Genomic DNA, 57,671 nt, shown 5'->3' with positions numbered 1-57,671 from the left:
TGGCTTTCTTTGGTTTGCTTGTTAGTAAACTTAATGCGCAAGCCTGGGCACAATACCGCTTTGGCTTTTAATAAGTGATTAAGCTTAGTAATTGAAAAGTTAGCTGAGTCAAAATAGCTCGCATCAGGCCAAAAACGCACAGTTGTCCCTGTGTTACGTTTACCCACAGTACCAATGACGTTTAGATCTTCAACCTTGTCACCGTTTTCAAAAGCCATACGAAATTGCTTCGCATCACGGCGCACAGTCACTTCAACACGAGTCGATAGCGCATTTACAACCGAAATACCTACCCCGTGTAAACCACCTGAGAACTGATAGTTTTTATTAGAGAACTTACCACCGGCGTGCAGCTTGGTAAAAATAAGTTCCACACCCGGGATACCTTCTTCAGGGTGAATATCAATCGGCATACCACGGCCATCATCGATAACCTCAAGAGAGTTATCTTCATGAAGGATGACATCTATTTTAGTGGCATGGCCTGCCATTGCTTCATCGACACTGTTATCGATAACTTCTTGACCTAAATGATTAGGTCGAACCGTGTCGGTATACATACCTGGGCGGCGTTTTACGGGCTCTAATCCGTTTAAGACTTCAATTGCTTCGGCGTTATAATTTTGCTGACTCATAGTTTTTATATCTTTTATGCGCTTAGCTATGTTTTACGTGATTTTAAGAAAATCTACAATACTTGCAAAGGTTTGTTCGAAGCCGATAAAACTATGATCGCCTCCAAATTCAACGTGTTGCTTACACTGAGAATAATATTTAACCGCCTGCTGAAACGGCAGTACTTCATCGCCCGTTTGCTGTAGCAAATAAATCAATGAAGGGGTGTCTAATTGCGGCAAATATAAACTGCGCAATGCATCCATGTGACGAGTACCAAGTTCATAATGACTATCTTGATACGGGTTATAATTTTCCCCTAAATAGTTACTGAGTAACTCAAATGGGCGAACCGCAGGGTTAATGACTACCGCGGGTATTGAATAACGTTGCGACAAATAGGTCGCATAAAAACCACCTAATGAACTACCTAGTAATACAGTATCATCATTTAGCAGTAGTTCTAATTGTAAAATTGCATGTAATGGCTCATGAGTTAATCGCGGCACCTGATAATCGACATCAAATTGCGCCATGTGCTCACCAAAACGAACAGCTTTGTAAGATTGCTCAGAGCTATTAAAGCCATGAATATAAATTACTCGTTTAGCCATACTACATTCGTGCTTAACAGTAAGTTTTGTTGCTCATCAATTATTAAGTCGATGATTCGAAATGCGGGGCCTAAATCCTCTTGCTGCCACGCCATCGTGTGTTTGCTAAATTGTATTGAACTGGCAGGTGTCGCATACACACTAAGGTTACGGTAATTTTGCGTGTACTCATGATGCACATGACCATGGAACACACCCACACACTGCTCAGTATTGACGCAGGTATTTAAAAACTGCGGGCCATTTTCTAGCATATGTTTATCTAGGTAAGCTTGAATAGGCAGCGGGTTATGATGACAAAACACCACACTTTGAACCTGACCTACCGCTTGGCTCAACTCATCTAAATGCGTTTGTGTTACCCAGCCTGCTGGCGTCGGGCCTTTTGAGTTAGCTAACAGCAACTGCCCACCTAAAAAGGTAATGCGTTTATTGTTTAAAATTTGCGGGCTTATAAGCTTTTCATATTCAGCAAGTTCATCATGATTACCCGGCAGCCAAAACACCGGACAACTGAGCGCTGAGTCTGCTATTAATTTAGCAAAAAGCTGATAAGAATCGTTGCTGTGATCTTGTGTTAAATCTCCACCAAATACCACACAATCCACATCTAATTCAGCAATCGCTTCTAAACAGCGTGAAAAATACGCTGCCGTATTCACGCTAAAGTATTCACCATGGATGTCTTTTGATAAGTGGCAATCAGTGATGTGGGCAACTTTCAGTGCTGTTTTATCAAAATGGAAGGCGTCACTAAACCAAGCCATTATTTACATCCCAATTTAAAACTGCTCGGCCGTTTTCAACACAAGCCACCAGCCAGTCATACAAAAAGGCGTTAAGCTGATATTTTTCATCTTTTTGGTGCATATTCGGATTAGGGTAAGCATAGGAAGGCTTGATGCGCTGATGAAAATCATGATGCACGATTTCGGCTACTTTCGCATCATGATACATGCGCACAGTTAAATACAAAGGCTTAACCGAAGGCAAATGACCGGCTTCTTGTCTGATAGAAATATCTGTGGTGTATTTTGCTGTATCGTCAACTTTAACCGCAAAAGTGCTGTGCCCTAATTGCACTTTACGTTCCTGACCTATACGTCGCTCATTAGGTAATAGTTTTAGCGCACGCACGTAATTATGCTCACACAAAGTTAAGTACTTAGGTAAGCTTTGAATATAACGCTGCTGGGCACTGACGTACGACAAAATAATCCCCTATGAGTTTTTCCAATCAGACAGTATACGTTGCTTATTCAGTGCTAACCACTGTAATGAGATAACTGTCGCTGCATTATCTATTTCACCCTGTTCTAGGCGCAGCATAGCTTCATCATATGACATTACATGAGTTTTGATATCTTCATCTTCATTATCAAGGCCAAAAATACCGCCTTGATACCCTGCTAAGTCAGTGCGCGCTAAATATAAATACAAACGTTCAGTGGTGCCGCCGGGGCTTGAAAGATACGACATCATAAATTCCAGCTCGTTAAGCTCAATACCGGCTTCTTCGAATGCTTCACGTTTGGCAACATCTTCATAATCAGTACTGCCATCAGCCATGCCTGCAATACACTCAAGTAACCAAGGTGACTGCTTTGATGCGAGTGCCCCGATTCTAATTTGTTCAATTAATAAAACTTGGTCAGTTTTAGGGTCATAAGGAAGTACAGCAACAGCATGGCCGCGCTCTAAAATTTCACGTTTAATTTCTACTGATTTACCACCCGCAAACAAGGCATGATGAAAGCGATAGATATTAATTTTAAAGAAACCATTATAAACACGCTCAATTGGCTTTAACTCTATGTCATCATGGTTAAATTGTGAGATTGCTGATATTTTCATCCTTTATTTCCTTTACACTGCAAGCAAAAATTACGACCAATTATATTCTGTTACACTTGGACATGCAGATTTACGTAATTTTTTTTTGGTTATTCATTAAAAAAGAGTACCATGGTGATAGTACAAAATTGTCTAAGGACTGAACGAACAATGAAAAAAACTCTACTCGCTGCGCTGATCGGGTTTTCAAGCGCACTGACTGCAACAGCTAGTTATGCTGAAGACTTACTACAAGTTTACGAGATTGCTACAGCAAACGATCCTACCGTACTTAAAGCAAAAGCCCAAGCAGATGCGCAAGCTTATGAAAGTGATCGCGCGTTAAGTGCACTATTACCACAAATTGGCTTAAGCCTTGGTTATGAAACAACCAAGTCTGATCTTTATGAGGGTAATGATACTACAGGTTATGCTGGTTATGATTACGATCCTGATGTTTTCAGCCGTGGTATTAGCCTAAACCAAACACTATTTGATTTAGGCGCTTGGAACTCGCTAGGTATTGCTGATAAGCAAGCATTACAAGCAGACGCTCAGTATGATTTTGCACGCCAAGATCTAATCGTTCGTGTAGCTGAGGGTTACTTCAACGTACTAAGTGCAATCGATAACCTTGAGTTTGTTCAAGCAGAAAAGCGTGCCATCGAGCGCCAATTGCAACAAACTAAAGAGCGTTATGCGGTAGGTTTAACAGCAATCACTGACGTACACGAAGCACAAGCTCAATATGATAACTCTGTTGCACAAGAAATTGTTGCTAAGAACAGTGTTGAAACAGCGCGTGAGCAACTTCGCGAAATTACTGGTAAATACCACGCAAAACTAGACATGTTGAATACAGATACATTTTCAACTGTTGCGCCAAATAAACAATCGTCTGAGTACATCAAAATTGCTGAAGACAACAACTTAAATCTGCAAGTTTCTAAAGTAACGGTTGATATTGCAAAAGATCAAATTGATTTAGCAAAAGCGGGTCACTATCCGAAGCTAACATTAAGTGCTTCTTACGGTGACAGCCTAACCGATCTAAATAGCAACTCACATCAACCTCGTGAAGATAGCGCTAAAATTGGCGTTAACTTTAGCCTACCGATTTACTCAGGTGGTGCTACAACTGCAGCAACAGATCAAGCTCGCGCTTTTTATGTTGCCGCAAGTGAAGATTTAGAAGCAAGTTTACGTGCAGTAACTCGCTCGGTTATTACATCATATAACCAAGTAGTGTCTGACATTGCCACGTATAAAGCCTTACAACAAGCTGTTGTTTCTGCAGAAAGTGCACTTAAAGCAACTGAAGCAGGCTTTGAAGTTGGTACACGTACTATCGTTGACGTATTGATCAGCACGCAAAACTTATATAACGCAAAAAGTAACTTAGCAAATGTTCGTTACCGCTATGTTGTTTCAACACTTCGCTTGAAACAAGCTGCTGGTACACTAACTAGTGAAGACCTTATTGCTATTAACCAAGGTTTAAAAGAAATCTAAATATTTCTTCGAAACTTATACCAACAAAGCCAGCCTCGCGCTGGCTTTTTGTATTTTTAAACACTTACAGTTAAACTAGCTTTTTTATTTTTAGAGATTTTTTTGTGGTTAGTTCATCACCGTTTAAAGCGTCTTTTTTGGGCCCTCGCTACTGGTTAACTTGGGTTGGCATTTTCTTTTTATATCTTATCTCTTGGTTGCCACATAAATTGCAACTAGCGCTTGGAAAACTGCTCGGCCGCCTAGTACATCGTTTTATGAAACGTCGCCGCCATATTGCTGAGGTGAATATTCGTTTGTGCTTTCCTGAAATGCCAGAGCATGAACAACGCGAACTAGTTCGTAAAAATATGGAAAATACCGGTATTGCGATGATGGAAACCGGCATGGCTTGGTGGTGGCCCGAGTGGCGAGTTAAAAAAGTGTATGGCTCGATAAAAGGGTTAGAATATTTTCAGCAAATTCAGCAATCAGGCAAAGGCGTTTTGCTTCTTGTTCCACACATTTTACACCTTGAAATGGCAAGTCGGGTAATGGGCTTAAAGCACCAAGGTATTGGTTTTTATCGCCCACATAATAATCCTCTAATGGAGTATTTTACTACCAACGGTCGCTTACGCTCTAATGAATATCTAATCGGTAAAAAAGATGTCAAAGGCCTACTGCAAGCCCTCAAAAACAAGAAGGTTTGTTACTACCTGCCAGATCAAGACTATGGCCGTAATCGTTGCGAGTTTGCACCGTTTTATGCGGTAAAAGATACAGCAACAACTACAGGTGCACTGCTGTTTGCCAATAGTAAGAACTGCGAAACCGTAAGTTTAACGAGTCGTCGTGATGAGAATGGATGCTATCATCTAGAAGTGCTTCCTATTTTAGAAAATTTCCCTAGTGGCGATAACCTTGCTGATGTAACACGCGTTAACCAGCGTATGGAACAAGCAATAAACGTGGCTCCTGAGCAGTACATGTGGCTACATCGCCGCTTTAAAACTCGTCCAGATAAGAATGCACCTTCTTATTACAAGTAGAGTGACATTTTGCTGTATGTATGGTTTTATTAAGCTAATTAACAACAAGAGTATTAGAAATGTGGTTTTGGGTTAAGCATTTATCATTAGCTGTCATTTTGATTGCTGCTGCTATTTATTTTTTATTTGGCAGCGGTCCCGTATTAGATATCAAAAATACTCAAAATGCAGCGGCCCAAGGTCTATCACGCTTTTATTCAGCCCTTCGAAATCAGGTCAATGACAAAGATAACGAGCGAGATAAATATGTTCTTAAATTACCGACACCTGAAACTAGTCTAGATGTCGCACTATTTGAGCGTGAAAAAGTCGTTGAGCCTTCATCGCCAAACTGGACAGGAGATATACAACCTCGTCGCTTTGAAAATGGCACGACTTTAAAAGATGTATTATCTGATTATGCTAAAAATGAAGATATTGTGTTGTACTGGTATCTTAGTAAAGACTACGTAGTAAAAGATCACTTTCGAGTTGATAGCAACTTCGTTTCTGCATTGTATCAAGTAGGTCGAGCAATCAACGATGATTTCGAAAATGAGGTTTACACTTATTTTTGTTTTAAGCAAAGAGCGGCTGTGATCACTGAGCTGCCCTCTGCTTATGTACGTGAAAATTGCCGCCGTTTAAAAAGCTAAAACACCTGTAGCCACGCCTGACTAACTAAGTCGATATGCTGAGTTAACTCAGCACGTGGCGCACAACGCCCCTGCTGATTCAAACTCATTACATGATAACGTGAACGATAGGCTATATACGCAGCCACTAACTCTTGCTGCATTTGCTCACTAATACAGCCTAAACGCGCCGCATCGGCTAGTATACGCACATTATCAGACCAGCTCGTTAGCTCTGGATGTTGCTTAGCATTATTTAGCACCAGATACTGAGTAATAAATTCAATATCTGTAATACCACCCCTATCTTGCTTCAAATCAAACAGCTCATCGTTACCCTTAGCAAGGTGAGCGCGCATTTTTTCACGCATCTCAACAACATCCGTTTTTAATTTTTCGTTATCACGGGTTTGGCATAACACATCTATACGAATTCGCGCGAAACGATCTTTTAATGATGCTTGACCGTAAATCATGCGTGAGCGAACGAGAGCTTGATGTTCCCAAGTCCATGCTTGAGTTTGCTGATAGTGGTAGTAACTTTCTAAATTAATAGCCAGTAAGCCTGACGCCCCTTCAGGACGTAAACGAGTATCAAGCTCGTACAAAATACCAGACGCCGTGCGAGTATTGAATAAATGCATTAAGCGCTGTGCAAGTTTTAAATAAAACTGACGCGAATCAATCGACTTATCACCATCGGTATAACTGCTGCCATCGTGGTTATGCACAAACACAAGGTCTAAGTCTGAATCGTAGCCAACTTCGAAACCACCTGTTTTACCGTAGGCGATAACCGCAAAGCCTTTTTCTTGCTCTGACGTATTAACGGGCTGACCAAAGCGTTCAACACACGCATGCCATGCAATATTGACCGCTTGCTCTACAATTGCCTCAGCAAGCGCTGTAAGGTGGTCGCTTACCTTCATCACGCTAAGTACACCTGTTGCATCAGCCGCTGCAATGCGTAGCTGATGCGTTTGCTTAAACTGACGAAGAGCTTCCATTTGTAGCTCTAGATCACCATGCTCAATGCGCAAGAAGTATTGTCTAATTTCATCTTTGTAAGCAGATAAAGGTGTCGGTTTATAAAGCACCTGAGGATCGATCAGCTCATCAAGTAAAATTGGGTAACGAGAGATATGTTCGCCAATCCATTTACTATGACAACATAGTGCAACCAGTTGATTTAAGGCTCCAGGGTTTTCATACAACAGCTCTAGATAAGCGGTTCGTGAAATGATCTTATTCAATACTTGGCAGATCATCATAAAGGCGTCACTGCTCGCTTTTGCTATCGTTAATTGTTTAAGTAAAAGCGGCATTAATTTATCTAAAATGTCACGACCTCGACTACCAACCTTCGCCTTAGTTAAACGCGCCTTAAAATCTTCCAATGCTGCTTGCCAATCAAGGTTCGGCTCACACATCAGGCTAACATCCGTCATTTCCCATGCGCTGATGTACTCATTTTCACACGGGTCGCTGGTTTCACTTTCAAAACCAATCACCTGTTCGAATTCACCATGGACTTGAGACATGATCTGCTCGATACTAGACAAACACTGATTAAAATCGTCTTTATTGAGCAAATAACATAAACGTTGTTGGTTTAATTCGTCATCAGGTAGGGTTTGCGTTTGCTTATCAGCAAATATCTGTAAGTACTGCTCAATTTGACGTAAGTCTAAATAGTTTTGTGTAAGTAATTCAGCCTCTTTGTTGGACATAACCTGATTGTTAACCAGTTCTTTTAAAGCAACTAATAATGACTGAGTTTGCAGGTTAGCTTCGCGACCACCTCGCACCATTTGCAGCGCTTGTACCACAAATTCCACTTCTCGAATGCCCCCTGCGCCTAATTTAATATTGTTTGTAAGGCGTTTTCGGCGTACTTCTTGAGCTATCATTTGCTTCATTTTACGCAGCGATTCAATCACCGAGAAATCAATATAGCGGCGATAAACAAATGGCCGTAGCAATTCATAAAACTCATTCCAATAACGGTTTTCTGTGCCGATTAATCGGCCTTTTAGCATGGCGTAGCGTTCCCACTCACGTCCTTGCTCTTGATAATAATCTTCCATAGCATGAAAGCTCATCACCAAAGGCCCACTTTCACCAAATGGGCGCAGGCGCATATCAACCCGAAATACTTGGCCATTTACCGTAGTTTGATTAAGCGCCATAATCAGCTTTTGCGCCACTTTGGTATAAAACACCTGCGCTTCAATAGAGCGACGCCCACCTTGCGTTGCAACATCACGAGGGTAAGAAAAAATTAAATCAATGTCAGAGGAGTAATTAAGCTCTCCTCCACCTAGTTTACCCATGCCTAAAACTAACATGTGCATTGCATTACCGTCATCATCAAGCGGCATACCACTAACTTTAGCTACCTGCGCAAACGCCCACTGATTGGCACTATCGATAAGCTGATTTGCAAGCGCAGAGATATAAGCGATGCTATCAGCGATTGGGTTTGCACAGCACAAGTCAAGAAAAGCCACTTTCAACCAGTACTTTTCTCGATACAAACGCAGTTTTGCCATTGCAGCATTGTCGTCAAGCTCATTGATTTCTGTACTACTTAACGGAGCTTCAACTGCACGATTAGCAAGCTCCTTATCATCAAGTAACCAGTCTTTTAAGTTTGGCTGAGATTGTAGACAGTTCCACGCAAAGTCGCTTAAAGACAACAAGTTAATAATTTTCTGTTGTTCAGTTTGCCCCTCATACAAGCTCGCGAAGCGGGTTTGGCCTAACTGATGAAGTGACTCTGGAAGCGCGTGTAAATTACTCATTAAATACTCTCTTTTAACTTGCCAATAACCGTACTAGAATGATAATCAAAGAATTATTTAGCAGGGACCTGCATGTCATATTTATCACTATCTAACACTAGTTTAGTCGCGATTGCTATTAGTTTCGCTGTAATCTGCGCCACTATAGTACTGCTACGTATTCTAACGCAAATCAAAGCAAAACAAGCGCTTAAAGAAGAGCTTGCGCAACATGATAACTTTGCCATGGGAATAAGCTTTGCCAGCGAAATCATGGTCGTTATAGCAACTATCGCTTATATATTTGATGAGATTAGCTTAAGTGCAGCCCAATCTAATCCGCTAAAAGTACTTTTACTCATTGTGCTGTTGTTTGCTTTTATAAAAATAGGCCATTTAATTCATCGTAAATGGATTTTGCATCGCTTTAATGAAGAAGCCGCTATTCTAAAGCAAAATGTCTGCGCCGCCTTGGTCGATTCAGGCATGCTAATCGCAAACTGTATTATTGCTCTTGGTCTTTATAACTGGTGCCATACCCAAGGCTATAGCAGCTTATTGATCGCCACAGTGAGCTTTTTTGTGCTGCAAGGTATGTTTGCCCTTGATAGTAAAATCCGTGAGTATCGTTTTGCAAAAGCTAACCAAGGTGCGTCGCTACAAAGTAATTTTAATCTAGAAAATACTTCCATCGGTATCCGCTACGCCGGTAAGTCTATTGGCCTTGCTCTTGCTGGTTATGCTGGTCTTGCCAGTGCATCATTTATTAGTGGTAAGATGGTAGAAAACTTATTCACTTTGGTATCTCATTGCGGTGCTATGTGGGCATTACTTTATATTTTGAGCTACATTATTAAGTATATTTCTTTACCGAATATAGATACTTCTCTTGAAGTTGATCATCAAGATAATATTGGTATTGCGTGTATTGAGTTTGCCGTTTTTGGCGCAATAGGCTATTTACTTATTAGTATGTTTTCAATTTGATACGGAAGTTTTAGTACCGTGAGACTCTATGCCCTTTAAAGTTAATGATTATTTACTAGTTGATATAGACAATGAGTTTAGCCGAGCCTTTACTGAGCATTATTTTGCGAGCGTTGAAGGCTCAACGCTTGTTGTGGCAGGCGCAAATAGCCGCCACATGGTCAAACTTATGTTTGATGAATTAATAAAAGATTACTGTTATTGCGACTTCAGTAATGAAATAAGTGTCTCTGAACTGGCCAGCTACCTGCATGAACACCACAACATTAAAGGTGTTTTAATTAATTTAACCGATTACCAATTAGCGGATGATGCACAAAAATTTATATACAATTCCCTACATAAAATACGTTATTTAGTAAAACAAGAAGAACAAGGTTTTAGCTTTGCGCCTTGCCCCGACAGCGCCCATATTAATCACCTTTCCTGTCAAACAACTATCGCTGAAACGACGACAGATCTTTTACCGTTAGCTGAAGAGTTAAATAGAAAATAAATAATTGCACCTAAGCCGCTGTATACTTACCATATTGCTAAATTTATTGATAAGTGACAGTCATGCGAGTTCCACACATTTACCAACCTTCAGCGATTTCTTTAAACACCCCAGTAGCACTAGATGATGATGCCGCAGGTCATGTTGGCCGCGTATTGCGCATGCAAGTCGGTGATAAGGTCTCGATTTTTAATGGTGAAGGAGGTGAATACCTCAGTGAAATTATTGAAGTGAGCAAAAAAAACGTGGTCGTTAAGCCACAGGAATTTGTTGATCATGATGTTGAGTCGCCTTTAAAGATTCACTTAGGCCAAGGTATTTCTCGTGGTGATAAAATGGATTTCACTATTCAAAAATCAGTCGAGCTTGGTATTACAGAAATCACCCCTATTTTTAGTCAACGTTGTGGCGTAAAACTAAGTGGCGATCGCCTTGCTAAAAAACATCAACAATGGCAAAAAATTGCAATTGCCGCGGCTGAACAATCTGGCCGCAACGTTGTGCCTGTTGTACACCCGCCTATCGATATAAAAGAGTGGCTAGAACAAGCAAGTGATGCGATTAAACTTACTTTGCACCCGCGTGCTGAGCACAGTATTAAAACGATTCAAATCCCCAGTGAAGGGGTACGCTTTTTAGTCGGTCCTGAAGGTGGATTTACCGATGAAGAAATTAACATTACTAAACAGCAAGACTTTGTTGATATCCGCTTAGGGCCACGTGTTCTGCGAACAGAAACAGCCGCTCTGACGGTATTGAGCGCATTACAATTGCAGTTTGGCGATTTAGCGAATTGAAAACAGTAAAAATACCCATATATCAAAGTAACAAAACACAGTATGGCATACGATTCTAAGGCAAAAATATGGCAATTAAGCTAGGCATAATCTCAGATCCAATTAGTGGCTTTAATATTAAAAAAGACACTGGCTTTGCAATGATGATGGAAGCACAAAAGCGCGGTTACGAAATTTACTACATGGAAATGGATGACCTTTCTTTACGTCAAGGTCAAGGCTATGCAACAGCTGCCAAAGCCCGTGTATTTGATGATGTTAATCACTGGTATGAATTAGAAGAAAAAGCCACCATTGCTTTAGCTGATTTAGACGTTATTTTAATGCGTAAAGATCCGCCTTTTGATACTGAGTACATCTACGCTACCTATATTTTAGAGCGTGCTGAGCAAGCTGGTACGCTGGTTATCAATAAGCCGCAAAGCTTACGCGATGCCAACGAAAAGCTATTCACGGCTTGGTTTAGCGAACATACGCCAGATACTTTAGTAACACGTAGCCAAGCAGACATTCGTGCATTTTTAGCTGAGCATAAAGATATTATTTTAAAACCCCTTGATGGTATGGGTGGTGCTTCTATCTTTAGAGTTAAAGAAGATGATGCCAATATTGGTGTGATCTGCGAAACATTAACCGAGCATGGTAGTCGTTTTGCAATGGCACAAAATTATATCCCTGAAATCAAGCAAGGCGATAAACGCGTTCTTGTGGTTGATGGTGAAGTAATGCCGTACTGCCTAGCGCGTATCCCGCAAAATGGCGAAACGCGCGGTAACTTGGCAGCAGGTGGTAGAGGTGAAGCACGTCCAATTAGTGATTCAGACCGTAAAATTGCAGAGGCTGTTGCACCTACACTGAAAGAAAAAGGCCTTATTTTTGTTGGTCTAGATATCATTGGCGATCGTTTAACTGAAATCAATGTCACTGCGCCAACGTGTGTAAAAGAGATTGAAGCTGCTTTTGACATTTCAATCACTGGTCACTTATTTGATGCCATTGAAAGAAAACTGAGCCATACTTAATTTAAACAACAAAAGGGGCGACCTATGCAGTCATTAGAGAACCATTTCTTAATCGCAATGCCAAGCATGCAAGACCCTTTTTTTAAGCGTGCTGTTACGTATATTTGTGAGCACAACCAAGATGGTGCGATGGGCTTGGTAATTAACCAGCCTATCAATATCACCGTGGGCGAGCTTCTCGATAAAATCGAAATTGATAACGATAAAAGTAAACAAGCAGCAGGCTTAGCTGTATATGCTGGCGGGCCTGTAAAAACCGATCGCGGTTTTGTTTTGCACTCACCAAAGCCTGGTTATGCAGCGAGTCAAAAGCTCAGCAGTGATATTATGATCACCACTTCAAAGGATGTGTTAGCAAGCCTAACAACGAGTGAAGCACCAGAACAATTTATTATCACATTGGGTTATGCTGGTTGGGATCAAGGACAGTTAGAGCAAGAACTGCTGGAGAATTCATGGTTAATTATCAAAGCAGACCCTGAGATCATCTTTAATACACCTGTTGAAAAACGTTGGGAAAAAGCGGTTTCGATGCTGGGTTTTGATGTCGGTCAATTAAGCTCTGAAGCAGGCCATGCTTAACATTTATAATTTTTAAGACTATGACAAAACGAACGTTTAAGGCACTCGGTGAACGCACCGTAATGGGTTTTGACTTTGGCACCAAAAGTATTGGTATTGCCATTGGTCAAGAACTCACAGGAACAGCATCAAGTTTACAAGCTGTAAAAGCGAAAGATGGTATTCCAGATTGGCAACTAATTAAAAAACAAGTGGACGAGTGGCAACCCGATTTAATGGTGGTTGGTTTACCGCTTAATATGGATGGCACCAATCAAGAAGTTACTTTTAAAGCTAAGAAGTTCGCTAACCGCTTACACAACCACTTTGCTATACCGGTTGAAACGCAAGACGAACGACTAACCACCGCAGACGCAAAAGCGCGTTTATTCGAACAAGGTGGCTACCGAAACCTTGGCAAAGGTAATGTTGATAACATGTCTGCTGTGATTATCTTAGAAAGCTTTTTTGAGCAGTTTTATGGTGAGTAGGCGCCTTCAACGTATTTAAAGAGTGCCAGCACAGACAGTGCTGGCATGTAATTCCCTTTTGTTTTAACTAAGATTTACCTTTTTCGTCCAGGCCATCAATAGTCACACCCTGTAAGAAACCAGCCCCTTTTTGTTCATTGTTTTGTAGCTTAATCATTAAACGTAAGTCATTTGGCGAGTCAGCATGGTGCAGCGCATCAGCATAGTTAATGCGGCGCTGTTTATAAAGCTCAAATAATGCTTGGTCAAAGGTCTGCATGCCCATTTCTTTCGATTTAGCCATAGTCTCTTTAATAGAACCGATATCGCCTTTTTTAATAAGCTCTGCCACCATGGGTGAGTTAAGCAAAATTTCGATAGCAGCGACACGCCCTTCCCCATCGGCAGTTGGCACCAACTGCTGAGCAACAATGGCGCGAAGGTTTAGTGCAAGGTCGTACTTTAACTTATCGTGCTTTTCTTTAGGCACCAAATGCATGATACGATCAATGGCTTGGTTGGCATTGTTCGCATGCAGTGTTGCGACACATAAGTGACCTGTTTCTGCAAAGCTGAGTGCATATTCCATGGTTTCTTGTGAGCGGATCTCACCAATTAAGATCACATCAGGTGCTTGACGCAACGAGCTTTTCAGCGCTGATTCAAAGCTTTCTGTATCAAGACCAACTTCACGTTGAGTGATAATGCTTTTACGGTGCTCATGCACAAATTCGATAGGATCTTCAATAGTAAGAATATGACCACGTTGATTGCGGTTACGATAACCTAGAAGCGCAGCAAGCGAGGTTGACTTACCCGTACCAGTACCACCTACAAATAGCACTAAGCCACGTTTTGCCATAATCACGTCGGTTAACGTTGATGGCAAACCAAGTTCATTCACATCAGGAATTTGTGTTACGATACGGCGAATAACCATTCCAGCCCTGTCTCGTTGCCAAAAAGCAGAAACACGGAAACGACCTTCATCAGTAGCAATCGCAAAGTTACACTCTTTACTGTCATGAAATTCTTTGCGCTGTTTGTCGTTCATTGCTGACTCGACCAAAGCGAGTGAATCCTCATCTGAGAGTTTTTCATCGCTTAAAGGTATTAATTCACCGTTTACTTTTGCACTGACTGGCAGTTGGCTAGAAACAAACAAGTCAGAGCCTTTTTTGTCGATCATGACTTGCAAAAAATGATTTAAAGGTAAAGACATTTTATATAGCTCCGTTAGCCACCAAACTGGGTTTTATCTTGCGCTTTAGCTCGCGCATCAACATTAGTAATAATGCCGTAGTTAACCAAATTACCTAAACATTGGTCCATGGTCTGCATGCCATGCGATGCACCAGTTTGAATTGATGAGTACATTTGCGCAATTTTATCTTCACGGATCAGATTTCGGATTGCAGGAATACCAATCATGATTTCATGGGCTGCTACTCGGCCGCCGCCTACCTTTTTAAGTAAAGTTTGCGAGATTACGGCACGCAATGATTCTGACAACATTGAACGCACCATGTCTTTTTCTTCACCTGGGAACACGTCAATAATACGGTCAATGGTTTTTGGTGCAGAGGTAGTATGCAAGGTTCCAAACACTAAGTGCCCCGTTTCTGCCGCAGTCATTGCTAAGCGGATTGTTTCAAGGTCACGAAGCTCACCCACTAAGATTACATCCGGATCTTCACGTAGTGCACTTCTAAGTGCATTAGAGAAGCTATGCGTATCACGGTGAACTTCGCGTTGGTTAATAAGGCTTAGCTTATTTTCATGTACGAATTCGATAGGATCTTCGATAGTTAAAATATGATGATGTTTTGTTTGGTTAATGTAATCGACCATCGCCGCCAAAGTAGTTGATTTACCAGAACCGGTAGGGCCGGTGACTAGCACCAAACCACGAGGGTTATCGGCAATGGTTTTAAAAATATCAGGCGCACCTAAATCATCCAACGTTAAAACATCACTTGGGATAGTACGAAACACCGCCGCAGGACCACGGTTTGAATTAAATGCGTTAACACGAAAACGCGCAAGGTTTGGCACTTCGAAAGAAAAATCCACTTCGAGATTTTGTTCATAGTCCTTACGCTGATTATCGTTCATAATATCGTATACCAGACTATTTACATCTTTTTGTTCTAATGCTGGAATATTAATACGACGCACATCACCATCAACACGTATCATAGGTGATACGCCTGATGACAAGTGTAAATCCGAGGCTTTGTGTTGCACACTAAAGGCCAATAATTCGGTAATATCCATTTATGACTCCACAACCAACTGATAATTATATGGTTACAATAGCAGAACGACTTACATCCGCCTACGCAAGAATTGCTCAAGCTGCAAAAAATAATCACCGCGATGAGCAATCAATCAACCTATTGGCTGTTTCAAAAACAAAACCTGCCGACGATATTATTGCTGCCTATAAGCATGGTCAACGCCAGTTTGGCGAATCATACGTTCAAGAAGCGGTAACAAAAGTCACAGCATTGGCTGATTATAAAGACATTATTTGGCACTTTATCGGCCCTATTCAATCGAATAAAAGTGCCCAAGTAGCCACACATTTTGATTGGGTACAAAGTGTTGACCGCACTAAAATTGCAAAACGTCTTAATGAGCAACGACCAGCCGACAAAGCCCCACTCAATGTATTAATTCAAGTTAATATTAGTTTAGAAGAGGCTAAGTCAGGCTGCCACCCAGACGAGCTAATGGCATTGGCCGAATTTATCAGTCAATGCCCTAATTTATGCCTGCGCGGTGTGATGGCGATTCCTGCCAAAACCGACGATGCCCAGCTACAATTACAATATTTTGAGCAATTAAGCGCTTGCTTTGATAAACTAAAGGCCCAATATCCCCAAGTAGACACCTTGTCGATGGGTATGAGTAACGATGTTGAAGCGGCGATTGCAGCGGGTTCAACCATGGTACGCATTGGCACGGATATATTTGGCCAACGAAATTAAAAGGTGATAACAGACATATGTCAGACAAAAAAATCGCATTTATAGGCACGGGTAACATGAGCTACGCCATCATTGGCGGCATGGTAAAGAACGGTTTTGCAGCAAAAAACATCATTGCAACCAATCGCAACCAAGAAAAATTAGCTAAGGTTGCTGCTGATTTCGGGGTGCAGACTACCGCGGATAACAACGCGGCACTTCGCGATGCTGATGTGATTGTCTTATCTGTTAAACCACAAATGATGGGCGATCTTTGCCAATCATTCCAAGATTCAGGCGTTGATTTTAGCGACAAGCTATTTATTTCAGTAGCAGCAGGTCTTACCGTAAACCGTTTACGAGAAATGCTAGGTCAAGATGTGAAAATGGTGCGTTGTATGCCAAATACACCATCATTACTAGGCCGTGGTGTTTCTGGCCTTTATGGCGCGGATGAAACCACTGAAGAGCACGAGTTTGTACAACAAGTTTTTGAGTGTACAGGCATTGTTGTGTGGGTTGAGCAAGAGTCACAAATCAACGACATCATTGCTGTTACAGGCTCATCACCTGCTTACTTCTTCTTATTTATGGAAGCTATTGAAGAAAAAGCGAAAGCACTTGGCTTTAGTGATGAAGATGCGCGCCGTTTAGTGCAACAAACCGCACTGGGTGCAGCCGAAATGGCACTGTCGCAACCAGACATCAGTATTTCTCAGCTACGTGCAAACGTAACCTCTAAAGGTGGTACGACTCACGAAGCTGTTGAGCATCTTAAATCACAAGGTTTAGTCGGTACTGTTGCAGATGCAATGGATGCCTGTATCGCTCGCGCTGAAGCGATGGAAAAAGAACTTTAAGCTTACTTTTTGAAGGTAAAACTATGCAAGCCATGCACTTTTTAGTTGGGATTATTTTTGATCTCTTTTTAATGGTGGTCCTTTTACGCTTTTGGTTACAAGCGGCAAAAGCTGACTTTTACAATCCTATGAGCCAGTTTGTGGTGAAAGCCACTTCGTTCGCAGTGAACCCACTTCGTAAAATCATCCCAGGAGTGGGTGGCTTTGATATTGCCTCGTTAGTGCTTGCTTATTTAGTCGCTGTAGCCAAACTCAGTGTTATTTTTCTGATGTTTTATAATGCTTGGGCGCCAGGTCCGGTATTTATTCAAGCGTTAATTACGGTCGTTAAAGAAGGTTTAAACTTACTATTTTGGGTATTAATTATTCGTGCTTTACTTAGCTGGGTAAGCCAAGGCTACAACCCTATTGAGGCTGTATTCCACCAGCTAACTGAGCCAATGTTGCGCCCTATTCGTAAGATTATCCCACCACTAGGTGGGCTAGACCTATCAATCTTAGTGTTGATTATTGGTCTACAGTTTTTACAGTTTTTAGTAATGGATTTAATTGGCTAAGCGTTTAACGTGAAGCAGTAAGGGGCCGAAAGGCCTCTTTTGTTAAGTGAGATATACCATGAAGCAATTTATTTATTTTTCTTTGATTGTATTGAGTTTATTTACAACCTTTGCCAAAGCTGATGAACAAGCAGGCGCCCAGTACAAGGTTCTTGGCCCTTGGGAAGTTCATTACATTGCATTTCCATCGACTTTTATTCAGCCAAACATTGCTAAAAACTATGATTTAGAGCGTAGCCCTAGCAAAGGGATTATTAATATTTCGGTATTAAAAAACAGCGATAAAACAGCGCAGACAGCAACTTTAACTGGCACTGCACGTAACCTACTTGGTAATAAAAAGCAGCTTACATTTAAAGAAGTTGTTGAAGGCGATGCGATTTATTACCTCGCGCAAATCGATTACAGCAACGAAGAAATTTACCGTTTTGATATCGAAATTAATCAAAACGGCAAACTACAAACGCTGAAATTTCAGCAAAAATTTTACGTAGATTAATAGACCTATGAACAACACCTTGGTTTTAGCCACGGGTAACCCTGGCAAAGTAAAAGAGCTGGCAAGCATGCTCAGCCCACTTAATATTAACGTGGTTCCACAAAGCGATTTTCAAGTGCCAGACGTGCCTGAAACAGGCACCACATTTGTTGAAAACGCCATTATTAAAGCGCGCCATGCAGCAAAGATCACAGGCATGCCTGCGATTGCTGATGACTCAGGCCTTGAAGTAGACGGCCTAAATGGTGCGCCAGGTGTGTACTCTGCACGCTTTGCCGGTGCGGGTGCTAGCGATCAAGATAATATCGACAAGTTACTAAAAGAGCTTGCTGATAATCCTGTTCGTAGTGCGCGTTTTTGGTGTGTATTAGTATTAATGCGCCACGCCGACGATCCAACACCGCTTATTTGTAGTGCCAGTTGGGAAGGCGAAATCACTCATAGCCAAGATGGTCAGGGTGGGTTTGGTTATGATCCGGTGTTTTATGTACCGTCTGAGCAATGCACTAGCGCTCAGTTAACTAAAGAGCAAAAAAATGCCCTTAGCCATCGCGGCCAGGCTTTAAAACAACTACTTGCGCAATTGCAGCAAAAAGGCGGCCTGTGAGTTTACCGCCTTTAAGTTTATATGTGCACGTGCCTTGGTGCGTGCAAAAGTGCCCATACTGTGACTTTAATAGCCATGGTCAAAAAGGCACAATCCCCGAAAAAGAATACGTTCAGCATCTTATTGATGATCTCAAGGCCGATTTGCACTTAGTGCAAGGGCGTAAAATCCACAGCATTTTTATTGGCGGCGGCACGCCAAGCTTATTAACCGGTGACGCATATACTCGCCTACTTGTTGAAGTCGACAGATTAATTGGCCTAACTGATGACTGTGAAATTACCCTAGAGGCAAACCCAGGTACCGTCGAAACAGGTCGCTTTAAAGAATATGTTGCCGCTGGCATCAATCGTATTTCGATTGGTGTGCAAAGTATGCAAAACGACAAGCTAAAAGCCCTTGGTCGTATTCATGGTGCTGATGAAGCAAGTTATGCGGCTAAACAAGCACACCAAGCGGGGCTAAACAGTTTTAATCTTGATTTAATGCATGGCTTGCCAGGGCAATCTGTTGCAGACGCCTTAAGCGACCTTGAAAAAATTATTGCCCTTAATCCTCCTCATATCTCTTGGTATCAACTAACCATTGAGCCAAATACGCAGTTTGCTTCTAAGCCACCGACCTTACCTCATGACGACACCCTTTGGGATATTCAAGAACAAGGTCAAGCGTTACTCGCAGCAGCAGGTTATGAGCAATACGAGATCTCAGGCTACGCGAAGCCCGGTTACCAATGCCGTCATAACTTGAATTATTGGCGATTTGGCGATTATCTCGGTATCGGTTGCGGTGCCCATGGTAAAATTACTGATGAAAATAAAGTCATCACCCGTACGGTGAAAGTAAAACACCCACGAGGTTATATGGATCTTGCCAAACCGTATTTATATCAGCAATGGCAAGTAGCAGAAGACGACTTAGCTTTTGAATTCTTTATGAATCGTTTTCGTTTAGTCGAACCCTGCCCCAAAGCTGATTTACCTTTGCTTACAAGTTTGTCACTGCAAAGTCAGGAACAAGCCTTGACTGAGGCAATTGCAAAAGGCTTACTAATTGATGATAAAGATAACTGGCAGGTAAGCCAAAAAGGCCATCGCTTTTTAAATGACCTGCTAGAATTATTCGTTTAAGAATTATAATTAAATTTCTAACAACTACAAAGGAACGATAATGCGTAAACTGACCTTCATCGCTGCGGCGGTAAGTGTTGCATTGCTTGGCGGCTGCCAACAAATGCAAGAGCAACCGAAGCCTGCACCAAGTGTACAAAGCCAACCTGTACAAAGTGAAATCGATAAAGCTAACGCCTTCTTCGAAGATACTTTTAACCGTGATGTAATGAAAAGCCCTATTTATCAAACATACATGGGCATCAAAAAAGATTACGATAAATGGGATGATGGCAGCGAAGAGCGCGTTTTAGAAGACTTTGAACAAACTAAAGCTGACCTAGTTGCGCTTAACGCAATTAACCGCGAGCTATTAGATGACGCAACAAAAGTAAGCTACGACCTTAAAAAGCAAGATTTAGAAAACGAAATTGCTGATTTCAAATGGCGCCATTACAACTACCCTGTGAACCAAATGTTTGGTGTTCACTCGATGATCCCTGCGTTTTTAATCAACCAACATCAAATTGCCGATGTATCTGATGCTAAAGCGTATATCTCACGTTTAAATGGTGTTACAACGGTTATTGATCAACTAATCAAAGACCTTGAAGTACGTGCAGATAAAGGCATTATCGCGCCTAAATTTGTTTTCCCACACGTGATTGATTCAAGCAATAATATCTTACGCGGCGCACCATTCCATGATGGTGAAGACTCAACGTTACTTGCTGACTTTAAACGTAAAGTTAACGCATTAGAGATTGCTGACAGCGAAAAATCTGCACTTATCAGCGACGCTGAAAAAGCCCTAAAAGCAGCAGTAAAACCTTCTTACACTAAGCTAATTAACTTCTTAGCTCAGTTAGAAAAGCGCGCTGATGACCGTGATGGTGCTTGGAAATTCCCTGACGGCGAAGCGTTCTACAACAACGCTTTAGCACGTACCACAACAACTGATTTAACAGCGAAAGAAATCCACACTATCGGTTTAGCTGAAGTCGCGCGCATTCACGACGAAATGCGTGCAATCAAAGATAAAGTAGGCTTTAAAGGTGACCTTAAAGCATTCATGCAATTCATGAAAACTGATAAGCAGTTCTACTACCCTAACACAGCCGAAGGTAAACAACGCTACCTTGATGAAGCAACAGCGCTTATCGATAACATGAAATCTCGTCTAGACGAGCTATTCATTGTTAAGCCAAAAGCTGACCTTAAAGTAAAAGCTGTTGAAGCATTCCGTGAAAAAGCAGCTGGTAAAGCGTTCTACCAACAACCTGCGCCAGATGGCTCACGCCCAGGTATTTATTACGCAAACCTTTACGACATGGAAGCAATGCCAACATACCAAATGGAAGCACTTGCGTACCACGAAGGTATTCCTGGTCACCACATGCAAATTGCTATCGCGCAAGAGCTTGAAGGTGTACCTAAGTTCCGTAAGTTTGGCGGCTACACAGCGTATGTTGAAGGTTGGGGTTTATACTCTGAGCTAGTACCAAAAGAAATGGGCTTATACGAAGACCCATATTCAGATTTTGGTCGTCTTGCGATGGAATTATGGCGTGCATGTCGCCTAGTAGTAGATACAGGTATCCACGCAATGAAGTGGACACGTCAAGAAGGTATCGACTACTACGTAAATAACACACCAAATGCGACGTCTGATGGCGTTAAAATGGTTGAGCGTCACATTGTAATGCCTTCACAAGCAACGGCATACAAAGTAGGTATGTTGAAAATTTTAGAGCTTCGTGAAGCGGCTAAAGAAAAACTAGGCGATAAATTCGATATTCGTGAATTCCACGATGTAGTACTTAAAAATGGTGCAGTACCATTAAATGTACTAGAGAAGTTTGTTGACCAATGGGTTGCTAAAAAACAAGCAGCTTAAGCAATAAAGACTTGAAAAAGGCCGCTCAGCGGCCTTTTTTATTTATTTAAACAAGTAGTTGAGCTATAAATGTATAAATAATAAAAAACGAGTATCTCCATGCAAAGCGCGATTGAGCAATTGAACAGCCGGCTTCAACATCATCAGTTAAAAGAACTCATTGCCGATTACCAAAGTTTATCGGGAGTTTTGCAAGCGGCACAATTACAGCATATCTATCAATTAGCGTGCAGTAGTGAAGTTAAATACTTGTTTTTACAAAATGTGGCAGCGCATTTACTCGAAGCAAGCCCGCTGCCAAGTGAAGCTGTAGCCTTAATTTATGATATCGATAAACTGAGCTTTTTCACGCCTGGTCTTAAGTTTCAAAATGCTTTTTGTATTACCGACAACCAAGGCAATACCCTACTACATCACTTATTTACGCAGTGTCAGGCTAATAACCTCCCCTTTAATTACTTGCGTTCGTTAATGTTATTTGAAAGCAATGAAAGCTTAGGCATAGCGTTAAAAACATTAAATAAGCAGCAGCTCACTCCTATAGGTTGCTTTATAGCGCTAAACAGCACGACTCAGATGCTAGCCAAACATGAATTCTCTGCATTATTAGCCATGATGGAAGTCGACCAAAGTCACAGCCCGAGCGCAGTCAGCGCCTTGGTAAATACCCTTAAGCAATTTTATGGTGCCAATCAAGCAACGAGTAGCGACAGTAAAGTGCTGCTTTGCGCGGCCTATTTGCAAGTGCCAACGGCACAGTTATTAAACGCGCTCAATCAATAACTCCATGAATAAAGATGTTGTTAAAGCGTTTTTATCGCTCAGTAGTTTTACCGCCCTTAACCATGGTAGCCGTATTGTGCTTACCTTGTGCCTTGCAAGGTTATTAAGTACTGATGAGTTTGGTACTTTCGCGGCGTTACTCGCACTGTGTGAAATTTTGTTATTACCTGCGAGTATGGGCTTTGCATCATCTTTAATGCGTATTAGCTACCCGCTCTACAAAGCTCAGCAACATGACTTACTACGCGGCTTAAAACATGTTTATTTAGCTGCATCGTGTTTATTCGGGGTGATTTTTGTCGCTGCTGTGGTGATTAGCTTTCAGGCTATTTCACCGCACCAAAGCGCTCAAGAGCATGTGGCCTATTTACTATTACTGGTGCCGATTGGCGCCATTATGCAGAGCCAATCGGCTTTTTTAGTGGCTTTGAATAAACCAAAAATTGGCCTGATAACGCAGCAGTGTATTTTTGAATTGCTAACAGCGGGGTTTTGCTTTTTCGTGTACTTGATACGTGGCGACTTATCGTTAGTCGAGATTTGTATCTTGTTGTTTTGTAGCATCTTGTGCGTAGTCATTTATCAATATTGGTTAATCAAAAAAATGATCGTTGCAAGCACTGCCCGCTACCAAACCAAGCAATGGTGTAAAGACTCATTGATCATGCTCGCCAGTGGTGCAGGCACCGTGTTGGTAGCAAAACTCGATGTCTTACTAGTGCATCACTGGTTTGGTGCACAAGGCGTGAGTATCTTCTTTCCTGCGGTAGTGATTGCTGGCTTACTGACTATTTTAGGCAATGCCGCCAACCAATATTTAAAACCCATTTTAATGGCCGATGAGACGACCGAGCAGCAACTTAGCGAGTTAATGAAAGTGGTATGGCGTTTTAACTTTGCCGCTATTTTGCTACTTGCCTTGCTCGCAAAGCCACTACTCACTCTCTATGGCGAAAGCCAATTACAAGAAGGATTTTGGATTTTAATGCTGCTGTTACTCGGGCAATTATTATTACCAGCAAGAATTTTAGCCAGTAGCATGATCAAGTTAAAAGGCAACCCGCTTATCAACTTGTATGTCTTACTTGGTGCAACCAGTGTCACGGTTTTAATGGCAGTACTATTAAAAGATCAGTTTGGCTTATTGGGGGTGGCTGTGGCGTTTAGTGGCGGCTTTATGCTTGGAGCGATTTGCCGCATGGTGATTGTGTGCACACGCATGCGGCTACCTTTATCTGTGGTATTGGGTTTAGTCAGATAGATAATATTCAACACTGGTAACTACACGCACTTTTTTCAGCTGAGGTGTGTTTGAATCTCTATCAGAAATTGAAAACTGCCCCTGACGCGCTGTTTTAATTTTACCTAATTTAGACTGTGAATCTTTGGCAAATTTCATTGCTACTTCGCGGGCTTTTTCGGTTGCTTCTTGAATCATATTTGGCTTAATTTCATTTAAGCCATTAAATAAATATTGAATCCGCGTTTCGTAATTATCTTGTACTATCGCAATGCCTTGTTTGGCTAATTGGCTTACTGCGCCTAAGGCATTTTGCACTTTTTCAATATCATTTGAATAAACAATGACATTATTACGAGCAATATAACGAAACTGCTGATTCTCGCCGCCATATTCGCGAGCTTGTTTATCAATAATCGATTGGCTACCAAGGCTGATTTCTTCATCACTAAAACCATGTAGTTTTAAAAAAGCCACAACCGCATCACTTTTCTCTTCAACTCGACCCACTAGTTTTTCAAGGTTGTTATCGGCATCAGAAAACTGTAAAGGCCAGATAACGGTGTCGGCTGGCACTTCCATTTCTGCTAGCCCTTTAACATGAACTGTGCGCTCCATGCCCTTTACATCAAGGGCTGCACTTTTCAATATAAAACCTAATCCGAGCAAACCGACCGCCAATGCACACGCTGCAATAACGATATTAAATGGTTGCGCTTTATTCATGCTTTTCTCCTTGATGTAGGTCACTGTTTTTGACTCGAAAAGTAGTTATAAACAGGTTATCTTATGAGTATAACTTTTAATACTTTGGAAGCGTGTCGGTTCTAGTTTGAGTGTATTAAACTTAACAGACCCTGAAGTTTTAACAAACATCGCAAGCGAAGGAAACAGCATGAGCGTTAAACGTATTAGCCAATTTTTTAATCCTAAATCGGTCGCGGTGATTGGCGCCTCAAATTCCCCTAACCGAGCGGGCTTTGTGGTGATGCGTAATTTACTACAGGGGGGCTTTAAAGGCCCAATCATGCCTGTTAGTTTAAATCACAGCGCTGTACACGGGGTATTAGCCTACCCAAGCATTGCTGCACTACCTAAAGTGCCCGACCTTGCGGTTATTTGTACTAATAAAAATACTTTAATTAACATCATTAATGAGCTTGGAGAACTTGGTTGTAAGCATGCGGTGGTAATTGCAGCGGGTTTAAACGTCGACCAAAAGCACGCATTAAAAGAAGCAGCTGCTGAGGCAAATGTCTCTTTACTTGGGCCTAATTGTTTGGGCTTACTTATTCCTCATATTGGTTTAAATGCCAGCTTTTCACATACGGTTGCAAGCCCAGGAAAGCTTGCTTTTGTATCGCAATCTGCGGCTGTTTGCTCAACCATTCTAGATTGGGCGAAAAACAAAGAAATTGGCTTTTCATATTTTGTATCTGTGGGTGATTGCCTAGATATCGACTTTGATGAGTTACTCGACTTTTTAGGCCGAGATGCAAAAACTAAAGCTATTTTGTTATATATCGATAATATTGAAGATATTCGCAGCTTTATTTCCGCAGCGCGAGCCGCTGCGTTTAGCAAACCCGTAATCGCCATTAAAACCGGTAAAACCAGTGCTGGTGCCCTAGCTGCAGAAATACACACTGGTGGCAAACAAAGCTCAGATGCAGTCTATGATGCGCTATTTCAGCGAGCAGGTATGCTTAGGGTAAACGACTTACGAGAGCTTTTCGCTGCGACACAAACGCTGGCAATGCACCCAAAACTTCTTAAAGTCGAGCAGCTAACCATTTTAACCAATGGCGGCGGCCCAGGTGTCATGGCTGTGGATACGCTCTTGCAAAGCTCAGGAAAGCTGGCGGAGCTCAGCGATGAGACTAGAGCTGCGCTTAATAAAGTCATCCCGCAATCAGAAATGACCTCAAATCCGGTGGATATTTTTGGTGACTCAGCGCCAAGACGCTATCAACAAGCCTTAGAAATCTTACTACAAGCCAAAGAAGTCAAAAACTTGCTGATCATCCATACTCCTTCAGCACTTGCACCGAGTGAAGATTATGCAGAGATCATTGTTGAAACCTTGGAAAAAATCCCAAAAATGGCTCGCCCTTATGTTATGACTAACTTTATGGGTGAAGATGCCGCCTATGCTGCACGTAAAGTCTGTACCAATAACGCTATTCCAACCTACCGTACACCTGAAGGTGCGGTGGGTGCCTTTATGCACTTAGTAAGTTATCGTCGTAACCAAAAGCATTTAACACAAACACCAGAATCAAACACCGATGATGCAAAAATAAATAAAGACGCTGCACGCTCTGTGGTGAGCGAGTTTTTAGCCGAAGAGCAGAGCTATTTATCAACCCATGAAGCTAGTCAAATTCTCACTCATTATGGTATTGATTGTATTCAAACTGAGGTTGCTTACACGCCAACAGAAGCCAAAGAACAAGCTATTGAGCTGGGTTTTCCGGTAGCGTTAAAACTAATTAGCCCAAGTATTCCTTCTAAATCAGAAGTCGGTGGTGTTGTCCTTAATTTAAATGATGCGCAAGAAGTTGAGCAAACAGCCTTTGCCATGCTGCTACGAATCAAAAACACCTACCCTGATGCCCATATTGAAGGTTTCTCACTGCAAAAAATGGCGCCGCGAGCGGGTGCTAATGAGCTACGTATCGCCATCAAAACAGAGCCTAACTTTGGTCCGGTGATTTTACTAGGTGAAGCTGGCACCGGACTTGAGTTCGCACAAGCTGCAGTGGCATTACCGCCACTTAATATGAACTTGGCAAAATACCTAATAGCTGCGGCGCACGATAAAGGCGTACTTAAAGACCGCGTGCTACCAGAAAAAGTCGATAAATACCGTTTATGCGCCCTACTCACCCGTATTTCGCAGCTGGTTATCGATCAACCTGATATCACCAGTGTTGAACTTAATCCAATTTTAGCCAGTAACGGGCAGTTTTTGGTCCTTGATGCGACCATTGGTCTTAGCCGTTATAAAGCAAAAGCGAACCGTAAACGCTTGTGTATTCGTCCCTACCCAATTGAATTAGTTAAAGAAGTAACCCTTAAAAATAATACCCAAGCACAGTTAAGACCTATCAAACCGGAAGATGAGCAAGCACACTTAGAGTTTGATCAATCATTGAGCAAAGAAGACAGATATAAGCGCTTCTTCGGTGAATTACCGCAATTTAATCATGATCAGCTCGCGAAAATGACGCAAATTGATTATGACCGAGAAATGGCGTTTATTGTCAGCCAAGAGCAAAATGGTTCAGCCTGTACATTAGGGGTATCTCGAGTGTTGATGGATCCAGACAAGCTCGATGCTGAGTTTGCAATTGTGGTGCGCTCTGATTGCCAAGGTTTAGGGCTTGGTACAATATTAATGAATGCGGCGATTGAGCATTGTAAAAACCAAGGCGTTAAACAAATTTCAGGGATCACTTTACCTGAAAATACTGGCATGATTGAGCTGGCAAGAAAACTTGGGTTTAAGATCACCCGCGACTTTGAAGAAGGCAGCATTAATATGGTGCTAAAACTTAACTAAAACTGGATCATTATTTTGCATCGTTTAAGAAATTACACTGCACGAGTTTTTGAAGGTAATGGTAAATATCGACGTGTAGGACGCGCACTTGACGTGTTTTTGATGTCGCTGATCATGATCAATGTAGTGGCAATTGTTTTGGAGTCGGTTGGCCCTTTAGCAAAGCAGTATCATTATGAATTTTTAATGATTGAGCTGATTTCTGTTGCTATTTTCAGCCTAGAATATGTGCTCAGGCTTTGGTCATGTGTAGATAAAAGCGTGCACAAAGAAAGCACGCTGAGAAACTCAAAGATTCGTATTAGGTATTTCTTCTCGCCCATGGCGCTGATTGATCTCATTGCGATTTTACCCACCATTCTAATGATGTTTGTGAGTGTTGATTTACGTTTCTTACGAGTACTTAGGTTAATGCGTATTTTTAAGCTCACTCGTTATTCAAGAGCGATGCAGCTATTACTAAACTCGTTTAAAGAAGAAAGCAGTTCACTGCTTGCTGCATTTTTTATAATGGCCGTGGTCTTGATCATCGCCTCATGCGGTATTTATTTAATTGAACATGATGTGCAGCCCGATAAATTTGGCTCTATACCTGCTGCAATGTGGTGGGCCATGGTGACACTTACAACCGTTGGTTATGGCGATGTGGTGCCTGTGACTCCTCTAGGCCGCTTATTTGGTGGTGCTATCACACTAGTGAGTATGGGCATGGTGGCAATTCCAACTGGTTTGCTAGCTTCAAGCTTTTCTGAACAGTTACGTAAACGCAGACAAGTGTTTACCGATGCAGTACATGAAGCCATTGAAGACGGCCACTTATCGCCAGTTGAAGAAGAACATTTAGAGAACTTACGCTATAAACTAGGCTTAAGTCAGCAAGAGGCGAACAAAGCGATTCATAACGAACTTAAAAACCGCAATCGTAATTTATATTGCCGCCACTGCGGTAAACGCCAAGATTAACTAAAGGGTAAAGCTTTGGCTTTACCCTAAAAACTCATCATCCCACAGGGTGTCTAAAAGCGCTTTTACTTCATCACCTGCTACAGGTTTACTAAATAGATAACCTTGAAAGTACTCACAGCCTAAAGAGCGTAAGAACTGCAATTGAGTGCGGTTTTCAACGCCTTCGGCAACACATTCTTTACCCAAGCTTTTTGCCAGCGTAAGCGTTGAGTTGATAATCGCTTCATCACCTTTATCAATACCAATATCATTAACAAAGCTTTTATCAATTTTTAGCACATCAACCGGAAAGCGTTTTAAGTAGGTCAGTGACGCATAGCCAGTTCCAAAGTCATCCATATAAATCCGACAACCAAGGGCCTTGAGTTTATCCATGCTCTGCTGTGCTTTATCTGAATCATGCATCATGACTGATTCAGTAATTTCAAAAACCACCGCACTGGCAGGCACTTTACTAGCTTCAAGCGCCTTATGAATATTTTCAACTAAGTTTACACTTTCAAAATCAAGAGCAGATAAATTAATCGAAATATATAAATCAGGATGCGTCGTGCGCCATTGACGAAGCTCAATCAAAGCTCGTGATAAAGTCTGCAGCATTATTTTGGTAATTAACCCTGAGCTTTCTGCCGCGTTCGCAAAATCTTCAGGCTTATATTCATCTTTATTTGGCCAACGTAAAAGTACTTCTAGCCCCGCAACTTGGCGTGACTCAGCACTGACTATTGGCTGATAAAAATTACAAAACTCATGCTCTTGGTAAGCTTTACTTAACTGCGATTCTAAATGCAAAGTACGTTGCACTTGTAAGTTCATTTCTTGCTTATAAAACTGATAACCACCTTCGACCAGTTGTTTGGCGTGATACAGAGCCACATTAGATGCTTTTAATAATGCTTTGGTGGTTTGCGCATCATCAGGATAAACAGCAACTCCCACACTGAAGTTTACTTTTACTGCTTGTTGGCTGAGCTCGATATGCGATTCAACACTATCCATCACTCGTCCACACAATGATAAAAGCTCATCTACTTGTTTAAAGTCTTCAGCTAAAATAACAAACTCATCACCATCAAAACGTGCAAGACTATCTTGCGGTCTGAGAACTTGCTTTAGACGTTTAGCAACACGTTTCAGTAACTCGTCTGACTCTTCCCGACCGAGTGAATCATTAAAATATTTAAAGCGTTTAATATTAATATTTAGCAAAGCGACTTTATTTTGATGATAAGCAGCTTGCTCAATTGCATGATTAACTCGGTCATTAAATAGCGTTTTATTTGGCAAACCTGTTAAGGCGTCATAGTTAGCCAATAAGTGTAATTCACTCTCTGCCAATTTTTGCGCGCTAATATCAGTCACGATTATGACGTAACTATCTAGCTGACGATTACTTCCTGCAACAGCACTAATTTTAATTAATACTTGGCGCTTTTCACCAGTTGCTACCTCTACAACGTCTTCAGCTGAGAAATGCTCGCCAGACTGCAGCTTTTGCATCACTCTTAAATAATGTATGCGGGCTGCAATAGACAAACCGAGTGTTAGCGAGCGACTAGAACGAGGTTCAGCCGGAAAACCAAATGCATCTTGAAATGATTTGTTAGTAGCTCGAATTCGCAGATTTTTATCTAAGATAAACACCCAATCGCGAGTTTGCTCAAACGCTGCCCCAAACAAGCGCGCGTTTTCTTCAAATACGAGCTCTCGTGTCATATTGGTATAGGTACCGGCTACTTTTTCTGGCGCATTATCTTGCCACTCAACTACTTTGCCAAAATCTTTATACCAGCGCCAATTGCCATCAGCATGGCGTAATCGGTAGGTGCAATTAAAATAACCTTTTTGTGTTGATAAAAACTCTAACCACTCTAAGCGGAAAGTTTGCTTATCGTGAGGGTGAATTCTTGCTAAGTAATCATCTAAATTAACACTGTCTGTTTCATAGCCTAGCTCATTCTTAAGGCGCGGTTGATATATAATTGGACTTTGTGAAGACCAATCCCACACACCTGAATGACTCCCTTCAAGCGCTAACTTTAAGCGTGCTTCACTTTCTTTACTTTCTTTATGAGCGGCAAGCAAAATTTGTTGCATACGATTTCGTCTAAAAACCCAAGCAGCGACAAAAAGTGCAACTAATAAAACATACAAAACAATGAATTGCGGAGCACGCCAAAGTGGGTACTTTACTTCAATATTTAATATAGCGGGTGGCGTTAACTCCCCTGTTAATGGATCTTTTGCCCATACTTTGAGTTGATACTTACCCGCACTAAGTTTTGGGAATAACACCCGGTTATTATTACGGGTATAGGTTTTTTGACCATCACCGAGTTGATACTCATAAATGATACGTTCTTGATAAATAAATGCCATTGCCGAAAAGGCAACTTCTAGACCTATGTCATCATGCTCAAGAACGACACTATCAATAGGCTGCTTTAGCTCGGCAGGTAGATCACGAGACATTAAATCAAGATTAGTAATATTAACGTGATCAATTAAAGCTTGCTGGTAGTGGTTATCCATAGGAGAAAAGTAAGTAAACCCTTTGAGCGTACCATAGACAATTTGCCCTGACTCAAGCTTTGTAAAAGCACCACTATTAAACTCTGTAGAGAATAGCCCCTCTGAGCCTGTAAATTGTTGAAAGTGAAGATTATTAGGATTAAGCCGCCAAAGCCCTTTATGGCTGCTCATCCAAATCATACCCGCTTCATCAAGTACCATGTCATATAACAAGGTTCCTAATTTATTTTTTTCAAGGTCAATGGTATAGATATGCTCATAGGTGCTAGCATCTAGGCCGATCAAGCCAAAGTTAGAAAGCGATAACCACAGTACATTGTTATTATCTATGATGTATGACATCACATTAACGGCTACATTTTCGTGTTGCTCGGGAACAGTATAAATCGTTGTCAACTCGAAAGACTGCGGATCAACCTGATATAAAATACCTGCATTATAAAATAAAGGCGCATCGGGCTTAGAAGATAAGGCGGGTAAGAACCCATAAGCTAAAAATGGCTCAAATTCATCAAATTTCCCACCAAGTCGGGTCACTTTTTGGCTATCAATATTGTATACAAACATGCCGTAATCAGGGTGGACATAGTAAAGATCACCCGATGGCATTAATAATATGCCATGCACCCAGTCGTTTATTAAAACCTGATTTTCAGGATTTGCAGCCTTAACAGGTGACGCTTGTTTTGTGTCTGGATCAAAACTCAAAATTCCCCTGTTAGTGTGTAACCACAACTTATCTTTATAGGGCATTATTTGGTAAACGCTGAACTCTGTCGTTATTAAGTCAACTTGGTAGTCTTTTAAGAACACTTCACTTTCGTTAGTCTGTAAGTCAACCGCTGTTAAACCGTTGTGTGTGGCCAGCCAAAGCCTATTTTTAAACTCCGCAATACTCCAAATCGAGTGATGTGATAAACCATCACCTTTCAGTGAGTTAGCAGTCACATTAATAAAGTTGTAATTATCATAAGATAAATAAAAGGCCCCATCATTTTTTGTCGCCAGCCACATGCCACCCGATTTATCTTTTACAACATCAATAATACTGTTATCAGCTAACGTATAGCCGCCTTCCCGTAAACGCTTATTTTTATTAAGCTCTGCTGTTACTAGGTCATATTCAAACAATCCTTTATCCGTACCTAAAGTAATCGCATCTTTTTCTTGAATGATGGTCCAAATATTCAAATCTTTTATTAAGGTTTTATTAGAGAAAGGCTTATTAGGAGTCTCAAACATCGCTTCTAAATTACTGATATCAACTTGATACAAACCTCTGACAGCACCGACTAGTAGCGTTGTTTGATCGATTACTGCAAATGATTTCACATAATTTTGATAAATATGACTTGGTTTTTGCTGTAAGTGCTCAAGCTTACGAACATCACCGCTAGCAATTTGATATACATAAGCGCCATTACTTGTGCCCATAAAAATAAATCCGTTATAAGCATACAGCTCTCTTATAACACTGCTTTTTACACGCTCAGGGATTTCAAAAATTGAAGTGACTTGTTTTGTTTCTAAATCCAACTTGGCAAAGTCCCAACCCCGACCAAGCCATAGTGTTTTGTCATCAACAGCCACCATACTAAACACCGACTCAATAAAAATTTGCTCTTCTGTGGTGGGTTTAGCAATAAACTGCTGATAAGTATCGGAAGTGGGATCATAACGGAATAAACCCGCTTGTAGCGAAGCTATCCAAATATAGCCTTGAGGATCTTGGTAAATACGGTCAATGATGGCATCTTCAAGCTCACCATTAGGTCCTTTGATATGAACAACCTGATAGCCGTCGTAGCGATTAAGCCCCCCCTCAGTCGATAGCCAAAGATAGCCACTGTTATCAATGAGCATGGTGTTTACATAACTTTGCGATAAGCCTTCGCTGGTTGATAACCGTTTAACCTGTGAATAAGCGCAGTGGCTAAACAAGATAAAGCTCAAAAATAAAAAAATGGTTATACTAGAAAAGAACTTAGTCATTGACGTTCCAAATTGCTAACTTGGCACTGTGTCACGCGTAAAGTGCATCGCAACAATTTTTCGGTGTGCATAAAGTTCAAATAGTGATTGCAAGGAGTTTGGTAATGTTAATATATAGTTAAACCCATTTTGTAGATAAAAATCAATCAGATTTTGGTACACGAAGGTAAAAACAACCTTCTTTTGCCGAGCGGTTACGGCCGCAAGTAGCTGCGAAGCAACCCTTTGACCACGCCATAATTCATCTACATAAAGAGTAGACAAAAATAATAGCCCTGATTGGTCTTGTACTCTACACGCCGCGATTATCTCAGAATCTTTATAGGCAACCCATACTTGGTCAGCCTTGGTTGCTCGGCCACGTGCATTGTGTTTATCATAAAATTTATTTACTAACGGCGTTTTAATTGGCTCAAGTAAACAAAATCTAAACGCTGCCATGACTAGCTCATTAACGAAAGGTAATGCTCAAATTGTTGCTTAAGAAAAGCCTGCTCAGACATAGGACGATTATTTATTGCAGTATAAACACCTTCACGCGTATTTTTACCGCGCTTTATTTGATAAGCCCAAAATGATGCTTCGTAGTCCAATTGAATTTGATATTTTTGCTCTCTTGGCAATTTACATAAATTGAAACTCATACTTTCTCAGCTTTAATAATTTGATTTATCTAGTATAACAAAATTCAAACCGTTTAATCCGATAAATTAGCCCAAAAAAGCCTCTGACGAAACTTGATTTTAGCAACACTTGCCAGTAAATTAACGAGCAATTTATGTACGCAAGGAACGCATGTTGTCAAAATATCTGAGCCACAGATTCGCCTTTTTATTATTATTCTTTTGCTTTTCAAGTTTAGCCAATACCCACACTCTCTTTTTTAATCGTCCTGCTGATACTCCACAAGCTCGCTTTGTTATTGATTTACTTAAAATGGCCTATAAAGAAATTGGCTACGAAATAAGTATCATTGATTTTAGCCATCAAAATGCGCTGGAAGCCGCAAATCAAGGTGTATTAGATGGTCAGCTTGGTCGCATTGCTGATGTCAAAGAAGGCTATCCAAACTTAATAAAAGTGAACTACCCTTTATTTGATTTTAATTTAATCCTGCTAAAAAACTGCAAAACATGCTATTACCCAAAACTAAAATCGCTCGCAATCCAATCAAGTTACCCTGCAGCACAGAGTTACATTGAACGACACCCTTTTAAAGGTGATGTAATAAAAGTTAGAAATGTCACGGCTCAATTGAATCTACTTACGCAAAATCGTGTTGAAGGCGCAATTTTACTCGATTTTATGTTATCAACTAAACACCCTGACTTTGATCAAGATGCATTTCACAAACAAGTGCTGATGCCAATGCAGAGCTATCATTTTGTTCATAAACGTCATGAGAAACTAATACCCAAACTAACTAGAGTACTAGAGGAATTTGATGAAAATGGCACGGTGCAATTTTTAAAATCAAAGTACAATCTCACCGAATTTTAGAAATCAAACCCTCCTTGCTCAGGCGTTGATTGTTGATTTTCAGCTTGTTGCTTTTTCTGAAGGTAACGTTTGTAACGCTGTTGGCATAGACTGATCACTTTACGTTTTTCTGCATTGGTAAACTTATTCCAATAAAATCGCTCATCACGACTACGATAGCAGCCTTTACAATAACCCCGGTTATTAACTTGGCATATCCCTTTGCAAGGGCTTGGAATTTCAAATATTTCAATCTGTTGCATCACAAATGCCGGTTAATAAGTAATATTAAAAGTATAGCCTGAAAATTAACCATAAAAAAAGCCACTTTAAAAAGTGGCTTCTTAAACTATTTGTTTCGCTTACTTAGACTCGCTTGTTGCAAGTTCTGCTTTACGATGAAAAGGCTTAGCGTACATAGCTAATACCAAAGGCTTTAACTCCTCTGGCACTTTTGCGATACGCTCATTAAATGCAGCGGCATCTTTTTCATCAATCACAGCTTGCGTACAACCACCTGCAATATAATTGCCTGGGTGTAAGAAAAACGAATCAACAATTTGCTGATCAATAGTTTTTGCCAGCTCTTCAGGCGATTCACAGCCCGACTCAATTGGCTCGCCAAACGCTAAATGTACATGCCCTTTGGCGGTGCTAAAACCTTCAACAATACTAGCTATGTCTTCACCCTGCTGTTTCACATACTGACCATGTTGCTGTTTATGATAAAGCTCTTTCGCTTTAGCAATCGCGCATGGCTCGTATTGATAAGAGATAGACACAGGTACAATTTTTAATTCGCGTACGTATTCAGCAAACTCTTTCTTCTGCTTGCGGCCTTGTAACTGCAACATTTTAAGCAGGGCAGGATCTGTTTGGTCAAAACCGTCTTTTGCTCGGCCTTCTTTTTGCGCTATCCAAATTGAGTGGCCTTCAGCAAGTGAGTCATAAATATAAGCAGACAGCTGCGACAGCGCTTTTAGCATCTCTTTCGGTGCTTTCGCTGAGCGCTTCACAATAAAGCTCTTGTTTAAACGCATTAACTCAGTGATATAAGGAATTTGCAGTAAGTTATCACCAATTGCGATACGAACTGTCGGCATGTTGTGCTTAAACAAGCCCCAATTAACGAGCGCAGGATCAAGCACTATATCGCGGTGATTAGAGATAAATAAGTAAGCTTGTTTTGGGTCTAGTTTATCAATGCCCGAAAACGTTACCTCTGAAGTAGTGCGGGTGATTAGTTTGTTCAAATAATCAGCCACTTCGTGCTGAACTTGCTCAACCGATGCGGTGTTACCCCACTTTTTACGCAGCTGGCTGCGCACTAATGGGCGAGTAATAAATGGGAAGTTCGATAAAAAGCGCGGTAAGTTATACTTAGCGATTACATCTACAAAGGCATTATCAGCAATCAAACGCGCTACTGAGTCAGCTACTTCATCATCATTGTAAGGTCTTATGTCGGCGTATTTATCCACACTTTCACTCATTAAAAACTACTTAAGTTAAAAAACGGCACGCAAAGCGTACCGTTAAAAATAATTGGCGGATTATAACTCAGGCAATTTTAAATGCGAACCGAGACGCGATAGTTAACCAAATTAAATGCCAATTAATGTAGAAAATATTTATCTATAACAAATAATTAAGCAATGCTCTTACCAGTTTGTGAGGATTTTTTTAATACCATTTTTAACAGCAATCTGAGTATTAAAATTGCCAACACAATACCTGCAGCAAGGCTTAACCAATGAGGTAGAACCTCGTGCTCTTCACCCATCATCGGCGCTACCACAAAACCATATTGCGCCACTAAATAATCGGTTAAAAAACCAAAAGCCAGTGCCGTGCCAATCACACCTATTAGGTAGGCAAATACCGCTCGCTTGCCAAGCTCTTTACCAACGACACCAAGCGTTGCGATATTGGTTGCCGGCCCAGCTAACATAAACACCAGCACAGCCCCCGGAGATACACCACTGAGTAATAAACCTGCCGCTATAGGTGTCGATGCAGTTGCACAAATATACATAGGAATACTGATTAAAATAACCACCAGCATAGCAAGGATGCCATTCCCCCACTGGCTTAAAAAAGATTCTGGTACATAAGTTTGTACAAGCGCTGCAAAGAATAAACCGATCATTAGCCAAATCATGGTGTCTTCAAGCAGCTTATTGCAACTAAAGCTCACCGCGCGTTTCAGTTTGCTAAAACGACTTTCAACGGCTTTGGTTGGCTGCTCACTGCTACAACAGCTTTTCTGTATAGGCGCTGCTTTTTCTGTTGAGCAACTTTGTTGCTGCTCCTGTATTGGTTGCGATTCCTTGCTACTACAACAACTTTGTGCGGGCTTTGCTGGCGCCTCTTTACTGCAACAGCTCGTTGTGGTCACAGGCTTTGGCTGTTTACTACTACAACAAGAGTCTGCTTTAGTACTTTCTTTATCTGATTCTGTACTTTGTACTTGTTGGAGTTCACTGTCTTTCCCCACTAAGACGCCGGCCACAATGGCGCTGCACACGGCGGCAATAGGACGTATTATCGCCATAAATGGGCCTAGCAACACATAAGATACCGAAACCGAATCGACCCCAGTTTCAGGGGTTGAAACTAAAAATGCGGTGGTGGCACTTTTCGATGCCCCCGCTCTTCTTAAACCAATGGCTGCTGGGATCACACCACATGAGCACAAGGGCATTGGAGCACCTATAAAGGCTGCTTTAACTGTGGTCCACAACCCTTCTTTGCCTAAATGCCGGTTAAGAAAGTTAGCAGGCAAATATACATTGAGAAGACCTGCTATGAATAAGCCCAGCATTAACCAAGGTGCTGAGAGTAAAAACAGATGCCAAAAATTATTGAGTAAGTCCATCGATATCCTCCAGCGTCGTTAGTATTGAGCAGTTTTCAGCAGGCTCTTCACCGCCACAACATTTATCTGCCAACAATGAAAGTGAGTCATAAAAGCGAGTAAGCTCTGCAATTCTTTGTGCAACGAGGTCACGTTTTTGTAACGTCATTTCTTTAACTTCATGACAAGAATGCTGATCTTTATGAAACTTAATTTGCAATAACTCTTTAATCTCAGCCAAACTAAAGCCAACATTCTTTGCTCTGAGAATAAACGCCATTTGTTTATAGTCATTCTCAGAATAAAAACGATATCCCACGTCTGAACGCGAACTAGGCGTTAACAAACCATGCTTTTCGTAGTACCGTAGCGTATCTGTTGAGACACCCAACTGACGGGCAAACTCACCTATTTTCATCACCGTCTCCATTGTGAAGCGTTTATTTATTATGCTCACTATAAACCTTGGAGTACACCCCAAGGTCAAGCAATAAATTAAAAAAGGAAAGCACATGAATATTACTGTCCTTGATGCAGCAACATTAGCCAACACGTCGTTAGATGCTTTAGCGCAATTAGGAAAACTTACTTGTTACGATTTAACTGCTCAAGAACAGGTTATTGAGCGCTGCCAAGATGCCGATATCCTTATCAGTAATAAAGTGGTGATTGATCAGCACGCCATGAGCAAATTACCTAATTTAAAATTAATATGTGTTGCAGCGACTGGGACTAACAACATTGATTTAATAGCAGCCAAAGAGCATAGCATTGCGGTGACCAATGTCGCGGGCTATTCAACACCGAGCGTGGTGCAGCACACCTTTACTCTCATCACTAACTTACTGGGCAATACTCACAGATATATTAATGATTGCCAGCAAGGCTTATGGCAGCAAAGTCCTATGTTTTGCCGTTTAGATTACAGCTTTAAAGAAATTGCCGGCAAAACATTGGCAATTATTGGTTACGGTTCACTAGGTAAAGCCGTTGCCGATGTAGCGCGTGCTTTTGGTGCTAATGTCATCATCAGTGAACGAAAAGGCCATGCACCTCGTGAAGGTCGTGTTAGTTTTAATGATGCCCTAACCATAGCGGATATTATTAGTGTTCACTGCCCGCTTACTGATGAAACACGCAACCAAATCGCCGCGACAGAATTAAGCATGATGAAACCGTCAGCTATCATTATTAATACTGCTCGTGGTGGGATTATCAATGAAGCCGATTTAGCTGACGCATTAGCTAATAATGTTATTGCCGGAGCTGGTGTTGATGTACTCAGTAAAGAACCTGCAGAGCAATCAAATCCGCTGGCACAGTATAAAGGCGCAAACTTATTACTTACTCCGCATATTGCTTGGGCCAGCCAAGAATCTATCGTGCGTTTAGTTAACGAAATTGCTTTGAATATCCAAGCATTTAATCAAGGCGAGATGCGTAACAGGTTGGTCTAAATCGCAATTTATTAGTCAATAGAGCTAAGTAGTTAGTAATTTATTACTTGGCTCTTTACCTAAAAACAACCTAAGAAACTGATTTAATTTACTTTTATAAGTTTGGCAAGTAGTTTGCAATTAAGTGAACAACTATAAAACAATTTCTACGGGATAAAATAACATGAAAAAAGCACTTCTAATTGCCGCGCTAACTGCACCATTTTTAACTGGTTGTGTCATTGCTGTTTCTGACGGTGAAGCAGACACACATTGGGCTGGTAGCTCATCTAGCTGGCAAAAGCAGCATAAAAATAACCGTGAAGTGATCTCTAATCTTGCATTAGATACCAGCTATCAAACTGTATTAAACAAACTAAATACTCCTAACTTTACCGAGTTATTAAAGCAGGGTGATGATGTGTACCAAGTATTATTCTATGCAACCCATAGTATTCATTCTGATGGCAAGATGACTAAAGACGAATGTACACCACTGGTATTTAAAAATGATAAGTTAATTGGTGTGGGTGATACGATTTATAAATCACTTAGCAATGGCTAGCTTGCATATTTAAATTCTGTAAGTAGGCAGCTATTGCCTACTTATGTTCACTCATAGCTATCATTCTCGATACTATCTGATCACGCCCAGCATCTTTTGCCTGATAAAGACCTAAATCAGCTTCTTCAAGTAATGTTTGCTCTGCATACACCTGGCCATTTTCCGTGGTCGCAATACCAATACTAATTGTGACATGGTCGGCATTTAGTGACGCTTTATGCGGAATATTTAACTCATTAACGGCATTACGTAATTTGTTTGCAAACGACATAGCTTCTTTTGCAGAGGTATTTGGAAGTACTGCTGCAAACTCTTCACCGCCATAACGAGCAACAAAGTCACTACCTCGCTCACATGCTCCAACTAAGGCATGAGCAATTTGTTTTAAACAATCATCGCCTGCTCGGTGACCATAACAATCGTTGTAACGTTTAAAGTGATCAACATCCATTAATAATACTGATAATGGTGTTTGATCACGACGACAACGACGCCACTCTCGCGCTAAGTTTTCATCTAAATAACGTCGGTTTGGGATCTCTGTTAGGCCATCAATTGAGGCGAGCATTTCAAGCAAGTCATTTTTTTGTTTGATCATTAATTGATTGCGCACACGTGCACGAACGATCGCTGCACTAAAAGGTTTGGTGATGTAATCCATCGCCCCTAATTCTAACCCTTTAGCTTCATCATCATGGCTAGTATTTGCCGAGATAAAGATTACCGGTAGCATGCTTGTCGTTGCGTTTTCTTTTAATTTGTTGAGTACTTCATAGCCGTCGATTCCTGGCATTACAATATCCAAGATCAACAGATCCACACTTTGTGTTTTTAGAAACGTCAGTGCTTTTTCACCACTCTCAACACAAAAAACATCATAGTCTTGCTGTAATGTTTTTTCTAATACCAAGCGGTTTAACGGATCGTCATCAACAATCAGTACCTTGGCTCTTTTCAACATCAGTAGATCCTTGTTCGATGATAAAGGCAATAACCTGTTTTATTTGGCATTGCAACTCATCAATTAATTGTTCGGAAAGTTCACCTTTAGCTTTTAGTGTAGCCTCGAAATGCTGAGCGCACGCTGACAATCGTTTAAACCCAAGGTTACCAGCCGATCCTTTCACATTATGCACCACGCGGATCAACTCGTCGGTAGTCTTTAATGTAGAAATTTGTATTAACTGCTCTGCTGCCATAGTCGCAAACTTCGACAACATAGTTAATACTAACTTATTATCATTTCCAAACTGAGATAAGATAAAAGCCTTATCAAAAAAAGCTTCTTTTGAGTTTTTAAGCTCACTCATTGCTAAAAACAATTTACTCGCAACAATAGGTTTAGTTAGGTGTTTATTCATTCCTGCCGCAATTGAATGCTCAATATCTGCAGCCTCACTATGAGCGGTAAGCGCGTATATCGGCATTTGCTCTTTGGTGTATAATTGACGAATAATTCGCGTCGCTTGGCAACCATCCATCACAGGCATTTGAATATCCATAAAAATTACGTCAGGCTTGATCTCTTTAGCAATTTCTATACCTTTTTTACCATTTAGAGCACAAATGACAGTAATATCTATTTGCTCCAAAATACTCTTAATGATGCTCAAATTAAGCGGATTATCATCAACTGCAAGTACTAAAAGTCCAGATAAGTCAGTACTCGAAGGCAAACAAACTAATTCTCTTTTTGTAGGTCCTGATGCTTTATCTAGCTGTAAGCAAAAACTAAATTTGCTGCCTTTACCTTTTTCACTATCAAGTTTTATCTCTCCGCCCATTAAAGCGACTTCATATTTAACAATCGCTAAACCTAAACCGACCCCCTGATGAGAGCGTGTTAAAGACTCATCTCCTTGCGTAAAAGCATCAAATAACCGCCCTTGATCAGCCTTATTTATACCTATACCTGTATCTTTAACTGTAAAACAAATTAGTTGCTGCTCTAAAGACTCTTCAATCAGCTCTAAACACAGAGTTATTGTGCCTTGTTCAGTAAACTTGGCTGCATTTGTCAATAAATTGGCTAATACTTGCTGCAAACAAATTTGGTCGCCAATTAAGAATTCGTTGATGTTCTCGTCACGGTCAATGATAAAATCAATGCCTTTATTTGTGCATAAGGGAGTGATCACGCCTCGACTAAAATCAATTAGATCAGATAAACTCATAGGCGCTTTATTCATTTCCAGTTGAGCACTTTCGGCACGTGCAAAATCAAGCATTCGATTTAAAAGCGTCAGTAAACTATTAGCTGCTGTTTTTGCCTGCTCTGCATGAGTGCGCTGATGCTCAGTTAGCCCTTGCAATGCAATAACATCAATTAAGCCTAGTACTGCATTGAGTGGTGTGCGTATTTCATGACTGAGATTAGCAATAAAGCGGCTTTTAGCGAGCGTTGCCCGCTCAGCATCATCTTTTGCTTGCACTAAATCCGTCACATCCTGTACATGAACAACATAATAATCTGGTGTTTGCTCGGCATTCCAAACTAGGGACACACTAATTTGCAGCCAGCGCTGCTGTTCTTGCTGCTCAAGACTAAAGTGATAAACTTTTTTCTTCTCATGCAGCAGCTCTGTCAGAGTATTTTTCAACGTCTGATAAGACTGCTCAGCAAATAAGTTTGTCAACTCGAGGCCATTAACGTTTTCAATTGCAAAGATTTTTCGTGCCGCTTTATTTGCTTGCAGCACTTGATCTTCAAGTGATACCAGAAGCACCCCATTCGCTGCGTACTCCATAGCACTGCGCAATTTCGCTTCTGAGCTTTGTAGTGCATTCAGTGCATTATACTGCTCGGTAATATCACGACCAATCGCCATGGTACCAAGAAATTGCTGGTGCTCGTTGTAAAATGGCACAATGCTAAAAAGGTAAGTTTTCTCATAATTTGAAAGACGAGTTTGATACGTTTTTTTGTCTCTTAAAACCTGCTTCTCAAGTTCATTTAACTCGCCGTTATCATCGCTAATATCACATAATTGCTGGCCTACTAACTTCTCTTGTGGCAAACCAATATAGCCTTCATACGCTTTATTACAGCCTAAAAACGAGCCATCAATATTCTTAAAATAAATAAGATCCGGCACGTTATTGAGCATGGTATTTAATAACGCTAAGTGACGTTCTTTCGCATCAATACTACGACGCAATTGTTTTGACTTTACCTGTACCTGAGAGTCAAGCGCTTTATTCGCCTCTTGTAATGATTGGACGAGCTCTTCATTGCGGCTAAACACTCGTTTTACACGGCTGAACCAAGGCTGCCAATCGACAGGAATACGATAATGAACTAACGCTTGTTTACCTTCATCATGCTGCTCAAGGTAATTCATTAAGTGCGTCATTGGTTTTACAAAAATACGTTGACTCAGCCAAAAAACAGCGCTGAACATCATCACTAAAAACACACTCAAAAACGCGAATTCTAAAAAGATGTCGTAGCCAACAGGTTCACTCAGGGCCTGCTTTGATTCATAGAAACGAGTGTAAATAGGTAAGTTTGTTGCCTCTTGCACTAAATGGCTGTGGTTATTCTTGCGCATATCGACAGCAACATTCGGCCAATATTCGCTAGCACTGATGGCAGTGTTAAGCGCTGTTTTTGAGCTGGCAATAACTTGGTTATCTTGATTGATAAAAATATACTCACCATAGTTAGGCGCTATTTTCTTTAACCAGCTAGAAATTGCTTTAAGATCATAAATCAACACGATGTAATCACGACTATTGGCTGCTCGTTGCTTACCAATTGCAAAATAAGCATGGCCATTAATCGTCAACACAGAGCTTGAGGAAAGCTTATTACTATTAACTAATTGAGGCCTAAATTTGTTATCTAACACGCTGGTCAAGAATTCACTTTTTGCTGTACTTCGGCGCTTAATATAAGCAAAACCTTGCTCATTAACATAAGCCACGGCTTCTAAAGATTGAACAAGTGACAGGGTAGTATTAAAAGAGGGGCCAAGGGCGATAACTCGCCGCCATTGATTAATTGCATAAGCGGTTGAGGCAAACTTTCCTTGTCCGACTATCTCCCCCACTCCATCGCCAACACTTTGGTAGTAATAGTGATCATATTGATTCACATTGCGTGCCCAACTTGGATCAAAGTCATAAGAAAGTGGCTGCTCGTAAAGCTTGAACATGGTGTCTATAAGGCCATCTGCGGCACTCATCGCATGGCTAAGCTGAGCGGATATATTATTAAACCCGCTTTGCCTGCTTTCTATCGCCCGCTCAAGTTTTAAATTATATAGGTGTAAACACAAAAAAAACGCCACTAACAGCGGCACAATAAGTGCCACTGCTAAAGAGCGATAGTAATGCTTTAACGGTAAAAAATTCACTGGCTTATAAGTACCTTACCTCGATAAAGCTAGGTTAACGAGGCATAGGAATACTGGCAAGTTATAAATTTTCTTCAGCAAAGCTGGCTAAGCGGCTACGTACCACACCGTTTAAGTTAACGGTGGCACTGCCCTGAAAATCTTTAAAACGTTCAACAATATAGGTTAAGCCTGAGGTGACAGGCGTGAGGTAGTTACTATCAATTTGCGCTAGGTTTCCTGAGCAAATGAGTTTAGTGCCTTCGCCGCAGCGAGTGATAATGGTCTTCAGTTGTGAAGCAGTTAAGTTTTGACTTTCATCCAAAATGACAACCGCATTTTGAATACTACGACCACGCATAAAGTTTACCGATTTAAACTGTACATTGGCTTTTTCCATAATGTAATTACGGCTCGAAATTGGATTTTCGTCCCCTTTATGCAGCACTTCTAACGTATCGGTAATAGCAGCTAACCACGGCGCCATTTTCTCTTCTTCAGTACCAGGTAAAAAGCCTATTGATTCAGCAATCTCTGGGGTATTACGCGTAACAATCACTTTATCGTAAATGCCTTTTTCAATAATCATTTCGAGGGCACTAGCAAGAGCAAGTAAGGTTTTACCACAGCCAGCGGGACCAGTTAAAATTACCAATTCAATACTTGGGTCAAGTAGCGCATCAAGTGCCATCCCTTGATAAACATTTTTTGGTTTTACACCCCACGCGGTATGACTCATCAAGCGCTCAACACTGATATCTTTTAAAGTAATTTGTTTATCATCGTAGCTTGTTACTCGAGCCGCAAAGTGGTCGCTTTCATCTAAAATATATTCATTGCAGAACACATCGCTAATCGTGCTTTTTGCCACATGATGATAGGTATCTCGGCCTTGCTGCTCTGTTTCACATTCTCCAACCTGTTGCCAAAAATCACCTTCAATTTTTTTATAGCCGCTTGTAAGCAACGCTATGTCGTCAATTAATTGGTCTGTTCTGTAGTCTTCAACAAATTTAAGCCCTGCCCCTTTCGCTTTGAGGCGCATATTGATGTCTTTAGTGACAAGCACCACCTTGCTGTCACTGTGCTGTTTTTGCAGATGTACAGCGCAATTGATAATACGATGGTCGTTTTCGTTGCCAGGTAAACCCGAAATACTGTCTGCAAATAAATGGTCATTAACAATAATTAAGCGGCCACGAGATTCTGATTTTGCCTTTTTGTTACTAGGGAGCGCGACACCCTGCAACATTTGCTCTGGCGAAGCGTCCTTTAGCACTTCATCTAAACCACGAATAGCAACACGGGCGTCACGGCTAACGTCATGTTTCCTATCTTTAATGTGGTCGAGCTCTTCTAATACTGTCATGGGGATAACAACATCATGTTCTTGGAAAGATAAATAAGCGAGGGGTTCGTGGAGTAATACATTGGTATCGAGCACATACATTTTACTATCAAGGTTCGAAGCTTTTTCCATAGCACTTTCCTTACGTTTTATGATTTTTATGCTATACCCAATAAACTAAACAAGCGGCGGATGAAGCTATGGTTTATTCGTCAGGTATATACTCAGTTTAGTCTATTTACGACAAAAGTCCTTTTTATGACAAACAAATATACAATTATTTAACTGGTTAAAATACATACAATTTTTACCATTAATAATGGCTTAAAAAGGTTGACTAAATTTAATTGTGTGCGGCGAGTTTACTGCCTTGAAGTAGCATGGCGTTACAGGTAACATAGCCGCCTTTTTTCTTCATAGACGAGACATACATGAATTTTTCCTTAGGTCAGCGTTGGATCAGTGATACTGAGTCAGATTTAGGATTAGGCACCGTTGTTGCCCTTGAAGGCCGTCAGGTCAGCATTTTATTTCCAGCCAGTGGAGAAAACAGAGTTTATTCTTTAACAGAAGCGCCTGTTACTCGTGTCGCATTTAATCCAGGTGATATTATTCGCAGCGTTGAAGAGTGGGAATTAGAAGTTGAGTCTGTTGAAGAGCAAGGCGAGTTACTATGCTATCACGGCATTCGCGTTGATAATGGTGAAAAAGCGCAGTTAAAAGAAACCTTTTTAGATCACTTTATCAAATTCAATAAACCACAAGACCGTTTATTTGCAGGTCAAGTGGACCGCTTTGACCGCTATACCCTGCGCTACCAAACTTGGCAGCACCAGTTTGAGCGCCAACAATCTCCTTTAAAAGGTTTAATTGGTCAGCGTGCAAACCTTATTCCGCATCAGCTTTATATTGCACAAGAAGTGGGTAAACGTTTTGCACCACGCGTATTACTTTCTGATGAAGTAGGTTTAGGTAAAACCATTGAAGCAGGTATGATTTTACATCAACAGATCATCAGTGGCCGAGCTAGCCGTGTATTGATTGTTGTGCCTGAAAACTTACAGCATCAGTGGTTAGTCGAAATGCTACGCCGCTTTAACTTACGTTTTTCAATCTTTGATGAAGAGCGTTGTGATGAAGCATTTGCAGACTCACCAAACGTATTCGAAACAGAACAGTTAGTACTTACTAGCCTTGAGTTCTTAAGCAAGAAAAAACGTTGGTTTGAGCAAGCAACCCTGGCTGATTGGGATTTATTGGTTGTTGATGAAGCGCACCATTTAAGTATCAATAATGGTAAGCCAAGCACTGAATACCAACGCATGGCAGAGTTAAGCCAAGATATTCCAGGTCTTATCTTATTAACAGCGACGCCAGATCAACTTGGTCACCGCAGTCACTTTGCCCGCTTGCAATTACTCGACCCTGATCGTTTCTACGACTACGATGCGTTTGTTGAAGAAGAAAGCAACTACAAAGAGGTTGCTGAAGCTGCTAATCAATTACTGGGTGAAAAAAGCCTTGATGATGCATCTCGAGCAACATTAAAAGAACTATTAAAAGAAACCGATATCACAGAGCTTTTAGCCAAAGCAGAGCAAGGTGATGAAACGGCACGCAACGAAGTATTATCAATGCTGCTAGACCGCCATGGTACAGGTCGTATTTTATTTAGAAATAGCCGCAGCGGTATTGATGGTTACCCAAGCCGTAAGCTTCATGCATACCCTATGGCAATGCCAAAACAATATAAAACGGCGATGTCGGTACTGGGGAACATGGGCGGCATTCAAAATGCTGAACTAACGGCACTTCGCGCTCTATTTCCTGAAAAGATCTTCCAAGAGTTTGAAGGTGAAAATGCCAGTTGGGGCGCATTTGATCCACGTGTTGATTGGTTAATCGAAACCTTAAAAACCCTTAAACACGAAAAAGTACTGCTTATCTGTGCTAAAGCCGAAACTGCACTTAGCCTAGAACAGATTTTACGCGAGCGTGAAGCAATTAAAGCCTCAGTTTTCCATGAAGGTATGTCGATTGTTGAACGTGACCGTGCAGCCGCTTACTTTGCCGACGAGTACGACAGCGCACAAATTCTACTTTGCTCTGAAATTGGTTCTGAAGGTCGTAACTTCCAATTCTCGCATCACTTAGTACTGTTTGATTTACCACTTAATCCAGACTTACTCGAGCAACGCATTGGTCGCCTTGACCGTATTGGTCAAACTCAAGACGTAAACATTCATGTGCCGTATTTTGAAAACACCGCACAAGAAGTGTTACTTCGTTGGTATAACGAGGGCCTAGATGCGTTTGAAACAACATCGACAACAGGGCAAATGCTGTATAAAGAGTATGGCGAAGAACTACTTGAGTTTATTGGTGCACACAATTGCGACGAAGAAGAGCTAGACCCACTGCTAGAACAAGTGGCGGGTCAAAATGCTAAGCTTCGTAAGCAAATGGAAAGTGGTCGTGACCGCTTACTAGAGCTGCATTCAAGTGGCCAAGGCCGAGCAGAAAGCCTTGTTGCTGATATCGAAGAATTAGACGACCAATTCACGCTACCAAGCTATATGATCAATGTGTTCGACACCTTTGGTGTAAGCCAAGAAGATAAAGGTGAAAATACCATTATCTTAAAACCAACTGAGCACATGCTAAACCCATCCTTCCCATGTTTGAAAGATGATGGCATCACAGTAACGTTTGATCGCAGCACCTCGCTTTCGCAAGAAGACGCCCATTTCATCAGCTGGGACCACCCAATGGTGCAAGGCAGCTTAGACATGATTTGTGATGATGACTTTGGTACTGCCTCTGTGGCGTTACTGAAAAACAAAAAGCTACCTGCTGGTACCTTCTTTGTTGAGCTCATTTTCATTGCTGAAGCCATGGCGCCTAAAGCACTTCAAGTTGGCCGCTTCTTGCCACCAACGCCTATTCGTATCTTATTAGATAAGGGCAGTAACAATCTGGCTGATAATGTTGCTTTTGATGCTTTCAATCAGCAGTTGTCTGCGGTTGGTCGCCAAACTGCAAGTAAATTAGCCAGCGCGCTACAAAGTGCCATTCACCCAATGATCACCAGCGCACAAGGCATGGCACAAACCAAGCTAGAAGCACTGCGTGCTGAATCACTAGAGAAAATGCAAACTGCCCTTGGTGAAGAACAAGCTCGTTTAACGGCACTTAAGCAGATCAACCCGAATATTCGTGATGAAGAGCTTAGCTTTTTTGATAAGCAACGTAGTGAACTCACTACTTACATCGAAAAAGCCCAAGTTAAACTGGATGCAATTCGTTTAATTGTCGTTTCTCACTAACCCATTGGCTAATGAGCGAAAGCTTTAAGGTTTGCTTAAAGCTTTCGACTCTCAATCTCGTTCATGCTAGTGAATTATTCTTAACAACTTCTCTAGCGTACTTTTATTTAACTCACCCATTTGCTCGTTATTACTTAGTGCATAAATAGCCCCTTCAACGGCGCTTTCGTCGATGTCTTGCCTAGACTCTAATACGTTTGCCCAAAGTTCTAATTCATCGATATCGATTTCGCCGTCGATAACACGCTGTAAAACCTGACAGAAAACGTCTTGCGTTAGAATATACACATCACCTTGCGTGTCTGGAGTACTGGTAATTACTGAAATTGCCTCAAATCGGTTATCACCAAAACGAGCAAACTCATCTAATGCGTCTAATTTATCCATTTGCTATGCTTACCTTTTCAATCTCAAAGCATCTTTTTACTTAATGACAACCCTTACTTGCTCACAATGCAAAGCAACCCTTCACTGCCAAGCCGACAATATTAATGCCTGTTGGTGTAGTGAGCTGCCCAATATTTTACCACTCGATGAGGCAGCAACAGAATGTTTATGCCGAGACTGTACTATAAAAAAGATCAATTCATTTTTATTTAAACTTTACCAACAGCCTCTTGAACAGCAGCTTGCCTTTGCTAAGCCTTATTTTACTCAAGGTAATTTAATAGAAAATCTCGATTACACCATGCAAAACAACTACATGGTATTTAGCCGCTGGTTCTTTTTAAAACGCGGCCATTGCTGTAGTAATGGCTGTAGTCATTGCCCTTATTCCGATAGCTAATCCCTTACAGAGTATTTATTCAATTATTTTGCATTTAATTGCAAATAACGCATGGACGATAAGAATAAAAACACATTATAATTGGATATAAATTCACTAAATCATCAATTTTTAAGCTTAAACCACTAGTAATGTCTATTTTTTAAGCATAAATTTACTGTAACTAAGTCGGAATCAATCATGAACACTTTTAAGCCTGCTCTACTTGCAAGTGCAATTTCTGCAGTTTTAATCAATAGCAATATGGCGTTTGCTGCAGAAGATGCTATCGAAGTTGATAAATCAATTGAAACTATTCAAATTACTGCAACACGACGTGCAGGCTCTGTGCAGGATGCACCGCTTAATATCACAGCGCTCAATGGCGATGTAATTAGCGACCAAAACATTGGCGATCTAGAAGATGTCGCACGCTGGGTACCTGGCTTAACAATTTCTGATCAAGGTGGCCGTGAAGGTTCTCCGATTATCGTTCGTGGTTTGAATACAAATACTTCTGACCGTATTTCTGATAGTGGCACAGTAGCAACCTATGTTGGTGAAATTCCACTTAGCATCGACTTACGTTTAACTGATGTTGACCGTGTTGAAGTGTTAATTGGCCCGCAAGGTACACTGTATGGTGCAGGTACTTTAGGTGGTGCAATTCGTTACTTACTAAAGCAACCTGAGCTTGATATCACCGAAGGTAAGGTTACCGGCGATGTATTTAGCATTAACGAAAGTGACGGCACAGGTGGTGAGTTTGGTGTGGTATTCAACACCCCGCTAATTGAAGAAAAATTAGCGCTTCGTGCTAGCTTAAACTATTACGATAACCCTGGTTACATTGACTACACCCACGTGGTTCAAGAACCGGGTGTATCAAACCCAAATCCTGACTTTTCAGACAGCAGCGATGTAAATGCCAACTTAAAAAGCGTAAGCGATGTTAATGATGAGCAAATCACCACAGCACGTTTATCACTTCGCTGGCTTGCAACCGAAGATGTTGATGCAACGCTTAACTACTTCTATCAAAAGCAAGAAAATGGTGGTAACTCGACATCGCAATACGGCTCTCTTGCTGATAGCAGTGCGCTACAAGGGATTCCTGGAAAATACGAAAACGTAGCTCGTGTACTTGAGCCTGGTGAAGAAAAAAACGATTTATTAAGTTTAGAAGTAAAAGCAGATCTTGGTTTTGCTGAGCTGGTATCTGCATCTGGTTGGTCTAGCTATGAGCAGTCTGGTCAACGCGATCAAACCGATCTACTTTACGATATTTGGTCAGGTTATGCCGACTTCCCTGCATTTGTTGGCTACACGCACGACACCTCAGATCGCGATACCTTCACGCAAGAACTTCGTTTAGTGTCAAATAGCAATAGCGCTTTTAACTGGATTATAGGAGGCTTCTACAACAAAGTAGAAAGTCACTCAGATGACCGTGAGTACACGCCGGGTCTGACTGAGTACTGGGGTGGTGGTATTCCTAATGTTGAACAAGATCTTGAGTACATTCTAATTTCAGATAGTGAAACCACTGAAAAAGCACTTTTTGGTGAAATCGGCTACAGCATTACAGATCAGTTTGATGTAACTTTAGGTGCTCGTTTTTACGAATACGATGTATCAACAACGTCAGGCTCTGCAACACCGCTTTATTCTGGTGATTTTGATTCACTAGATAACCTTGTTATGGAAAATGTGAGCGCTAGTGATAACGGTAACTTATTTAAATTTAATGCTAACTATACATTCGATAATGGTGTACTTGCTTACTTTACAGTGAGTGAAGGCTTCCGTATTGGTGGTGGTAACGGTATTGCTCCTTGCCCTGATGTATTACCTGAGCAACAAATTGTTTGTGCCCTGCCAAACGAAGAAGATTACAAACCAGATACAACAGTCAACTACGAGCTAGGCTTTAAGTCATCATGGTTACGTAACCGCCTACATTTCAATGCGGCTCTATTTAATGTTGATTGGAAAGATGCGCAAGTGGGTAGTAGCACTGTAAATGGTCAAGAATTAATTACCTCGAACGCGGGCACTGCAAATTCAAAAGGTGTTGAGCTTTCTACTCGCGCTATGATTGGTGATAACTGGGCTGCATATGCGACATACGCGTATGCAAAGGCTGAATTGACAGAAGATGCGCCTTACTTATTTGGCGTTTTAGGCGGTGACTTAGCGCAGTACCAAAGCTACTATGATGGTGCTAAAGGCGACCGTTTACCGGGCGCTCCTGAGCATCAATTCTCGTTTGGTCTTCGTTACGAGCAAGATATCCTAGGCGATAAACTATTAAGCGTAAACTACGGTATCACAGCGCAAAGCGATGTGATCACCAAAGTAGGCCTAAAAGCAGACGGGGAAGTATTACCTGGTTATGCACTAAGTAACTTATCTGCCAAAATTACTGGCGATATGTGGTCTGCAACGCTTTACGTAGACAACTTATTCGATAAGTACGCATTCACTTCTGTACGTCGTGATAAGTCTTGGGCAGGTATGTCACAATATGCTGAGCTTAACAAAGAACTACCTGAACTACAGCGTGTTTATGGTCACTACACCACCGCGCCTCGTACTATCGGTATGAAATTTAGCTACAACTTTGAGCTGTAATTAAACATACTCATAAAAGCCTTGCCGCCTTTAGGCAGGGCTTTTTAATACCTGAAAATAATTAATTGGTATACTATGCGCTTATGCTAAATGATATCCAACAAGCGCTTCGCGCTCATATCCAACAGTTGTTAAACAACAAGCAACTAAACGACGCACATCACCTACTTGTGCAGAGGCTAAAACAAAACCCTGAAGACCACGTTTGTTACTTTTTACTCAGCGAAGTCAACACCGCAGCTGGCGATATCAACAAAGCAATTAAGCTGCTTGAGAAAGCACTAAGCCTAGCCCCTTTTGCGATTTATCATTTAGCACTTGCCAAGTTATACGTACTGTTAGGTAAAGTAAGTAATGCAGCTGTGCATTATCAAAGTGCTAAACAAACAGCTGACTTTAGTGCCACTGATTTTGATACATTAGCCAATATTGCGACCCGTTTAGGGTATTATAACGATGCCCTTAGCTTTCAAAAAGCAGCCTACCAACGCAATAAAGATAACCCACAAATTAGCTATAATTTGGCAGTGTGTTATAAAATTCACGGACTGTTCGATGAGGCTAAAAGCTTGCTGCTGCAACTAACCCAAAAGCAACCTCGCTTTTATCAAGCCCACTACTCGCAGGCTGAACTCAATACTGTTATAGATGCAGAGCAACATATCCAAAAACTACAAGCCTTGGCGGATAAAGAAAAAAGCATTGTTGAACAACAAGTGTATTTTCATAGTCTTGCTCTTAATTATGAGCACCTTAATGACTACAAAAATGCATTTAAATACTTTGCACTAAGTAAGCAAGCGATAGCCGGTAAACTTAATTATCAAGCCACACAGCATCGCCACTTTTGTCAAAAACTTATTACTCAGAGCAAACAGCAAGCAATTAAAAGTAGTGACTCTGAGTTCTCACCCGTTTTTGTTGTTGGCATGCCCCGCTCTGGTACAACCTTAGTTGAGAAAATCCTTAATCAAAGTTCAAAACTGCAAGGGGTTGGGGAATTAAACGATATTGCGCAACTCATACAGCACGCCACGCAATCAACTCGTGTAATTGACAGCGAAATGCTCGATAAGGCATATCAATCTGAGGCGATAAAGACAGCACTGGCTAGCTATCAACAGAGAGCCGAGCTACTAAGTGGCGGCCTAAGAAGTTGTGATAAACAGCCATTTAACTTTTACTATATTGATTTTATTTTAGCGGCTTTTCCTAATGCTAAAATCGTTTGTATGCAGCGGGGCTGGCAAGATTGCAGCATCGCCAATTTTAGACAGATCTATAACCCGCAAAGTGTGTTTCATCACTACAGTTTTACACTTGAAGATATTACCTCGTTCCATCAAGATTACTCGGCATTAGTCAGTCATTTTGCCAACAAGTATCCTGAGAACGTTTTTTTGCAAAGCTATGAGCAATTGGTGGCAGAGCCTACCGAACAAACTCAAAAGCTCTATGCGTTTTGTGATTTAAGCTGGCAGGAAAACTGCCTGACTTTTTATAAAAACAATGCAGCATCAGCCACGGCGAGTAAAAAGCAAATTCGCCAGCCACTGAATAAAAACAGTATCGGCAGCTGGCAAAATTACGCTGAGTTTATTGATGCGGGCCTATTTCAATAGGTAGCTCGTGACGAGCGCCCCACTCACTCCATGAGCCATCGTAAACACGTAAGTTAGCGTAACCACATTCATCGGCACACAATGCAATTGCGCAAGCGGTTACACCTGAACCACAGCTAAACTGCAACTGGGTGTGATGCGGCGCTATGTGTTGTTCAAATAATGCTTGCAACTCGCTAAGCGGTTTAAGCTCACCGTTATTTAGCACTGTTGCTAGAGATAAACTGCGACTATTTGGAATATGACCACTGCGCATACCTTCGCGCGGCTCAGCGTGTTCACCGGTGAATCGCTCATAAGGACGAGCATCGAGTGTTAGTGTGCTTTGTTCATCAAGTGAGTTAAGTACTTGCTCAGCACTGATAAAGTAATCAACACGTGGGCTAGCAACAAAGTTGCCTTGACCAGAAGCAGCTGAATAACGTGCTTGTGTTGCAAAGCCTAGTGCCTGCCACTTAGCCAAACCACCGCTTAACACTTTTACGTTATCAAAGCCCATGGCTTTAAACATCCACCACGCACGGGCAGAACTGAACAAGCCTTGGTCTTCATAAATCACAACCAGAGAGTCTTGGTTAACACCAGCTAGTTGCATATGCTCTGTGAACTGCTCACTACTGCACATCATACTTGGTACAGGATTGCTGTTATCTGCCAGCGTCTTTTTGAAATCAAAACGCTGTGCATTTGGGAGCATCGCCTTAGGCGCATACTCACCCGGTAAACCAGGGCGTACCATTCCTGCATCGAAGATAACCAAGTTATCCTGGTTTAAATGCACGTTAAGCCACTCTGGCGAGACGATGTTCTTCATTAGCTTTTACTCATCTTATCAAGCACTTCACGCAGCTTTGTGCTTGATGTGTGAGATGTGTAAGAAAAGTAGCAAATCTCAACATTAAGTTTTGCAAAATCAGCTTCTATTTTGTTCCACTTTTCGGTTCCTTTCCAATCATCACCGACAAACATTTTATCAAATTTCAAATTGTTCCAAGCTTCTTCTTTGTCGTAATTAACCTGTGGGACAACTTCATCCACAAATTTAATAGCTTCAACAATTTCCATTCGTTCTTGAAAAGGAATGACGGGCTCTTTATTTTTTACGTTACGACAAAGCTCATCGGTAGTTACACCAACAATCAAGTAATCACATTCTAATTTTGCTCGTTTTAAAATGTTTAAATGACCTATATGAAATAAATCAAAAACACCTGTCGTGTAACCTATCTTCTTCATTAATTTTTCCAGTGTGTACTCTTAATAACTTAATTATTTTCGACTAAGTAATTGACGATTCGTTCACTTGCTTTGCCATCAAGTTTACCTGCTAGCTTTTCAGCCAATTCAAGCCTTGTCTCAGCCAAAGACTCAGGATTTTCAAGTTGCTCGATAACAAGTTTGTGTAAGTCTTTGTAATTTTTTGCATGTACAGCAATATCGGCATATTCACCGTAGTCTTGATCCATACGACGTTTAAAACGATAAGAGAAGATACCTCTGTAGCTCCAACGCAACTTCAAGAAATCGCACCAAATTACAGGCTTATTAAGTAAAGCGAACTCAAAAAGAGCGGAAGATGCATCACTTATAAGTAAGTTAGCCTGATCTAAAAATGGTAATAGTGAATAGTCCTCAACCCGAGCAAGATAAACATTATCGTAGTTTGACCAATGCTCTAATAAATCACGCTGCTTTTGATAGCGGCTTTTACATATTGAGAAATAGTGAGGTTTGATCAGAATGTTAAAGTCAGAAAATTGCTCTGGCCAGTTTTTTGGAAAGCGCTCGATACTACTTGGGTAGAATGTAGGAGCATAGAGAATAGTCTTTTTACTTTTATCAAATTTCGTTAAATCTAAAGCACCATCAAGGGGCACTTGATTAAAAATATCGTCAAGTTTACAAAACCCCACATCAACAAAACAATCATCTGGATACATATTTTGTAAACGCTTAAGGCGATATTGCCCCTCAACAAACCTAACAGTCATAGCTTTTGAAGATTTGGTATAGTAACTAGCTTTAGGCCCAATGCCATGCCCTAACTGAGCGCTTTTAGATACTTTGTGTAAACGGTCCAAAAACATAAATGAGTTTGCAAAAAACACCCAATCTGCTCGCTCATTTTCGTAATATTCAATAGCTTGCTTTTGATTATCAACCCAAATATGCTCAAGTTCATTGTCATCTATGATTTGCTGGATTGTTTGTTCATGGCTATTTCGATAAAAAACAAACCGACCAATTATTCCCATAGTAAGTAGTTTTTTGTATACCGGAATATATTGCGGCAGGTAGTAGAGGCTTTGAGTATCGAAAATTATATTCATTAAGGCTAAACAATCTTTATTATTATTTTTGAAAAGGTAACTAGCAAGGAATCTTAAAAAGTACGAAGTATACACGGATTATACTATCGTTTCAGCTTTCAAAAGGCATAGACTTGCTACTTTCAAAAGCTTATTGATGGTTTGGAATAAAAGTGTAGCATAATGTACGTAACTTATAAGGAAAGACAATTCAACAACACTAAGAAAGTTAGTGTTATGATATTACTTCCCACAATTACAGTATATTTGAAATCGATAAACTTTTATGCAAAAAAAAATTATTGATGCTAAGTCTATCAAAGGGAACATTTTAGTTATTCTGCCAAAGTTCATCGGCGATGCTATAAATTGTTCTCCAGCCATAGAGTTACTTAAGTCGCTTTATCCTCAAAAACAAATTTTTGTAATTGCTCGGCCTCATTTAGTGCCTATTTTCGAAAGAGATAAATCTCTCGTAATTATTTCTGACAATCGATTTAGTTCTACACAACCTACATCACTACTTGGGTTTGCTAGTACCCTGAAAAAAAAAGATATTGAACTGGCATTTATAATGAGAAATTCTCTTTCAGAAGCCCTTCTTTGCTTTTTTGCAAAAATTAAATTCCGTATTGGCTACGCCCAGAATGGTCGAAGTCCCTTTTTGACTCATTCTCCGAAATTAAATAAGAATCATCATTACATTTTTCGTTATTGTTTTTTAGTAAATCATGCTCACGGAAATCTATTACAGAAAATCCCTAACACAAAGATAAATATCAATAAAAGTACTTTTATCGATACTGACATTAAGACTCTAAACATTGGGTTATATTTTGGAGGAAAAAATAAGAAAAGTCGCCACTACCCTAATGATTTAGCGACCACTGCGATAAAAAAAATAGCTGAAAATAATACAACTATCCATTTCATTTTGATCGGTGACCCAAGCGAGAAAAAAGACTCAGAGCTTCTGATTAAAGAACTCAATAATCCTAAGATTAAAATCAGTAATTTGGTAGGTGAAACATCGATAGGTGAAATGCTGGATATCATTGGCTCATTAAATTTATTAGTTACAATTGATTCTGGCCCTATGCATATAGCTGCAGCTGCTGGTATCCCATTTGTGGCTATTGTAGGTTTAGGCACTTCACCTTGGAGCACAGTTGCACCGAAGCAAAAAAATTACATTCCATTAGTTGCAAATGGCTACCAATTGGATGAAAAAGATATAATTAGAGACATCACCCCTGATGATATAAGTTCAGCTGTAAGTAAACTAATCTAGCTAAATATCAATTACCTCAGAGCGCAGCGGTGCTAAACGACTCAAAATCTTATTTTGTACCGTTTGCGGAATCTGTTGTTCGTCCATAGCATTAATCAAAAGCTCTACCACACGGTTAAAGTCTTTTTCAGGGATATTCATTCCAGTGTGTATATCAACCATGTTATCGCCTTTGTACTCACAAGGACCTTCGGTGACACTACACAAATGAGTGATAAAGCCTTGGCGAAAATGCGCAACATTGCTTTGTTTAAAATAAGCTAAAATCTGTTCGTCATGGCCTATTTGATTGATAAAACTTTCAACCAATTTTTCAATCCCTTGTTTACCATTAAGTTGCTGGTACAAGGTGCCATTATTGCTACTTACACAACCCACAAGCATAACGGTAAATACAAATGTAAAAAGTGTTTTTATCATCACCAATACCCTGTTACTGATAAGTACCAACCAGTTTGGTCTTCAGCACCAGCAATACTTCCTAAGTCTAACCAAGCAGCGGTGATGCTAACATACTTATTAGGAAACCAAGCCACAAATACATCCTGCCAATCTTGCTCTCCTAAACCAAGGTTATTGGACTTTACCCGATACTCAACACCCAAAGCTATTTCATGGGTTAAAAACACCGCTGTAGATGCTTCAAACAACAATTTTTTATCACTATCAGGACCGCCAAAACCTAACAAACCTAGCTGATTGGCATCGCTATAACGAAAGGTGGTGTTCCAAAACCAATTATACCCTGCAAGCGCCCCTAAATGTAATTTACTAGCAGCAAGGTAAA

53 protein-coding genes (2 of these 53 running past the window's edge) are annotated in these 57,671 nt (G+C 40.9%); 28 read left to right on the top strand and 25 right to left on the bottom strand.

Annotated features, from left to right (window positions below; all coding sequences use genetic code 11):
* The 5 genes in view from parE to IMPJCBKJ_RS03685 are tightly spaced (at most 33 nt apart) and all read right to left on the bottom strand, a layout consistent with a single transcriptional unit that may run on beyond the window.
* A protein-coding gene (parE, locus tag IMPJCBKJ_RS03705; protein ID WP_166338862.1) for a DNA topoisomerase IV subunit B crosses the window boundary here: on the bottom strand, positions 1-635 show its 5' end (the start). 1,255 nt of this gene lie to the left of the window's left edge; only the first 635 of its 1,890 coding nucleotides appear in the window; its start codon is at positions 633-635; its stop codon lies beyond the left edge, outside the window.
* A gap of 33 nt (positions 636-668) precedes the next feature.
* Positions 669-1,229: a YqiA/YcfP family alpha/beta fold hydrolase gene (locus IMPJCBKJ_RS03700; RefSeq protein WP_166338860.1), complete on the bottom strand. Its 561-nt coding sequence runs from the start codon at positions 1,227-1,229 to the stop codon at positions 669-671.
* Positions 1,214-1,996 (bottom strand): metallophosphoesterase, encoded by a 783-nt coding sequence (locus IMPJCBKJ_RS03695; protein ID WP_166338858.1) that lies wholly within the window; start codon positions 1,994-1,996, stop codon positions 1,214-1,216. The genes IMPJCBKJ_RS03700 and IMPJCBKJ_RS03695 overlap by 16 nt, the downstream gene beginning before the upstream one ends.
* Positions 1,983-2,441 carry a DUF1249 domain-containing protein gene (locus tag IMPJCBKJ_RS03690; RefSeq protein WP_138598894.1) on the bottom strand — a complete coding sequence of 153 codons (459 nt, stop codon included), beginning with the start codon at positions 2,439-2,441 and terminating at the stop codon, positions 1,983-1,985. Before IMPJCBKJ_RS03690 ends, IMPJCBKJ_RS03695 begins: the two co-directional genes overlap by 14 nt.
* A gap of 9 nt (positions 2,442-2,450) precedes the next feature.
* On the bottom strand, positions 2,451-3,083 hold the full coding sequence (locus tag IMPJCBKJ_RS03685; RefSeq protein ID WP_166338856.1) for an NUDIX domain-containing protein: 633 nt from the start codon (positions 3,081-3,083) through the stop codon (positions 2,451-2,453).
* Positions 3,084-3,233: 150 nt separating this feature from the next.
* Here IMPJCBKJ_RS03685 and tolC point away from each other — a divergent pair, with 150 nt between their 5' ends.
* The 3 genes from tolC (at position 3,234) to IMPJCBKJ_RS03670 (ending at position 6,240) form a co-directional block, all read left to right on the top strand.
* Complete coding sequence (gene tolC / locus IMPJCBKJ_RS03680; protein WP_054552653.1) at positions 3,234-4,574, top strand: outer membrane channel protein TolC; 1,341 nt, start codon at positions 3,234-3,236, stop codon at positions 4,572-4,574.
* 104 nt (positions 4,575-4,678) lie between these two features.
* Complete coding sequence (gene lpxL, locus IMPJCBKJ_RS03675) at positions 4,679-5,605, top strand: LpxL/LpxP family Kdo(2)-lipid IV(A) lauroyl/palmitoleoyl acyltransferase (protein WP_054552654.1); 927 nt, start codon at positions 4,679-4,681, stop codon at positions 5,603-5,605.
* A 59-nt stretch (positions 5,606-5,664) separates the two neighbouring features.
* Positions 5,665-6,240 carry a TcpQ domain-containing protein gene (locus IMPJCBKJ_RS03670; protein ID WP_054552655.1) on the top strand — a complete coding sequence of 192 codons (576 nt, stop codon included), beginning with the start codon at positions 5,665-5,667 and terminating at the stop codon, positions 6,238-6,240.
* On the opposite strand, the gene glnE is transcribed toward IMPJCBKJ_RS03670, so the two are convergent.
* Complete coding sequence (glnE, locus tag IMPJCBKJ_RS03665) at positions 6,237-9,023, bottom strand: bifunctional [glutamate--ammonia ligase]-adenylyl-L-tyrosine phosphorylase/[glutamate--ammonia-ligase] adenylyltransferase (RefSeq protein ID WP_166338854.1); 2,787 nt, start codon at positions 9,021-9,023, stop codon at positions 6,237-6,239. The two genes, IMPJCBKJ_RS03670 and glnE, sit on opposite strands and share 4 nt — an antisense overlap.
* 72 nt (positions 9,024-9,095) lie before the next feature.
* On the opposite strand from glnE, the gene IMPJCBKJ_RS03660 reads away from it, so the two are divergent.
* The 6 genes from IMPJCBKJ_RS03660 to ruvX all read left to right on the top strand — a co-directional run bounded on the left by IMPJCBKJ_RS03660 (position 9,096) and on the right by ruvX (position 13,356).
* Positions 9,096-9,989, top strand: coding sequence for a hypothetical protein (locus tag IMPJCBKJ_RS03660; protein ID WP_166338852.1), 894 nt, complete (start codon positions 9,096-9,098; stop codon positions 9,987-9,989).
* A 28-nt stretch (positions 9,990-10,017) separates the two neighbouring features.
* Positions 10,018-10,485 (top strand): hypothetical protein, encoded by a 468-nt coding sequence (locus tag IMPJCBKJ_RS03655; RefSeq protein ID WP_054552658.1) that lies wholly within the window; start codon positions 10,018-10,020, stop codon positions 10,483-10,485.
* Between the two features lie 62 nt (positions 10,486-10,547).
* The gene (rsmE, locus tag IMPJCBKJ_RS03650) at positions 10,548-11,282 is read left to right on the top strand and encodes a 16S rRNA (uracil(1498)-N(3))-methyltransferase (RefSeq protein WP_166338850.1); all 735 of its coding nucleotides are present in this window, start codon (positions 10,548-10,550) and stop codon (positions 11,280-11,282) included.
* A 68-nt stretch (positions 11,283-11,350) separates the two neighbouring features.
* Positions 11,351-12,304, top strand: a complete 954-nt coding sequence (gene gshB, locus IMPJCBKJ_RS03645; RefSeq protein WP_166338848.1) for a glutathione synthase — start codon at positions 11,351-11,353, stop codon at positions 12,302-12,304.
* Positions 12,305-12,328: 24 nt separating this feature from the next.
* Positions 12,329-12,886, top strand: a complete 558-nt coding sequence (locus IMPJCBKJ_RS03640; protein WP_054552661.1) for a YqgE/AlgH family protein — start codon at positions 12,329-12,331, stop codon at positions 12,884-12,886.
* A gap of 20 nt (positions 12,887-12,906) precedes the next feature.
* Positions 12,907-13,356 (top strand): Holliday junction resolvase RuvX, encoded by a 450-nt coding sequence (gene ruvX / locus IMPJCBKJ_RS03635; protein WP_054552662.1) that lies wholly within the window; start codon positions 12,907-12,909, stop codon positions 13,354-13,356.
* A 67-nt stretch (positions 13,357-13,423) separates the two neighbouring features.
* Here the strand turns inward: ruvX and IMPJCBKJ_RS03630 are convergent, their stop codons facing one another.
* Together IMPJCBKJ_RS03630 and IMPJCBKJ_RS03625 are read right to left on the bottom strand one after the other, a co-directional pair.
* Positions 13,424-14,557 carry a PilT/PilU family type 4a pilus ATPase gene (locus IMPJCBKJ_RS03630; RefSeq protein ID WP_054552663.1) on the bottom strand — a complete coding sequence of 378 codons (1,134 nt, stop codon included), beginning with the start codon at positions 14,555-14,557 and terminating at the stop codon, positions 13,424-13,426.
* Positions 14,558-14,571: 14 nt separating this feature from the next.
* A complete protein-coding gene (locus IMPJCBKJ_RS03625; RefSeq protein ID WP_054552664.1) occupies positions 14,572-15,612 on the bottom strand; it encodes a type IV pilus twitching motility protein PilT in 1,041 nt (346 codons plus the stop codon).
* Between the two features lie 2 nt (positions 15,613-15,614).
* On the opposite strand from IMPJCBKJ_RS03625, the gene IMPJCBKJ_RS03620 reads away from it, so the two are divergent.
* The 9 genes from IMPJCBKJ_RS03620 to IMPJCBKJ_RS03580 all read left to right on the top strand — a co-directional run bounded on the left by IMPJCBKJ_RS03620 (position 15,615) and on the right by IMPJCBKJ_RS03580 (position 23,880).
* Complete coding sequence (locus IMPJCBKJ_RS03620; RefSeq protein WP_138598891.1) at positions 15,615-16,328, top strand: YggS family pyridoxal phosphate-dependent enzyme; 714 nt, start codon at positions 15,615-15,617, stop codon at positions 16,326-16,328.
* A 17-nt stretch (positions 16,329-16,345) separates the two neighbouring features.
* Positions 16,346-17,167, top strand: coding sequence for a pyrroline-5-carboxylate reductase (gene proC, locus IMPJCBKJ_RS03615; RefSeq protein WP_138598890.1), 822 nt, complete (start codon positions 16,346-16,348; stop codon positions 17,165-17,167).
* A gap of 23 nt (positions 17,168-17,190) precedes the next feature.
* Positions 17,191-17,724 (top strand): YggT family protein, encoded by a 534-nt coding sequence (locus IMPJCBKJ_RS03610; RefSeq protein WP_058586592.1) that lies wholly within the window; start codon positions 17,191-17,193, stop codon positions 17,722-17,724.
* A gap of 58 nt (positions 17,725-17,782) precedes the next feature.
* The gene (locus IMPJCBKJ_RS03605) at positions 17,783-18,223 is read left to right on the top strand and encodes a DUF4426 domain-containing protein (RefSeq protein WP_054552668.1); all 441 of its coding nucleotides are present in this window, start codon (positions 17,783-17,785) and stop codon (positions 18,221-18,223) included.
* A gap of 7 nt (positions 18,224-18,230) precedes the next feature.
* On the top strand, positions 18,231-18,830 hold the full coding sequence (locus tag IMPJCBKJ_RS03600) for an XTP/dITP diphosphatase (protein ID WP_058586594.1): 600 nt from the start codon (positions 18,231-18,233) through the stop codon (positions 18,828-18,830).
* Positions 18,827-19,960, top strand: coding sequence for a radical SAM family heme chaperone HemW (gene hemW, locus IMPJCBKJ_RS03595; RefSeq protein ID WP_166338846.1), 1,134 nt, complete (start codon positions 18,827-18,829; stop codon positions 19,958-19,960). The genes IMPJCBKJ_RS03600 and hemW overlap by 4 nt, the downstream gene beginning before the upstream one ends.
* Positions 19,961-20,000: 40 nt before the next feature.
* Positions 20,001-21,836 (top strand): DUF885 family protein, encoded by a 1,836-nt coding sequence (locus IMPJCBKJ_RS03590; protein WP_166338844.1) that lies wholly within the window; start codon positions 20,001-20,003, stop codon positions 21,834-21,836.
* Between the two features lie 99 nt (positions 21,837-21,935).
* Positions 21,936-22,619, top strand: a complete 684-nt coding sequence (locus tag IMPJCBKJ_RS03585) for a hypothetical protein (RefSeq protein ID WP_166338842.1) — start codon at positions 21,936-21,938, stop codon at positions 22,617-22,619.
* Between the two features lie 4 nt (positions 22,620-22,623).
* Complete coding sequence (locus IMPJCBKJ_RS03580; RefSeq protein WP_138598885.1) at positions 22,624-23,880, top strand: oligosaccharide flippase family protein; 1,257 nt, start codon at positions 22,624-22,626, stop codon at positions 23,878-23,880.
* Here IMPJCBKJ_RS03580 and IMPJCBKJ_RS03575 read toward each other — a convergent pair.
* Positions 23,869-24,585, bottom strand: a complete 717-nt coding sequence (locus IMPJCBKJ_RS03575; RefSeq protein WP_054552674.1) for an SIMPL domain-containing protein — start codon at positions 24,583-24,585, stop codon at positions 23,869-23,871. The genes IMPJCBKJ_RS03580 and IMPJCBKJ_RS03575 overlap by 12 nt on opposite strands.
* Positions 24,586-24,754: 169 nt before the next feature.
* On the opposite strand from IMPJCBKJ_RS03575, the gene IMPJCBKJ_RS03570 reads away from it, so the two are divergent.
* Together IMPJCBKJ_RS03570 and IMPJCBKJ_RS03565 are read left to right on the top strand one after the other, a co-directional pair.
* Positions 24,755-27,424 (top strand): bifunctional acetate--CoA ligase family protein/GNAT family N-acetyltransferase, encoded by a 2,670-nt coding sequence (locus IMPJCBKJ_RS03570; protein ID WP_054552675.1) that lies wholly within the window; start codon positions 24,755-24,757, stop codon positions 27,422-27,424.
* Between the two features lie 9 nt (positions 27,425-27,433).
* Positions 27,434-28,387 carry an ion transporter gene (locus IMPJCBKJ_RS03565; protein WP_138598883.1) on the top strand — a complete coding sequence of 318 codons (954 nt, stop codon included), beginning with the start codon at positions 27,434-27,436 and terminating at the stop codon, positions 28,385-28,387.
* A 21-nt stretch (positions 28,388-28,408) separates the two neighbouring features.
* Here IMPJCBKJ_RS03565 and IMPJCBKJ_RS03560 read toward each other — a convergent pair whose 3' ends face one another.
* The 3 genes from IMPJCBKJ_RS03560 to IMPJCBKJ_RS03550 are packed head-to-tail and all read right to left on the bottom strand — an operon-like array spanning position 28,409 to position 33,558.
* The gene (locus IMPJCBKJ_RS03560) at positions 28,409-32,914 is read right to left on the bottom strand and encodes an EAL domain-containing protein (protein ID WP_166338840.1); all 4,506 of its coding nucleotides are present in this window, start codon (positions 32,912-32,914) and stop codon (positions 28,409-28,411) included.
* A gap of 15 nt (positions 32,915-32,929) precedes the next feature.
* Complete coding sequence (locus tag IMPJCBKJ_RS03555; RefSeq protein WP_054552678.1) at positions 32,930-33,355, bottom strand: GNAT family N-acetyltransferase; 426 nt, start codon at positions 33,353-33,355, stop codon at positions 32,930-32,932.
* Between the two features lie 2 nt (positions 33,356-33,357).
* A complete protein-coding gene (locus IMPJCBKJ_RS03550) occupies positions 33,358-33,558 on the bottom strand; it encodes a DUF3283 family protein (protein ID WP_036966037.1) in 201 nt (66 codons plus the stop codon).
* Between the two features lie 151 nt (positions 33,559-33,709).
* Here IMPJCBKJ_RS03550 and IMPJCBKJ_RS03545 point away from each other — a divergent pair, with 151 nt between their 5' ends.
* Positions 33,710-34,414, top strand: coding sequence for a transporter substrate-binding domain-containing protein (locus IMPJCBKJ_RS03545; protein WP_166338838.1), 705 nt, complete (start codon positions 33,710-33,712; stop codon positions 34,412-34,414).
* Here the strand turns inward: IMPJCBKJ_RS03545 and IMPJCBKJ_RS03540 are convergent.
* The 4 genes from IMPJCBKJ_RS03540 to zntR all read right to left on the bottom strand — a co-directional run bounded on the left by IMPJCBKJ_RS03540 (position 34,411) and on the right by zntR (position 37,668).
* On the bottom strand, positions 34,411-34,656 hold the full coding sequence (locus IMPJCBKJ_RS03540; RefSeq protein WP_138616262.1) for a DUF1289 domain-containing protein: 246 nt from the start codon (positions 34,654-34,656) through the stop codon (positions 34,411-34,413). The genes IMPJCBKJ_RS03545 and IMPJCBKJ_RS03540 overlap by 4 nt on opposite strands.
* Before the next feature lie 99 nt (positions 34,657-34,755).
* Positions 34,756-35,886 carry a 1-acyl-sn-glycerol-3-phosphate acyltransferase gene (locus IMPJCBKJ_RS03535; protein ID WP_166338836.1) on the bottom strand — a complete coding sequence of 377 codons (1,131 nt, stop codon included), beginning with the start codon at positions 35,884-35,886 and terminating at the stop codon, positions 34,756-34,758.
* A 155-nt stretch (positions 35,887-36,041) separates the two neighbouring features.
* Positions 36,042-37,271, bottom strand: a complete 1,230-nt coding sequence (locus IMPJCBKJ_RS03530; protein ID WP_138616258.1) for an SO_0444 family Cu/Zn efflux transporter — start codon at positions 37,269-37,271, stop codon at positions 36,042-36,044.
* Entirely contained in the window at positions 37,255-37,668 is a 414-nt protein-coding gene (zntR, locus tag IMPJCBKJ_RS03525) for a Zn(2+)-responsive transcriptional regulator (protein WP_082874003.1), read from the bottom strand. Before zntR ends, IMPJCBKJ_RS03530 begins: the two co-directional genes overlap by 17 nt.
* Before the next feature lie 94 nt (positions 37,669-37,762).
* On the opposite strand from zntR, the gene IMPJCBKJ_RS03520 reads away from it, so the two are divergent.
* Together IMPJCBKJ_RS03520 and IMPJCBKJ_RS03515 are read left to right on the top strand one after the other, a co-directional pair.
* On the top strand, positions 37,763-38,707 hold the full coding sequence (locus tag IMPJCBKJ_RS03520) for a D-2-hydroxyacid dehydrogenase (protein WP_166338834.1): 945 nt from the start codon (positions 37,763-37,765) through the stop codon (positions 38,705-38,707).
* 163 nt (positions 38,708-38,870) lie between these two features.
* Positions 38,871-39,251, top strand: a complete 381-nt coding sequence (locus tag IMPJCBKJ_RS03515; protein WP_054552683.1) for a DUF3192 domain-containing protein — start codon at positions 38,871-38,873, stop codon at positions 39,249-39,251.
* A 37-nt stretch (positions 39,252-39,288) separates the two neighbouring features.
* On the opposite strand, the gene IMPJCBKJ_RS03510 is transcribed toward IMPJCBKJ_RS03515, so the two are convergent.
* The 3 genes from IMPJCBKJ_RS03510 to IMPJCBKJ_RS03500 all read right to left on the bottom strand — a co-directional run bounded on the left by IMPJCBKJ_RS03510 (position 39,289) and on the right by IMPJCBKJ_RS03500 (position 45,068).
* Positions 39,289-40,212, bottom strand: a complete 924-nt coding sequence (locus IMPJCBKJ_RS03510; RefSeq protein ID WP_054552684.1) for a diguanylate cyclase — start codon at positions 40,210-40,212, stop codon at positions 39,289-39,291.
* Entirely contained in the window at positions 40,181-43,609 is a 3,429-nt protein-coding gene (locus IMPJCBKJ_RS03505; protein WP_166338832.1) for an ATP-binding protein, read from the bottom strand. Before IMPJCBKJ_RS03505 ends, IMPJCBKJ_RS03510 begins: the two co-directional genes overlap by 32 nt.
* Before the next feature lie 61 nt (positions 43,610-43,670).
* Entirely contained in the window at positions 43,671-45,068 is a 1,398-nt protein-coding gene (locus IMPJCBKJ_RS03500) for a PhoH family protein (RefSeq protein WP_055197676.1), read from the bottom strand.
* 299 nt (positions 45,069-45,367) lie between these two features.
* Here IMPJCBKJ_RS03500 and rapA point away from each other — a divergent pair, with 299 nt between their 5' ends.
* Positions 45,368-48,262, top strand: coding sequence for an RNA polymerase-associated protein RapA (gene rapA, locus IMPJCBKJ_RS03495; protein WP_166338830.1), 2,895 nt, complete (start codon positions 45,368-45,370; stop codon positions 48,260-48,262).
* A gap of 66 nt (positions 48,263-48,328) precedes the next feature.
* On the opposite strand, the gene IMPJCBKJ_RS03490 is transcribed toward rapA, so the two are convergent.
* A complete protein-coding gene (locus tag IMPJCBKJ_RS03490; protein ID WP_054552688.1) occupies positions 48,329-48,649 on the bottom strand; it encodes a hypothetical protein in 321 nt (106 codons plus the stop codon).
* 43 nt (positions 48,650-48,692) lie between these two features.
* Between IMPJCBKJ_RS03490 and IMPJCBKJ_RS03485 the strand changes: the two genes are divergently transcribed.
* From IMPJCBKJ_RS03485 to IMPJCBKJ_RS03475, 3 genes are all read left to right on the top strand, one after another.
* On the top strand, positions 48,693-49,049 hold the full coding sequence (locus IMPJCBKJ_RS03485; RefSeq protein ID WP_054552689.1) for a DUF5522 domain-containing protein: 357 nt from the start codon (positions 48,693-48,695) through the stop codon (positions 49,047-49,049).
* A gap of 180 nt (positions 49,050-49,229) precedes the next feature.
* Positions 49,230-51,662, top strand: a complete 2,433-nt coding sequence (locus IMPJCBKJ_RS03480; RefSeq protein ID WP_166338828.1) for a TonB-dependent receptor — start codon at positions 49,230-49,232, stop codon at positions 51,660-51,662.
* Positions 51,663-51,745: 83 nt separating this feature from the next.
* A complete protein-coding gene (locus tag IMPJCBKJ_RS03475) occupies positions 51,746-53,284 on the top strand; it encodes a sulfotransferase (protein WP_166338826.1) in 1,539 nt (512 codons plus the stop codon).
* Here IMPJCBKJ_RS03475 and IMPJCBKJ_RS03470 read toward each other — a convergent pair.
* Genes IMPJCBKJ_RS03470 through IMPJCBKJ_RS03460 form a run of 3 tightly spaced genes read right to left on the bottom strand, consistent with a single transcriptional unit; the run spans position 53,259 to position 55,614 of the window.
* Positions 53,259-54,098 carry a sulfurtransferase gene (locus IMPJCBKJ_RS03470; RefSeq protein ID WP_166338824.1) on the bottom strand — a complete coding sequence of 280 codons (840 nt, stop codon included), beginning with the start codon at positions 54,096-54,098 and terminating at the stop codon, positions 53,259-53,261. The two genes, IMPJCBKJ_RS03475 and IMPJCBKJ_RS03470, sit on opposite strands and share 26 nt — an antisense overlap.
* Entirely contained in the window at positions 54,098-54,520 is a 423-nt protein-coding gene (locus IMPJCBKJ_RS03465) for an adenylyltransferase/cytidyltransferase family protein (RefSeq protein WP_166338822.1), read from the bottom strand. The genes IMPJCBKJ_RS03470 and IMPJCBKJ_RS03465 overlap by 1 nt, the downstream gene beginning before the upstream one ends.
* A gap of 29 nt (positions 54,521-54,549) precedes the next feature.
* Positions 54,550-55,614, bottom strand: coding sequence for a CDP-glycerol glycerophosphotransferase family protein (locus IMPJCBKJ_RS03460; RefSeq protein WP_166338820.1), 1,065 nt, complete (start codon positions 55,612-55,614; stop codon positions 54,550-54,552).
* A gap of 265 nt (positions 55,615-55,879) precedes the next feature.
* Between IMPJCBKJ_RS03460 and IMPJCBKJ_RS03455 the strand changes: the two genes are divergently transcribed.
* On the top strand, positions 55,880-56,884 hold the full coding sequence (locus IMPJCBKJ_RS03455) for a glycosyltransferase family 9 protein (RefSeq protein ID WP_166338818.1): 1,005 nt from the start codon (positions 55,880-55,882) through the stop codon (positions 56,882-56,884).
* Here IMPJCBKJ_RS03455 and IMPJCBKJ_RS03450 read toward each other — a convergent pair whose 3' ends face one another.
* A complete protein-coding gene (locus IMPJCBKJ_RS03450; protein ID WP_166338816.1) occupies positions 56,885-57,304 on the bottom strand; it encodes a group 1 truncated hemoglobin in 420 nt (139 codons plus the stop codon). It lies immediately after the preceding gene.
* On the bottom strand, positions 57,304-57,671 hold the 3' portion of the coding sequence (locus IMPJCBKJ_RS03445; protein ID WP_166338814.1) for a DUF3034 family protein. The gene runs 466 nt beyond the window's last position; 368 of the gene's 834 nt are visible here — the last part of the coding sequence; the start codon falls outside the window, past its right edge; it ends in the stop codon at positions 57,304-57,306. Before IMPJCBKJ_RS03445 ends, IMPJCBKJ_RS03450 begins: the two co-directional genes overlap by 1 nt.

The sequence above is a fragment of the Pseudoalteromonas sp. MB47 genome, assembly GCF_011319765.1.
GTDB lineage: Bacteria > Pseudomonadota > Gammaproteobacteria > Enterobacterales > Alteromonadaceae > Pseudoalteromonas > Pseudoalteromonas simplex.
This window is presented reverse-complemented; position numbering and strand designations above follow the sequence as displayed.

What these genes read in the sequence shown, in the direction of transcription:
- IMPJCBKJ_RS03620 (WP_138598891.1), top strand. Translation starts at nt 15,615, where the DNA reads ATGACTCCACAACCAACTGATAATTATATGGTTACAATAGCAGAACGA.
- IMPJCBKJ_RS03460 (WP_166338820.1), bottom strand. Translation starts at nt 55,614, where the DNA reads ATGAATATAATTTTCGATACTCAAAGCCTCTACTACCTGCCGCAATAT.
- ruvX (WP_054552662.1), top strand. Translation starts at nt 12,907, where the DNA reads ATGACAAAACGAACGTTTAAGGCACTCGGTGAACGCACCGTAATGGGT.
- IMPJCBKJ_RS03600 (WP_058586594.1), top strand. Translation starts at nt 18,231, where the DNA reads ATGAACAACACCTTGGTTTTAGCCACGGGTAACCCTGGCAAAGTAAAA.
- IMPJCBKJ_RS03570 (WP_054552675.1), top strand. Translation starts at nt 24,755, where the DNA reads ATGAGCGTTAAACGTATTAGCCAATTTTTTAATCCTAAATCGGTCGCG.
- IMPJCBKJ_RS03475 (WP_166338826.1), top strand. Translation starts at nt 51,746, where the DNA reads ATGCTAAATGATATCCAACAAGCGCTTCGCGCTCATATCCAACAGTTG.
- IMPJCBKJ_RS03535 (WP_166338836.1), bottom strand. Translation starts at nt 35,886, where the DNA reads ATGAGTGAAAGTGTGGATAAATACGCCGACATAAGACCTTACAATGAT.
- IMPJCBKJ_RS03500 (WP_055197676.1), bottom strand. Translation starts at nt 45,068, where the DNA reads ATGGAAAAAGCTTCGAACCTTGATAGTAAAATGTATGTGCTCGATACC.
- IMPJCBKJ_RS03480 (WP_166338828.1), top strand. Translation starts at nt 49,230, where the DNA reads ATGAACACTTTTAAGCCTGCTCTACTTGCAAGTGCAATTTCTGCAGTT.
- IMPJCBKJ_RS03540 (WP_138616262.1), bottom strand. Translation starts at nt 34,656, where the DNA reads ATGCAACAGATTGAAATATTTGAAATTCCAAGCCCTTGCAAAGGGATA.
- rsmE (WP_166338850.1), top strand. Translation starts at nt 10,548, where the DNA reads ATGCGAGTTCCACACATTTACCAACCTTCAGCGATTTCTTTAAACACC.
- IMPJCBKJ_RS03610 (WP_058586592.1), top strand. Translation starts at nt 17,191, where the DNA reads ATGCAAGCCATGCACTTTTTAGTTGGGATTATTTTTGATCTCTTTTTA.
- IMPJCBKJ_RS03630 (WP_054552663.1), bottom strand. Translation starts at nt 14,557, where the DNA reads ATGTCTTTACCTTTAAATCATTTTTTGCAAGTCATGATCGACAAAAAA.
- IMPJCBKJ_RS03670 (WP_054552655.1), top strand. Translation starts at nt 5,665, where the DNA reads ATGTGGTTTTGGGTTAAGCATTTATCATTAGCTGTCATTTTGATTGCT.
- glnE (WP_166338854.1), bottom strand. Translation starts at nt 9,023, where the DNA reads ATGAGTAATTTACACGCGCTTCCAGAGTCACTTCATCAGTTAGGCCAA.
- tolC (WP_054552653.1), top strand. Translation starts at nt 3,234, where the DNA reads ATGAAAAAAACTCTACTCGCTGCGCTGATCGGGTTTTCAAGCGCACTG.
- rapA (WP_166338830.1), top strand. Translation starts at nt 45,368, where the DNA reads ATGAATTTTTCCTTAGGTCAGCGTTGGATCAGTGATACTGAGTCAGAT.
- IMPJCBKJ_RS03605 (WP_054552668.1), top strand. Translation starts at nt 17,783, where the DNA reads ATGAAGCAATTTATTTATTTTTCTTTGATTGTATTGAGTTTATTTACA.
- IMPJCBKJ_RS03515 (WP_054552683.1), top strand. Translation starts at nt 38,871, where the DNA reads ATGAAAAAAGCACTTCTAATTGCCGCGCTAACTGCACCATTTTTAACT.
- IMPJCBKJ_RS03625 (WP_054552664.1), bottom strand. Translation starts at nt 15,612, where the DNA reads ATGGATATTACCGAATTATTGGCCTTTAGTGTGCAACACAAAGCCTCG.
- IMPJCBKJ_RS03490 (WP_054552688.1), bottom strand. Translation starts at nt 48,649, where the DNA reads ATGGATAAATTAGACGCATTAGATGAGTTTGCTCGTTTTGGTGATAAC.
- IMPJCBKJ_RS03510 (WP_054552684.1), bottom strand. Translation starts at nt 40,212, where the DNA reads ATGTTGAAAAGAGCCAAGGTACTGATTGTTGATGACGATCCGTTAAAC.
- IMPJCBKJ_RS03640 (WP_054552661.1), top strand. Translation starts at nt 12,329, where the DNA reads ATGCAGTCATTAGAGAACCATTTCTTAATCGCAATGCCAAGCATGCAA.
- IMPJCBKJ_RS03695 (WP_166338858.1), bottom strand. Translation starts at nt 1,996, where the DNA reads ATGGCTTGGTTTAGTGACGCCTTCCATTTTGATAAAACAGCACTGAAA.
- IMPJCBKJ_RS03465 (WP_166338822.1), bottom strand. Translation starts at nt 54,520, where the DNA reads ATGAAGAAGATAGGTTACACGACAGGTGTTTTTGATTTATTTCATATA.
- IMPJCBKJ_RS03550 (WP_036966037.1), bottom strand. Translation starts at nt 33,558, where the DNA reads ATGAGTTTCAATTTATGTAAATTGCCAAGAGAGCAAAAATATCAAATT.
- gshB (WP_166338848.1), top strand. Translation starts at nt 11,351, where the DNA reads ATGGCAATTAAGCTAGGCATAATCTCAGATCCAATTAGTGGCTTTAAT.
- IMPJCBKJ_RS03555 (WP_054552678.1), bottom strand. Translation starts at nt 33,355, where the DNA reads ATGGCAGCGTTTAGATTTTGTTTACTTGAGCCAATTAAAACGCCGTTA.
- IMPJCBKJ_RS03560 (WP_166338840.1), bottom strand. Translation starts at nt 32,914, where the DNA reads ATGACTAAGTTCTTTTCTAGTATAACCATTTTTTTATTTTTGAGCTTT.
- IMPJCBKJ_RS03485 (WP_054552689.1), top strand. Translation starts at nt 48,693, where the DNA reads ATGACAACCCTTACTTGCTCACAATGCAAAGCAACCCTTCACTGCCAA.
- IMPJCBKJ_RS03700 (WP_166338860.1), bottom strand. Translation starts at nt 1,229, where the DNA reads ATGGCTAAACGAGTAATTTATATTCATGGCTTTAATAGCTCTGAGCAA.
- IMPJCBKJ_RS03660 (WP_166338852.1), top strand. Translation starts at nt 9,096, where the DNA reads ATGTCATATTTATCACTATCTAACACTAGTTTAGTCGCGATTGCTATT.
- IMPJCBKJ_RS03575 (WP_054552674.1), bottom strand. Translation starts at nt 24,585, where the DNA reads ATGAATAAAGCGCAACCATTTAATATCGTTATTGCAGCGTGTGCATTG.
- IMPJCBKJ_RS03590 (WP_166338844.1), top strand. Translation starts at nt 20,001, where the DNA reads ATGCGTAAACTGACCTTCATCGCTGCGGCGGTAAGTGTTGCATTGCTT.
- IMPJCBKJ_RS03545 (WP_166338838.1), top strand. Translation starts at nt 33,710, where the DNA reads ATGTTGTCAAAATATCTGAGCCACAGATTCGCCTTTTTATTATTATTC.
- proC (WP_138598890.1), top strand. Translation starts at nt 16,346, where the DNA reads ATGTCAGACAAAAAAATCGCATTTATAGGCACGGGTAACATGAGCTAC.
- IMPJCBKJ_RS03455 (WP_166338818.1), top strand. Translation starts at nt 55,880, where the DNA reads ATGCAAAAAAAAATTATTGATGCTAAGTCTATCAAAGGGAACATTTTA.
- IMPJCBKJ_RS03470 (WP_166338824.1), bottom strand. Translation starts at nt 54,098, where the DNA reads ATGAAGAACATCGTCTCGCCAGAGTGGCTTAACGTGCATTTAAACCAG.
- IMPJCBKJ_RS03655 (WP_054552658.1), top strand. Translation starts at nt 10,018, where the DNA reads ATGCCCTTTAAAGTTAATGATTATTTACTAGTTGATATAGACAATGAG.
- IMPJCBKJ_RS03530 (WP_138616258.1), bottom strand. Translation starts at nt 37,271, where the DNA reads ATGGACTTACTCAATAATTTTTGGCATCTGTTTTTACTCTCAGCACCT.
- IMPJCBKJ_RS03585 (WP_166338842.1), top strand. Translation starts at nt 21,936, where the DNA reads ATGCAAAGCGCGATTGAGCAATTGAACAGCCGGCTTCAACATCATCAG.
- zntR (WP_082874003.1), bottom strand. Translation starts at nt 37,668, where the DNA reads ATGAAAATAGGTGAGTTTGCCCGTCAGTTGGGTGTCTCAACAGATACG.
- IMPJCBKJ_RS03685 (WP_166338856.1), bottom strand. Translation starts at nt 3,083, where the DNA reads ATGAAAATATCAGCAATCTCACAATTTAACCATGATGACATAGAGTTA.
- IMPJCBKJ_RS03520 (WP_166338834.1), top strand. Translation starts at nt 37,763, where the DNA reads ATGAATATTACTGTCCTTGATGCAGCAACATTAGCCAACACGTCGTTA.
- IMPJCBKJ_RS03580 (WP_138598885.1), top strand. Translation starts at nt 22,624, where the DNA reads ATGAATAAAGATGTTGTTAAAGCGTTTTTATCGCTCAGTAGTTTTACC.
- IMPJCBKJ_RS03450 (WP_166338816.1), bottom strand. Translation starts at nt 57,304, where the DNA reads ATGATAAAAACACTTTTTACATTTGTATTTACCGTTATGCTTGTGGGT.